Origin of the sequence: Bacillus sp. UNC125MFCrub1.1, from assembly GCF_000701305.1 — a bacterium.
Taxonomy (GTDB): domain Bacteria; phylum Bacillota; class Bacilli; order Bacillales; family Bacillaceae; genus Bacillus; species Bacillus altitudinis.
Genome location: NZ_JNIG01000010.1, coordinates 56,498 through 114,168, shown reverse-complemented (window position 1 = coordinate 114,168; position 57,671 = coordinate 56,498). Strand labels below are relative to the sequence as shown.

The window sequence follows — 57,671 nt, the reverse complement described above, 5'->3', positions numbered from 1 at the left end:
GCAGATCTGATGGGATGAATGAGCATGGTCTATCGGTCACATTTTCTGCATGCGGTCCGCCTATTGGCAACGAACCAGGCTTAAAGCCGCCGGCTGTTGCTGGCTTGCAAGTATATCATGTCATTCGTGCTGTGCTAGAGTCCTGTAAAATGGTGGAGGATGCCGTCCGTTTGGTACAGGAAATGCCCGTCGCGTCAAATGTTCACCTAATGCTTGCCGACCGGCAGGGAGAGGCGGCTGTGATTGAAATGATTGATGGGCAAAAAAAGGTGAGAAGGCCGGAGCGTGGATTTATTGCGGCTACGAACCATCCGCTTGCTGATCATACGGCAAAAGGGTTGACGAAACATCATTCTGTTGTCAGGTACGACATGTTAATTCAAGCTTTAGAAGAACAGCCGTCAAGCGAGTCTCTTACGGAACTATTTCAGGCAGAATACCCTGCTGGTCTGACTGTGCACAATTATGAAGAGCTGTTTGGGACGATGCGAACCGTCATGTTTCGGCCGGAGGAAGGGACGATGGAGTATTGCTTTGGCTCTCCCGTCTATCATCCTACCTATTCATTAAAGGTCGGGGGCACACTGCCATTTCATGAACGAACGATTCAATTTCATCAAAAGGATTATGGACCTTCCTTTTGGAAAAACGTGTGAGTCTTTCATTTTGTCACAGCCTGTGTGCCAAATTTAGATCAACTTCAGGTTGCATCAATCAGTGAAAGCGTTTTATATTAAAGTGTGACAATAGACCTATTTAAGCAGAAGGAGGCATTTCATGTACATAACGGCACGAGAACAGAAAGTGATCAAATATATGATTCAGCAAAATCGTTATGTCACCATTCGTGAGATCGCCGATTCTGTTCAAGTAAGTACAAGAACCATTCATAGAGAACTTAAATCCATTAAACCTATTTTAAAGAATTACAACCTATCACTTGATAAACAGCCGGGGAAGGGCTTGAAGGCGGTCGGTGAACAGGAAGACAAACAGCGGCTTCTGTCTCATATTTCAAATGAAGATCAAATTGAATATAGTTCTGATGAACGGAAGCTCTTAATCCTGTGTGCCCTGCTCGAAGCAAAGGAACCGGTGAAATTATATACACTTGCAGCCGACTTGCAGGTTACAAATGCGACCATCAGCTACGACTTAGATGAACTGACGGACTGGATCGCTCCTTACGGTTTACTGCTCATCCGCAAGCGCGGGTACGGCATTGAATTAAAAGGACCGGAGGAAGCCAAGCGGAAAATTGTCGGGAACCTGATCGTCGACCGTCTCGACATTCAATTATTTCTCGAAACGATTGAGATGAATATTAAACATCGAACGAAAGCGACTGAAAAGGTGTTTGGGGTAGTCAGTCGAGGACAGCTGCTCAAGGTAGAAAGGCTGCTCTTTCATTTGAAAAACAGACTCTCTCTCTCGTTGTCAGATAGTGCCTATATTGCACTTGTCGTTCACTTAACCTATGCCATTGAACGCATTCAAATCGGTGAAACCATTCGGATGGAAGAGGAAGAATTGCTTGAATTAAAGCGGACGAAGGAATTTGAATCTTCACTCAGAATCGCGCGAGCATTAGAACGCATGTTTAATGTAGAGATTCCTGAAGCGGAGGTCGGCTACATGACCATCCATTTGCGCAGTGCAAATCGAAGCTTTACGGCAGAATACCGCATTGATGAGATTGAGTTAGATATCGCGCTGAGAACGAAGAAACTCATTGACTTTATTTCTCATAAAACAGGTTACCATTTAAATGAAAACGATTCATTGTATGAGGGACTCGTGTCTCATCTTGAACCAGCTATGAACCGTTTAAAAGAAAAGATGCGGATTTACAATCCGCTCACACAACAAATAAAAAAAGACTACTTCTTGCTGTTCATGGCGATTGAAGAAGGTGTGGAGCGCTTCTTTCCTGAGATCGAATTTCCAGAGGATGAAATTGCCTTTATCGTACTTCATTTTGGTTCGGTGCTTGAAATTAAAAAAGAAGAAACAAAGATTCATGCATTGGTCGTTTGCTCAAGCGGTATCGGGTCGTCAAAAATGCTCGCATCACGATTAAAAAAAGAACTGCCTGAGATCGCCAAATTCGATCTATCTTCCTTAATGGAGTTAAAGGAAATCGACGCGGCGAGCTATGACATGATCGTATCAACCGTTCCGATCCCATATGAGCATATTGATTACATTATGGTCAGCCCGCTCTTAAACGAGGATGACGCAGTGCGGGTCAAGTCTCATATTAAACGAAAAATTCCTTATCTGATTGAGAAAAAAAGAGCGCAGGAATCTGCAAAAGAATCGGTGGAGGAAACGGTTGATATGATAGGAATGGCAGAGCAAATCACGAATTATATGTCAGTGATTCGCAGCATCTTGTCCCATTTTACAATAGAAAAAAAGAAGACAATGGAGCAGCATGAGACAACAATGAGAGAGCTGATGCGTCAGGTTGAAAGTCAAGGCTATTTAGAACGTGCAGACGAAGTGACAGCCGGTTTACTTGAGCGTGAGCAGCAAGGTGGTTTAGGCATTCCAGGAACCGAGTTTGCTCTTTTTCACTTAAAGCATGATCTCATTAAGAAACCGGTCTTTCATATCTATGATCTTGATGAGGCATACGAGATCAAAAGCATGGATGGCGGGCAACAGCTCATGTCCAGAATGCTCCTCATGCTGGCGCCGCTAGAGCTTGGCAAAGAAGGGTCTGAAATGTTTAGCCTGATCAGTTCATCCATCATTGAAAGCGAAGAAAGCATGGCGCTTTATGGACAAGGAACAAAGGAAGAGATTGAACAGAAATTACATCAACTTTTTTATCAATTTGTCAAAGAGGCAAAATGGTAAGAAAAAGCCGAGAGCTTATTCGCTTCTCGGCTTTTTTGCTGTGACACAGACAGCGAGGGTGGGACGAATCTCTTCATATTCAACAGAAAACTGATCAAATCCAGCAAATTCTAAATCATTGAGGATGCTTTCGCCCATTTCTTTTGTCCGATTGGCGTCTGCTCCTTTTTCTCTTGGCTGCATCACAATGACGAGTTTTCCGCCAGGTTTCAAGGTGTGATAAAGGTTGAGTGCGCCAGCCTTTGGGTCATCCCAAATCGTATAATTGTTAACAGAAAGTACTTTGTCATACTGATCCGCCGGCAGGCGTGTTTTTTCAATTTTCCCGACATACAGCCGGACCTGCTTCTCTTTGGATCGTTTCTTTATACGCGAATGCGCCTGTTCCTTCATAGTTGAAGAAGCATCTAGTCCATCAATGTGAAGATCGTCATAATGCTTGAGCATATGTTTGATGCTATAGCCGGGGCCGTAGCCTATTTCCAAAATGTTTTCACCATCTGATAAATCTAAATGCTGGATCGCCCATTGATTCAGTGCCTTATTTTCATTTGCCATAATAAAACCTGCGATGCTTCCGAGCCAGCCTTTTGGTCTGCTAAAGGTTTTAGAAATGGTTGATAGCATGTGAGAACGCTCCTTTTTCATGTTTATGTAACCGATTTTTCCCATCCTGAAACCTGTCAGTTTTCAAAACGCATTGATGACGCATAGGGATGTTTGAGTAAAAAAATGAAGTGGTAATGAAAGGATACATCAACAAATCAAGGAGGAGCTTACACATGGATTTACGTGAATACTTAACAAATGGCATTCCGCGCCAAACGCAGGATCAGCAGCCGGGCAGTGAAAGAGAAATGAATCCTGCGCCGATCTATGAGGATGAATCGTATAAAGGGTCTGGTAAGCTAAAAGGAAAAGTAGCGCTGATTACAGGTGGAGACAGCGGAATTGGACGTGCCGTTTCTGTCGCGTATGCCAAAGAAGGAGCTCATGTCGCGATCGTATACTTAAATGAACATGAGGATGCAGAAGATACGCAAAAACGTGTAGAACAGGAAGGCGTTAAATGTTTAACGATTGCAGGGGATGTCGGGGACGAAGCCTTTTGCGAGAAAGCGGTAGAAAAGACAGTTGAAGCCTTTGGGAAGCTGGACATATTAGTCAATAATGCGGCCGAACAGCATCCGAAAGAACGTATTCAAGATATTTCTAGTGAACAGCTTCACCAAACCTTTAGAACCAATTTCTATTCTTATTTTTATTTTACGAAGAAGGCACTCGATTACTTAAAACCGGGAAGTTCCATTATTAATACAACATCTATTAACCCGTATCGAGGCAACAAAGTGCTCATTGATTATACGGCGACAAAAGGGGCCATCAACGGCTTTACTCGTTCTATGGCACAGTCGCTTGTGAAAGATGGTATTCGGGTAAACGGTGTAGCGCCCGGCCCAATTTGGACGCCGCTCATTCCATCTACATTTGATGAAGACAGTGTCGAAAGCTTCGGGGCCGAGACGCCAATGGGAAGACCAGGACAGCCTGTGGAGCATGTAGGCTGCTATGTACTGCTTGCTTCGGACGAATCGTCTTATATGACGGGACAGACACTTCACGTCAACGGCGGTTCCTTTATGAATACATGATCAATAAACACGCCGCCCAGCTTTGATTGGGCGGTGTATTTAGTATTTCTTCCGATTCTTCTGTACAGATGAGACAGACCATATGATAATGCCCACAACAACCGCTGCAATAACAAGTGAACTCAAATGGAACATCGTTTCATGATGCATGTTCAACTTCCCCTTTCAATGTGTCCGTTTTTTATAGCATCAGCTAGAAGATGTCTTTTTATGAAAAACACATTTCTTTGTTTAATGAATGGGTTGTCGTGGAAACCTAAGAGTACGGATGACATTTTGAAGGAGTGAAGATACATGTCACAAGAAGAGTTAAAACAAAAGGTAATGAACTTATTAGATGAACAAAAAGTTGGAACATTGGCGACTGTTGAACAAGATAAGCCGCATACCCGCTATATGACTTTTTTTCATGAAGGGCTGACATTATATACACCAACAAGCAAAGAAACACATAAAGCGGATGAGATTGAAAAAAATCCGAATGTTCATATTCTCATTGGTTATTCAGGTGAAGGATTTGGGGACACATATGCAGAAATAGCAGGTAAAGCCACATTAACGGATGATCCAGAATTGATCGACCGCCTTTGGTCTGATGAGATGGAGAAATGGTTTAAAGGAAAAGATGATCCAAACCTAGTGATCCTTAAGATTGACCCAACCTCCATTCGTTATATGAACGAAGGAAACCGGACACCAGCAGAATTATCACTTTAACACTTGCGTAAGTTGGGGGAACGTGTTATATTTTTATATTAAGTGTTGAAATAGCAAATAAATAAAGAAAGTAAACTTTCTTTTTTCTATGACATAATGAGAAGCAATAGAGCTTCTACTTGATAAGAACGAGACGCTGTCAAAGCGAACAAACTTATTCTTTTCCTTCTGCAACCGCCCCCCTATAAAAGCGGAAGAATGGAAAAAAGACGTTTTGATTTACAATTCACACTGGCACGGCTTCGGAGCCGTAAGGACGAATGAGAGGTAGGGCTTTCGTTGTCTTGTTATCCAGAACTTCCATGGCGTTTACTTTCAAACGTAGGTTCACTCGGAACACATATGACACACTGATATGATCGAATCTTAATTCATACACTCCGTGATGGAGATTAAACATTGATTATTTATTTGCATGAAAAGAGTAAGAAACGGGCTGCCATCTATTTGGCAGCCTTTTTTAGGTTAAAAGCGGATACCATCCGCATGACATCCCCTTCAAAAAGATTCGCCGTCAACAATAGAACAACGAACACTCATCGACAGAAAGAGGAAATGCTTCATCATCACTCCCTTCGCCCTTTCTTCTGATACCTCCAAATCCCGCCAATAAAAAAGAACATCACCGTAAACAAAATAGAGAAGATCAACATGTCCAGCAGTGTCACGCCTCTATCTGGATGCACAACCCCAAACCAAACCCATTGAAGAACAAAAGAGATAGCAAAATAAAAGATGGATTCTTTCATGAAATTCTCCTTTTTACTTGTTTTTTTGACTGTTTAGCCACACCATCCAGATGAAAAAGGAACAAATGGCGCATGCGAGCAAAGTGACAGGCGGCAAGGTGTGCCAGCTAGTCAGCCCCTTTACAAAGCACATATAAAAAAAGAAAATGGTAATAGATACGAGCACCCCTTGCTTGAACCAACGGGGAACACGCAGCCAAGCCGCTAGAATGATCGATGATAGCTTATCCATTGAGATAACATCCTTTTTTTTGAATCTGATTGGATTTTATCGTAAACAATCAAATATGTAAAATATGGATTTAGAAAGTTGGAATGGTATTCTTCTAGCATGAAACATTCTCGCTGCACTGACGTATAAGAAAAAGGAACTCCATGAAAGGAAGCGATCAAGTGAAAAGAATACCAGTGATTTTCCTCAGGTATATTGTCTTCTTTATTCCAGCAATCATTCTTAGTGTCTTGGTGTGGAACCATTACCAAGATGATTTGTCAGCAGGGAAAGCGACGCAATATGACGTCAAACAAATATTTACATTCGATGAAGGAAAACGAGTAGTGAGTGCTGTATCAAAAAACCAGCAGCTCCATTTTGCAATGTATGATCCTCAATCAGGAAAAAGAATCAGTGAATGGACCACGGAAAGCGATACGTTTAATGAAATGCTGCCATCTATTCAAGGGAACCATCTCTTACTTGCTTTAAAAAATAAAGACGAGCAGCTGTTGATCGAAAAACTGTCTCCAAGCGGAGCAAAGAAAGAACTCGTCAAGCAAAACTTACAGATTCCCTCATTTTTAAAAACGAATACATATCAATGGAATGGACGTCTTGTGTTTACAGGAGAAATGGAAGGAGCTGCTGCGGTCCTCGGTGAGCTAAAGAATGGTCAGTTTCATGTCCACAATCTCAACGAGCTGAAGCTGCCAGCAAGACCTGTTTCCATCGATGTCGTCATGAATTCTTTTAGAGGGCAGACCCCATTCCCTATGTTTGAATTGACTTTGAAAAATGACCAAAAGGCGTATGTCAGCGGAATCTCAAATGAGAAGCATCAGCTTGGGGTCTATGTCTCCAAAAGTGCAGAACCGTTCAGCCTCATCGAAGATAAAGTCGTGCAGCAGCTGCAAAAAACGATCGGATCATCACAAAACGTGGCTGTCGCTGTCGAAGCCAACTATCCAAAAAGACCAAGGAAAGTGAATGCAGAGGGAAGGCTTGGGGAAGTCGTCCCAACACCAAAACCAATTTACCAAACTTTTATCTACCAGCTGAATGAAGAAGAAGTTCTTCTTTTAGGCTCGACAGCAAAGGACGAAGCAAAAGGCAAGCTGACTGGTTATATTTATAATCATCGCACGAATAAGGCGACGTCTGCCAGCAAGCTGTCTCAGTCGTTGTCATATGAATCTTTACAAAAAGAAGATCTCTCTTTTCATAAAAATGTGAAGAGCAATTGGCTCTATTATTCACTTGGCAACCAATTAACGGGGGCATTTGAGACGAAAAGCAAACAGCTAAAGGAATTTCCTTTGCAAAAGGTCATCTCAATCGAAAATGCCAGTCCAGCCCACCAAACGTCTGTTGACACCTTTATACAATATGTCATGAAGGGCGGACCACTCATTCTCAACTGGGCGATATGGCTCTTTATCCCACTGCTGTTATTTGTGCTAGCGATCTTCCTGCCACCGATTTTGAGGCTGGTGAGAAAGAACAAGATAAAAGACAGTGTCACATTAGAAGCCAATATTGTATCTGTCAAAGAAACGGGTACCTACATCAACGAACAGCCGCTGGTCAACATGCAGCTTCAATTTCAATATGATGGGAGAAATATCGAGAAGGCGGTTAAAACGGTTGTATCCTATACTCAGATACCGCAGCCGGGTCAGCGTATCGCTATTCTTTACAATCCGAAAAAGAAAAAGGCGATGCTCTTAAAAGAGGGTGACTTCTCGCAGCCAAGCGAGCCAAAGTTCATCAAAGGCGCTATTTTAAGAAACATAGAATCATATGGAACCGTAGGACGAGGCACCGTCTTATCACTTACATTTGAAGCAGATCAGAAAAGGTATACCATTCCGATGATTCAAGCCGCTGGTTTTGAGTTTAGAACAGGAGAAAAAGCCGATCTCGTTGACATCAGCGGTCAGTTGAAAATGGCAGCCTATGGGCATGAAGTGCGGAATCGATCAGGAGAAGATGTGACGTTAACAGGTACCATCCAGCGGGTGAAGCCATACCCAGTTACGATTCATGGACAGAAACCGATCATGCTAGATGTGACGGTTTCAAGCGGAGATCAGTCCATCACAAAAACGGTCAGCCAATTCATCCCTGATCATATGCAGGTTGCGCCAGGAACACAAATCACGATGCAGACAAAAAAAGAAGAGTTGAATAGAGAAATGGGACTCATGCAAGAGAAACAAGGAAGTGCAAAAGTGACCGAAGTGTCGTTTGTCGGGGTCATCGGCAACCTTCCGTTAGCGATCATTCAAGTCGAAAGAAATGGTGTGCAGTATGAGATCAAGCAGCCAATCGATCCAATTACTAGCGTATTGCCTGATGATGAATTATGGATAGCGTTTAACGATATGACACGTCAAGCAGCCATTGTGAAATATGCATCGATATAAAAAAGCGTTCCATTATCAGAACGCTTCAACATAAAGACAAAGGGCTAAAACGACATTCGTTTTAGCCCTTTTGATTAAGCTTTTGTATCATACTGGCGAAGCACCTTGTCATAGGCGAAGTTGCCGAAAGGAATGAATGCCGCAAAGAATCCGGCGATGGACCATTTCAAATGCCAGCGAACTTTAAATGTCACATATGCCAAAATGAGCATATAGATCACAAACAATGCGCCATGAAGAGAGCCCACAATGGTGACCGCCATCGGAATATCCGCAAAATATTTTAGAGGCATGGCAATTAAAAGAAGGGTTAAAAGAGACATACCCTCAATAAAACCCGCCTGTCTCAGACGGCTGATACTTGTATGCATATACAAATCCTCCTGTATAAAAGCTAGTTTCTCATCTTCTAATATAAACGAAAGATCGCCTGAACATGCGATAATCTACGAAAAATTCAAAATATGTTCAACGAATGCTTAAAAAATGGGAAATGACACGCGTTACTTTTCGGTTGTTTCAGAGAGTACTTGCTTTAAATGCGCCACATCATGTATGAGGTGGTCTGTCATCGCCTGAACGGCTTCAGCAGCCCGGCGTTCTTTTATTTGAGTGAAAATGGCCGTATGCTCTTTTTGAATCGTCTCAGCCCGAGGCCCGCCGCTAAAATGAAAGATGCGGCAATAATGAATGAGCGCATTCACGTGATTTAATTGTTTAGATAAACGGTGATTGTGACTGGCTTGTATGATTGTTTGATGAAACGCTTCGTGTAACTGAACGATATCCTGAGATGGCAGTTGCTGTTTGATCGCTTCGTCTGCCTTCGTGAGCACCTGTTCAATGTCATCTATTTCTCTATCTGTGGCTTCTTTGCAGGCAAGCTTAACGGCAAGCGTTTCTAAAGCCATTCGGACTTGATAGAGTTCCTCGACATCTCGCTCTGTTAACGTATAGACGGAATAGCCTGATCGATGATCCGCGATTAAAAGTTCGTCTTTTTCTAACAGCCTCATCGCCTCTCTGACCGGTGATCGGCTTACGCCAAATTGTTTGGCAAGCTGTGTTTCATTGATGCGCTCTCCTGGCTGAAACTGGCCATCAAAAATCATTTGCTTCAACTGTTCATAAAATTGCATGTGATAAGGTGCTGGTCTTTCCATCTCGAATGAATTCATCCCATCATTCCCTCTTTTGTACATCATCTTTTGTCTCATGTTATCCAAGTTCTTCCCTCTAGGCAAGCCTGCATCGAAAAGTCAATATCGTACAATCCAAGAGAAAAAGGGTGTGCTACACTAATGATCAGCTCAGTGAAAAGAGGGGATCGACATGAGAATACTAGAGGAACGAACAGTCCATTTTGACCAGGACTTGCAAATAGAGGCGTATCGCTTTCATGCCATCATCAAAAAGTTCCCAAAACATTTTCATCCATACTATGTGATTGGATTTATTGAAGGCGGTCAAAGACGAATGTTCTGCCAAAATCAAGAATACATCATTGAAAAAGGAGATATCCTTCTTTTCAATCCGTACGATAACCACGCATGTGAACAATTTGATCACATGCCGCTAGATTATCGCAGCTTAAATATTGAACCAGAGGTGCTGGAGAAGATCTTTCAGCACAAGCCGCATTTTAAAGCCCCTGTGGTTTCACAAAGTGAACTAGCAAAGCAATTATATGATCTTCATCAAATGATCACAGAAGAAGCTCCTGCTTTGAATAAACAGGAAGCCTTTTACTTTTTGATGAAGCAGTTGATCGAAACCTATTCTGATACACCAGAGGAAAAAGCATCAGCAGCCAATGCCAATGAACAAAAAGTCCAAGACGTACAGCAATATATTGAAACACATCTCACGGAAAATATATCGTTAGATGACTTAGGTGAGCTTGTGTCCATGAACAAATATTCATTGCTGCGTGCTTTTACAAAGTTCAGAGGAATTACGCCGTATCGTTATTTACAGACAATCAGGGTGAACTATGCGAAGGAACTTCTCGCCCAAGGAATGAAGCCAATAGATGTAGCTGCTGCCGCTGGATTTTCTGATCAAAGTCATTTGACTCATTTCTTTTCGGAATTTATTGGGCTTACGCCAGGGCAGTATCAGCAAATTTTTGCAAAGCAGGTAATAGCAAAATGAAAAATAAACAGCTTCTTGGTCATCTAGCAGCCATGCTCACCATTTTTTTATGGGGATCTACCTTTATATCAACCAAAATATTATTAACGGCTTTTTCTCCAACAGAGATTTTATTTTTTCGTTTTTTCCTTGGGTACCTTGCCCTGATGATCATTTATCCAGTCACCATGAAGGTGCAGCATAGAAAGCATGAAGGGATGTTTGCGCTCGCAGGGTTATGCGGTGTGGTCTTATACTATTTTTTAGAAAATGTTGCACTTACCTATACGTTCGCTTCGAATGCAGGTGTTATCAGCTCCGTTGTCCCATTCTTCTCTTTTCTATTGTCTTATTTTTTATTAAAAGATGAGCCGCTACATAGCCGGTTTTTTATCGGTTTTTTCATTGCGATGACGGGAATTGTGCTGATTAGCTTGAACGGGATGACGACATTCCAATTGAATCCACTCGGCGATGCTTTAGCATTTATGGCTACCATTGTCTGGGCATTTTATTCCATTTTATCGAAAATGATCAATCAATATGGCTACCATATTATTCAGGTGACAAGACGTGTCTTCTTTTACGGGCTTTTATGGATGATTCCACTGATCTGGCATTTTAAGATTCGTTTAGACTGGGAGCGGTTGACGAATCCATCGTTTGCCTTCCACTTGCTGTTTTTAGGCGTCTTTGCATCTGCTATTTGTTTTCTGACATGGAGCTTTTCCGTGAAGACGATCGGTGTGGTGAAATCGAGTATCTACATTTATGGCGTTCCAATCATCACGATGGTCATTTCAATGATCGTTCTCCATGAGAGATTGACCTTCATGTCTGGGCTTGGAACAGCACTGACCTTAGGAGGTTTGCTGCTTTCAGATAAAAAAAGTGCGGGAAGAAAGAAACAGAAGCCCCATGTGCTGATGCAGGATAAAAAGGCGCTTTGATCAAAAAAAGCGTCTTTTGTCCATTGTAAGAACACGCACTCTTTAGTAAACTCAAATGAAACGGTCGACGGTCGACCGATAACAAAGGGGGAAAAATCAATGAAGCATATTTCAATTGCAGCGATACCAGGTGACGGGGTTGGAAAGGAAGTTGTGCCTGAAGCTATTCGAGTTTTGAAAGCGGTATCAGATGTGCATGGCGGTCTGTCTTTCACCTTTCAGGACTTTCCGTGGAGCTGTGAGTATTATTTAGAGCATGGCGAAATGATGCCAAAGGATGGATTGGAACAACTAAAAGCCTTTGACAGCATTTTCTTAGGAGCAGTCGGAGATGCCAATTTAGTGCCGGATCATGTATCACTTTGGGGATTGCTCATTAAAATTAGACGTGAATTTGAGCAAGTGATAAACGTCAGACCTGCAAAACAGCTGAGCGGCATTCGCTCACCGCTTGCTCAGCCAAAGGATTTCGACCTTCTAGTTGTCAGAGAAAACGGTGAAGGTGAATATAGTGAAATTGGAGGCCGTATTTATCAAGGAGAAGATCAGCTTGCTGTTCAAAATGCAGTGTTCTCAAGAAAAGGGACAGAGCGTGCGATGCGTTTTGCCTTTCAATTAGCAGAAAAAAGGCGAAAGCATGTGACGAGTGCAACGAAATCGAATGGGATCGTTCATACCATGCCTTTTTGGGATGAAGTGTTTCAAGACGTAGCAAAGGATTATCCAGAGGTGACAGCAGACTCACAGCACATTGATGCACTCTCAGCCTTCTTTGTAACTAGACCTGAGAAATTTGATGTAGTTGTTGCCAGTAACTTGTTTGGTGATATTTTGACAGACCTTGGGGCAGCCATTATGGGAAGTATTGGCGTAGCGCCTGCCGCCAACATCAATGTAAATGGCAAATACCCATCCATGTTTGAACCAGTACACGGCTCAGCTCCAGACATTGCTGGAAAAGGAATTGCCAATCCGATCGGTCAAATCTGGACCGCTAAATTGATGCTGGATCATTTCGGAGAGGAAGAACTGGGCACCCATCTGCTCGAAACCATCGAATTAGTCACAGCAGATGGCTTTTTAACAGCAGACATCGGCGGCGCCTATCAAACGCAAGAAGTCACGAATGAAATCATCAAACGATTGAAGAAATAACGTATTAATTATAAATATAGGCAAGTAGTATCTATAATTCGCCTTTTGATTTTATTTTTTTGAAAGTGTGTTATATAGAGTGTTATATAGTAACCAAGCGTTTTTATCTCCTGCATAGAAAAAATATTTTTTGCTTTGTATATCTTCATTTTTATAACAAATACCTAAGTGAATACATTCACTTAAAATTTTCGAGGATTTTTTCTTAGCTAGATTTTTCTTCAAATCCAAAAAGAAATTTGTAACTAAAAGTGAAACGATGTAAGGTGTAAATAAAATTGTAGCGAGATTAATAAGATTAGCTTTTGAAAAATTCTTTATATATATATTTATCTCATCGAAGTATATTTTTTCTTTTTCTACTAATTTCAATGCAACTTGTTTTTGTTCTAATAATGAAGGCCCAGAGAAACTAATACTCACATGGAAAAAAATAGATATAGTTACTAATGAAATGACAATATTACTTAATTTAAGTACATTGCTTAATTGATCCAGTTGATATGGTGGGTGAAATATAATAATTATTAAAAGAAATATTACAGAATATATAGTTATTATAATAAAAACAAAAATATATTTCTCATTAAGAATATAAGAAACAATAATAAGGTTTTCATTTTTGAAAGTTGATATGAATTTCATAAGGTGATTATATGCATTATTGTTTGTGGAAAATGAAAAAAGAGTTATAACAAACGTTAAAACTGAAAGGATTAAAAAAATCAAACCGAAAAATCCGAAAAATGTAGTGCTAATAATCCCTAAAAATCTAATATAAAAATTATTGTGATATATTGATAAACCGATTAGAATTAAGCAAAAACTAAAAGAAAGCAAAGAAATTCCATGGATACTATTCCAAAAATGATAGAATATATTGAAATTCAAACCAATGGTTATTTCTACTAAAATAAAAATTATAGATATTAACATTATAATTTGACCTCGGATTTGACGGTCTACTTTAAAGTTCTCATCAGTAATATCTAGGTGCTTAAGTTTAACTGTTGATATATAGAGAGATATGGTTTTTAAAATCCAAAATAATGGGATGAGAAAAAATGATAGTTTAAATATCATAATATGTATGGAACTAAGTAAACTTATCAAAATATAATAGACTAAAGATAAATTCAAACCTTGTTTTATACTAACTTTAGTGATATAGGTCCAAACAGTTTGCATTCGTTCTCCTTAATTTTTTCTTTTTATACTAATAATAACATTTGTGAAGGTGTGTACCAATAACTATATAGGACAATCTAAAACGAAATCATCAAACGATTGAAGAAATAATCCGTCATTAGAACCACATCTCCACGTCTGCTATAATAAAAGGATGGATAGAAGAAAGAGATGTGAAATTTCGTGTCAAAAACAGTTGTATTAGCAGAGAAACCTTCGGTAGGACGTGACCTTGCACGTGTGCTGAAGTGTCATAAAAAAGGAAATGGTTTCTTAGAAGGAGATCAATACATTGTCACGTGGGCGCTTGGCCATTTGGTCACACTGGCTGATCCAGAAGGCTACGGGAAAGAATTTCAATCCTGGCGCCTAGAGGATTTACCAATTATTCCAGAACCACTCAAGCTTGTCGTGATGAAAAAGACAGGTAAACAGTTCCAAGCGGTCAAAGCGCAGCTTGCGAGAAAAGATGTAAAAGACATTGTCATCGCAACAGATGCTGGACGTGAAGGGGAGCTTGTGGCAAGGTGGATTCTTGAAAAAGCACATGTGAAAAAGCCTCTAAAACGTCTATGGATTTCGTCTGTTACAGACAAAGCTATTCAAGAAGGGTTCAAACGATTAAAAGACGGCAGAGAGTATGATAACTTGTATCGCTCGGCGGTTGCGCGTGCAGAGGCAGACTGGATTGTCGGCATCAACGCAACAAGAGCGCTGACAACGAAGTTCAATGCACAGCTTTCCTGCGGACGGGTGCAAACACCAACGGTCGCCATGATCGCCAAACGAGAAGAAGACATTCAGCAATTCCAGCCGAAGCCGTTCTTTGGTCTGACTGCACAAGTAGACGGACTGACGCTGACTTGGCAGGATGCAAAGACAAAACAAAACCGTACATTCCAAGAGGATGTAGTGAAGGAGCGCTTGGCAGCCTGTAAAGGAAAACCTGCAGTAATTGATGCACTGAAAAAAACAGCGAAAAAAGCCTTTGCTCCAGGATTGTATGACTTGACAGAGCTGCAGCGTGATGCCCATAAACGCTACGGTTTTTCAGCAAAAGAAACACTGTCTACACTTCAGCGTCTGTATGAGCAGCATAAGCTCGTCACATACCCGCGTACGGATTCACGTTTCATTTCGGCAGATATCGTGCCTACATTAAAAGATCGACTCAAAGGAATGAACGTTAGACCTTACGCGCAGCATGTGAATCGCATTTTACAATCAGGCATTAAAGCGCATAAAGGTTTTGTCAACGACGCCAAAGTGTCAGATCACCATGCGATCATTCCAACCGAGGAAGAGCTGTATCCAGGTGCATTAAGCGATAAAGAGCGTAAATTATATGACCTGATTGCCAAGCGATTCCTCGCTGTACTGATGACCCCCTTTGAATATGAGGAAACAACAGTGATCGCCAAGATCGGCAGTGAGACATTCACAGCGAAAGGGAAAATTGTGCAATCAGCCGGTTGGAAAGCCGTGTACGATGATTCCTATGAAGACGAGGAATCAGCCGAAGCAGATCAGCACTTGCCGGCATTAACAGAGGGGCAGTCACTTGACGTACGCCAATTAAAAGAGACAAAAGGCGAAACGAAACCTCCTGCTCGTTTTAACGAAGCGACCCTTTTATCTGCCATGGAGAACCCGTCTGCATTTATGGAGAACAAGGAAAAAGACTTAGTGAAAACCCTTGGCGAAACGGGTGGATTGGGGACAGTGGCCACAAGAGCTGATATCATTGAGAAACTGTTTAACAGCTTCTTAATTGAGAAAAAAGGCAAAGACATCTTCATCACATCGAAAGGGAAGCAGCTTCTTTCTTTAGTACCTGAAGATTTAAAGTCACCTGCGTTAACAGCGGAATGGGAACAAAAGCTGTCTAAAATTGCGAAAGGCCAATTGAAAGCTTCTCAATTCATGAGTGAAATGAAGTCATATGCAAAACAAGCCGTATCTGAAATCAAACAAACGAACCAAACCTTTAAGCATGACAACATGACAGGCACACATTGCCCTGACTGCGGAAAACTCATGTTAAAAGTGAACGGGAAAAACGGCACCATGCTTGTTTGTCAGGATAGAGAATGCGGACATCGAAAAAATGTGGCAAAGAAAACAAATGCACGCTGCCCGAACTGTCATAAAAAGCTTGAGCTGCGCGGGGAAGGCGATGGCAAAATATTTGCCTGTGTTTGTGGTCATAGAGAGAAACTGTCTGTTTTCGAAAAACGCAAATCACAATCCAATCAAAAACGAGCCAGTAAGCACGATGTGTCTAAATATATGAAGAAACAAAAGAAAGTGGAAGAACCAATCAATAACGCACTTGCAGAACAATTGAAGAAACTAAAATTAGATCAATAGTTGTGTAAAAACCCATGTGAATTCGCATGGGTTTTTTGTTTGTTCGAGTATTTTGACATGTTGTTTTTCTGTAAATGGGAATATGTAAGCGAAAAGACTCGTAATTTGGTATAAAATATTTATTTTCATTTAAACAGAAACGCTCTATAATAAATCGTTAGATGCTTAGAGAGAACAAGGATTGAAAGGGGACACGAATGGATACACCCATACATCGTACAGCTATCGCTATACTCATTGTCATTCTACTAGGCGGATGTACCTGGAAACAGCAGCAACATTCAGCTCAACCAGAACCTGCAAAGCCAGTATTGTCAGGAGAGTACTTTATGACTCACCACTTAATGACAGATCAAGGCATGATCCGGACCTCGCTTGCGGAGCAGCCTACCTACTTATCGGAATCGCTCGGACTTTGGATGGATTATCTTGTTAGAAAAAAAGATCAAACATCTTTTGATCAACAGGTAGACGTCCTGCGCACTCAATTCTTACTGGAACATGATCTTCTTAGCTGGCAAATCGAATCTCATCAAAAAAGCAAAGTCAATGCTTTAGTTGATGACTTACGTGTAGTAACAGCACTTCAAAAAGCAGATCAATTGTGGCAGAAGTCAGTGTATCAAACCACAGCCAAAAAAATCGCAAAAGCGTTAAAAGACAAAAACATGTTCAAGGGTATGTTGACCGACTATTATGATGCATCGACAAAGCAAACTTCACATACAATCACACTTTCATATATTGACCCAAAAGCAATCAAAGAACTAGTATCCCTCCACCTATTCACAGAACAAATGATGAACAGCCAATTGGCCATTCTAAAAAATGCACCGAGACAAAAAGGATTTTTTCCAAAATCCTATGACATAGCGAAGAAAGTCTACTCATTTGATCAGGAAATCAACTTGATCGACCAGCTTTATACGGCTCTTTATGCCGAACGTGCACAGGTTGATACATCAGTCATCATGAAATGGCTGAAAACCAACTTCCAAAAGGAAGGAAAACTGTATGGACGATATAAACTGAGCACATTACAGCCAGCAGTGACGTATGAATCGCCTTCAGTCTATGCACTGGTGATCTTATATGCACTCAAACAAGGAGAAGATGATTTTGCAAAAGACGTCTATCACCGAATGAAAGAGCTGCAAATCCAAGATCCTCTCAAGCCTTATTACGGAGGCTATATGAACGAAAAAGATACACACTCATTTGATAATTTATTGCCTCTAATTGCAGAAAGGGAGCTTCTAAATGAAAAGGTTATTCAGTAACACCTATCGCACGTATTATACGCTGCTCCTCACGTTTGCGGGACTCATTTTATTTATGGGCTACTTGAATGGACGTGATGCGGAGAGTGTCATGATCATCACACTCACATTTGTCGTGATAGGATGCGGCATTTTATTTGGTATTTTGCCAGCATTGGTTTTTACTTTGTTGATTTTGTTCTTTATAGGAAGCGGGATGTTCTTTACAGAGCTCGGTCACACAAATTCACTCTTTTCTCATCAAACGTTGCAAGATGTCGTGATATGGGGCGTGGCACTTCTCTTTTTTGCTATTTCTGCTGGAAACGTGCATGAGCGAATAAAAACGATGCGTTACACCATTGACCAACAAAAGAGGGCCATCAAACAATTTGTAGCGATTGACTCAACCACAGGATTTGACAATGCAGAGCGGATGAGGCTCGAGTTATCTGAGGAAATGAAACGAGCAGAACGATATAAACAGCCATTCGTCTTTATCCTTCTTCATATGCACTACTCAGCGGAATTCAAAACATTATATGGAGAAAAAGAAATGCAGCATCTTTTCCAGCAACTCAGTATGAAAATTCGCGAAAGTGTGAGAGAAACCGATAAGAAATTTCGATTATCCGAAGAACGAATCGGGCTGCTGCTCACTCACACACCTGCAGAAAACGTCTCGATCGTTCTTGAAAAGCTAAAGGATAAACTGCAAACGCATGTCCTGCTAAATGGTCGTGAAGTGACCTTAACTTTTCATGTCTGTCATTTAACAAGCAGCTCGGACTATCGGACACCAGAGCAATTTTTAGAAGAACTAGAAAACGAGATGATGATGAATGAACTTTAATGTTTTGACGAAATGTTGTTTGTTAATCGTTCTTTTCTCTATGCTTTCGATCAAAGACAGTACATCAGCCGGTGCACTTGAGAAAGAGTCAAGGACCCTCATCGTCTATTCCACACAATCAGGTGAGACAACGCCAACTGTTCATATGCTTGATGTACTTGTGGGGCATTTTTCCACACGAACGACCATTTTATCTGATGAACAAATCACTGAAAAGAACCTCAATGACTCTCAGCTAGTTATCTATATAGGTGAAGAAAAGAGAACGTTGAAAGCACAAACCATTCGTCTCATAAACGAATCAAAACGCTTAATCGCAATAGGATACAATGCGGAACAGCTTCGTCCATTCTCCAAGCTTACTCTTCACAAACAAGATCACATCAGTCAAATCAAAGATACTGATGATCAAGAATACCGTCAGCTAGAGAGAGGAATCACAGCTCAGACGGTTCAAGGTGCAGATCTGCAACGTAAATTCTTATTGAAGAAAAATCAAGCTGAACAGCCATTTGTGATTCAAACAAAAGAAGGTGCGGCATATATCGGAATGCTAAATATCCTTCAGCACGACAAGCTGCTTGCAGAGGTGCTGGAAAGTCTCCTGCCGGCTTCTAATCAAACGACGACAAAGTACTTACAGATTGGGAAGATTAACCCTGTCACGGATGAGAAGAAGTTACTTAAACTTGGACGATACGTAACAGCTCGCCATATCCCTTTTCTGCTGGCGGTGACCCCTATATGGATTGATCCAGCAACGGGAGATGAAGTGACGCTCAGTGACCGGCCTAAACTTGTCCACGTGTTAAAACAATTGCAAAGCAATGGAGCTAGTGTCGTTCTTCACGGGTTTAGCCGTACGTATCGAACGGAGGAGTCGGGTAAAGGCTTTGAATTCTGGGATGTAAAGTACGATCAGCCCGTTACGTCAAATGAACCAGAGAAAGCTGATCAGCAGCTGAACAAAAGCTTTTTTCCGAATGAAAAAGATTTTAATGCGTATATCACATCCAATCAACATCAAGAAGCCATCTATACAGAAGAAAAGCTGACAAAAGGCATTGAACTGCTCGCGCAGCAGGGGTTATATCCGCTTGCATTTGAAGTGCCAAATGACGCCATTTCCCTGCAAGGCTATGAAGTGATTTCCCGCCATATGTCCAGTCTATTTGGGCAGGTGCAGCTCTCAGACCGTACATGGAAAACAAGAAGTGCATCACCATTTTTGTCGACACCCGCCATGCTTCATGGCATGACTTTATATCCTGAACAGTCTATAGATACAGCGTCTGACCAAGAAGGTGCAAACATACTGACTGAGCAAACAATTCAATCCTTGCAGCATATCCAATCCGCCGCCATTGGGCTGTCCTATGATGTGGAAGCGGGGATAGATGGGCTGCAAGATGTAATCACACAAATGGATGCGATCCCTTCTAGTGAATGGCTAGATTTAAAGAAAACAAAACAGACTGTTCAAACTCAGAATGTCCAGATCAAAACAGCAGGAAATGGACAGATTCAAATAGAGCAATCCAATATAGCTGAACCAAAAACAAACAAACGAAGCGGGATGGAAAATATGCTTCGAATACTCACAATGGTGGTGCTGCTCTTTATTGTGGCATTTGCTTTTTACACATTGTATTTAAGGCTGACGATGAAAAAACGGATCTTTAAGGAGAGAAAATCAGGTGGCTGATATCTTATTTTACCTATCATTAATACTGATTTGGATCATGCTCCTATATCATATGTTTCTGATGCAGGGAGGCTTTCAGCACTATTTAACTTACGAAAAAGTGCTGCCTAAATGGACGAAACAAGGGAAAGATCTGCCGACCGTCAGCATTCTCATTCCAGCACATAATGAAGAAGTGGTCATTCGGCAGACGCTAAAAGCCATGGTCCAGTTATCCTATCCCAAACACCTTCTTGAAATCATTGTGATTAATGACAATTCCTCTGATCGTACAGGGGAGATTGTGCAATCATTTAGTGAGCAATACGATCATGTCCATATGATTGAAACAAAGCCGCCATTTGCAGGGAAGGGGAAATCTACTGCACTGAATGAAGGCTTGAAGGCTTCGACAGGAGACGTTATTTGTGTATACGATGCAGATAATATGCCTGAAAAGAAAGCCGTCTACCATTTGGTTCTTGGATTATTGAATGATCCTAAAGCAGGTGCTGTTGTCGGGAAATTCAGGGTCATCAATGCAGCCAAAAACCTCCTGACAAAATTCATTAACATAGAAACGATCTGCTTCCAGTGGATGGCGCAAGGCGGGAGATGGAAATGGTTTGGCATTGCGACGATACCAGGCACCAACTTTGCGATCCGCCGGCACATTTTAGAAGAGCTTGGCGGCTGGGATGTCCATGCACTAGCTGAAGACACTGAATTAACAATTCGTGTGTATAATCTGGGCTATGTGATTCGGTTCTTTCCTGCTGCGATTACATGGGAACAAGAGCCTGAAACATGGAAAGTCTGGTGGCGGCAGAGAACACGCTGGGCTAGAGGCAACCAATATGTTGTGCTCAAATTTTTAAGACAGTTTATGAAATTAAAACGAAAACGAATGATTTTCGATTTATTTTATTTTTTCTTTACGTATTTCTTATTTTTCTTTGGTGTACTGCTCTCCAACGGCATTTTTATCGTAAACTTATTCGTTGATCTTCACTTATCTGTGGGAGCTGTGGCACTCATCCTATGGGGATTAGCCTTCTTCCTCTTTTTAACAGAAGTAATGATTACGTTAAGCATAGAGAAAACAGAGCTGACCAAACAAAATATTCTCATTGTCGTTCTCATGTACTTTACCTATTCCCAAGTATGGATTGCGCTTGTTGTGTACTCCTTATGTGTAGAGGCGAAAAGTCGATTATTGAAACAAGAAGTGAAATGGTACAAAACCGAGCGTTACAATCAACAACAAAAGAAAAGCGGGTGACATATTGAAATCGTTAAAATGGTTGATTTATATATTAGGATTATCCTTAGCGATCCAGCCTTTTTTCATGGCAGGTCAAGCAATGGCGCAATCCAACCGAGTTCAAGTCAAAGATGATTGGGTTCAATCTTCAAAAGAAAGCAAAACAAAAACGCAGCATCTATCAGAAGACGTAGTGACCTTATATGGGCAAGAAGACCGCACTGAATTTACCTATCAAGTGGATCAGGAAAAAACAGAGTCAAGCACATTGACGTTCAATATAGAGGCTTCACCATTATTGATTTCACCTTCCTCATTCACTGTTATGATTGATGGAGAGATCGAAAAGACCATCCCTGTATCAGGGAAAAACCAGAAAAAGTCGATTCAAATCAAGTTGAACAAAGCACAATTGAAAAAAGGTACTCACCGCATTCAGGTCACATTTTATGGTGTTTTAAAAGAAGGCGTGTGTATCAACCAAGAGACACCTGCTAATTGGCTAAAAGTGTATCCTGAAAGTGAACTTACATTCAAAGGAATCCAGACAAAAGATTTCACATTAGATAGCTTTCCATCACCTTTTATTCAAACAGGTGATCAGAAAGAACAGACAGACATTGTAATTCCTAATTCACCGGATGCAGCTGAATTAGAAGCAGCCATCAAAGTATACCGTACGTTGAAAAACAAAGATCGCCAAAAAGAGATCAAACTTATCCAAGAAAAGGACATCAAGCAAGTGGCTCACCCAACGATTGCTGTGGGAGCTATAGGAAGCTGGGATGGACGGATGAAAACGATTGAACAAGCTGCAGGAATTAAAACGAAAAGCAGTCATCTTACGTTAGCGATGAGAACTTTGACAGCAAAGAAAACAAAACAGCCCATTCTATTTGTGACAGCGGAAAAGCCTGTGACAATCGCTGAAAAAATCAATGTTCTAACTCAGTCAGAATTAACGGATCAACTGACTGGAACAGACCTAGTGCTTCAAAAAGCTGCAGCTCAAACGTCTAAACCATCTCACAAGATTCGTTTGAAAGATTTTGGCGGAGATGATGTCACGGTTGGGACCAACAAGACGGCATCCGACCACTACTATTATCCGAAAGCGCTACTGGCTAACCAAAAATCAGGTGCAAAGCTCAATCTTTCATTCAAAAAATCTGATACAGCGGCAAGCAAAACAGAACGGTTAACTGTTATGATCAATGACGAACCGCACGACGTACCATTAGCAAAACTAGGCAGCAAAGATGCGAATGGATTCTATCATGTCTCGATTCCAGTAGATTCAAAGATACTTCAAAAAAATGAATATATTGATTTGCAATTTGTCACAAGTGGTTTTAAAAACATGGAATCCTGCAGACATACGGATGAAGAAGGCTGGATATTCATTGACAAAAATAGCTCTTTACAAATACCAGAAGGAACAACGAGTGAAAAGCCAGATTTAGCCGCATGGCCGCTCCCGTTCACTTCGAAAAATACATTGATCATCATACCAGATCAAATCAAACGTGAAACAATCAATCAAATGGCCATGGTGACGGAATCTTTTAGTCAGCCAGAAGTGGCTCAATATCATTTAATGAAAGCTTCTCAAGTGACAAATGAACAATTGAAAAATCACCCTCTCATTTTTATCGGAGGTATTCAGACTTTCTCTCTTCTGAAAGAAAAAGCAGCCGATCTCATTGTTCCGGTGAAAAAGGATCAATATGATGTATCTTCTTTCGGCATGATCAACGAAACAACGGCTCGAATTGTATGGACGCAGCCATCTGTTTGGAATAAAGAACAGAAAATGACAGTCTTTTCAGGAATGACTGCAGCTGAAGCTAACGTGTCAAATGAAGTCATGCAATTTCTTCAAACAAATACAGAAAAAGCAACAGTTGCAATAGAGAGTAAAAACAAAGGCGTGTTTACTAATCATCAATCCGTCAGTAGCACATCCAGCAGTCTGAAAACAAGTGAAAAACAAAGCAGCAGCGAGTCTTGGATTTACTTTGTGTGTATCGCTGCACTCATCCTTTTTGTGCTTGTGATGATTGTCTATTTCGTACGAAAAAACCGTAAAAAGACTGAGTTCTAAACGATCAAAAGACCTTGAAAAAATCTCTTTACTTTGGTGTCAAACGGGAGTATGATCTCTTTTATAAAAGACCAATCGCTGAATCATTTCGATGAGCGGGGGAACCAATTGTGGTGGTATAAAACACCACGTGGGGTGAATCCTTTTAAGGTAGGGCAAAATCTCATGCGCCCGAATCCGTCAGCTAACCTCGTAAGCGTTAAAGAGAGCAAAGACCAACCTGTGATCTAAACAATAGGCACAGGGGCATTCTATTGCCTCTGTGTCTTTTTGGCGATCCAAATTTTGTAACTCAAATCGTTTGACACTAAAGGAGCGGGCATCACATGTACAGTTTGATGAAGCGTATTTTAATTGGTAAACCATTAAAATCACAGGCAGCAGGAGAACAAAAACTATCAAAAATCAAAGCTTTGGCATTATTGTCATCAGACGCATTGTCGTCAGTCGCATACGGTACAGAACAAATCTTAATTGTTCTATCAGTTGTCAGTGCGGCAGCGTTTTGGTACTCACTCCCGATTGCAGGTTGTGTATTAATCCTTTTAATGGCGTTAATTCTATCTTACCGCCAGATTATTTATGCTTATCCAGAAGGCGGCGGGGCGTATGTCGTCTCCAGCAGAAACTTGGGTGAAAAACCAGGGCTGGTTGCTGGTGGATCATTACTCGTCGATTACATTTTAACCGTAGCAGTGAGCATTTCTGCTGGGACCGATGCGATCACATCGGCTTTTCCAGCTCTATATCCATATCATGTCATGATCTCAATTGTATTAGTCCTAGTGATTATGGTGTTAAACCTTCGTGGACTGACAGAGTCGGCATCTATTTTGGCTTATCCTGTGTACCTATTTGTCTTTTCATTGCTCATTTTAATTGGGGTGGGCGGGTTTAAACTATTAACTGGGCAAGTGCCGCCAGCACCTGAACATACAGCATTTGGCACACATGTATCAGGCATCACGTTATTTCTTTTATTAAAGGCATTTTCGTCTGGCTGTTCTGCTTTAACTGGTGTTGAAGCGATTTCTAATACAATTCCATCCTTTAAAAAACCAGCTGCACAAAATGCAGCGAGAACTTTATTGATGATGGGGGGATTACTGGCCGTTCTATTTGTAGGAGTGACATTGCTTGCGTTTGGTTTTGGCATCTCGCCAAAGCCAGAAGAGACGGTTGTGTCACAAATTGCATCAGACACTTTTGGACGGACATTTTTCTACTATGTCATTCAAGCTGTCACAGCTTTAATTTTAATATTAGCGGCAAACACAGGTTTTTCAGCTTTTCCATTATTGGCTGTCAACTTAGCAAAGGATAAATATATGCCGCGCATGTTTACAGTGAGAGGAGATCGGCTCGGTTATTCCAATGGTATTATCTTTTTAGGTGTAGCTTCTATGTTGCTTATTTGGTTATTTGATGGGAAAACGGAACACCTCATTCCACTTTATGCTGTCGGTGTGTTTATTCCATTTACCTTGTCTCAGACAGGTATGTGTGTAAAGTGGATTCGTGAAAAACCACAGGGATGGAAAGTGAAAATGCCTATCAATATCGTGGGAGCATTTATTTCATTTACGGTTTTCATGATTCTCATTTTGACCAAGTTCCATCTTGTATGGCCAGTATTTGTTTTCATGCCAATTGTTCTATTTATTTTTCATTCTATTAAGAAACATTATCTGTCTGTTGGAGAACAATTACGTTTATTGAATGAAACCGAGCCTGTCGAAATCAAAGGAAATGTGGTCATCGTCCCAATAGCAGGTGTCACACGTGTCGTCGAACAATCTGTGCAATATGCAAAATCCTTATCAGACCAGGTCATAGCGGTTCATGTATCGTTTGATAAAGAGAAAGACAAGAAAATTGAAGCTGATTGGGAAAAGCTGAATAGTGATGTGCGTCTGGTGATTTTACATTCGTCTTATCGAAGTCTCATTCACCCGCTTGATAAATTTCTTGAAACGATTGAAGCGAAAGCAAATGCACATCAATATAGAGTGATGGTGCTCGTCCCTCAATTTATTCCGAAAAAAAGATGGCACACCATTTTGCATAATCAATCTGCTTTCTTATTAAGATTCCGTTTATTATGGAAACGGGATATTGTTGTCGCCACTCTTCCATATCACTTTAAAAAGTAACAAGAGCAAGTTGAAACGTTTGATCAAAAGGGTGCGGTGGTATGGAGTAAGAAAAAAGGAGTTTTCTCACATGCCGCAAAGAACCGCAGGAAAAGAAGTAACAGCGCTACTGGAAGAGTGGGGCGTGAAACATATTTATGGAATGCCCGGCGACAGTATTAACGAATTAATCGAAGAACTAAGGCATGAATCAAGCAAAATTCAATTTATACAAACAAGACATGAAGAAGTGGCAGCACTTTCAGCTGCAGCTGATGCGAAACTAACAGGTAAACTCGGTGTTTGTTTATCAATTGCAGGGCCAGGTGCTGTCCACTTATTAAATGGACTATACGATGCAAAAGCGGATGGTGCACCTGTATTAGCGATTGCAGGGCAGGTTGCTTCAACTGAAGTAGGCAGAGATGCATTTCAAGAAATCAAATTAGAGCGGATGTTTGACGATGTTGCTGTCTTTAATCAGCAAGTACAAACAGCAGAAGCTCTGCCTGACTTATTGAATCAAGCCATCAAAGCTGCTTATACCCATAAAGGGGTGGCGGTTCTCACTGTCTCAGATGATTTATTTGCTCAGAAAATTAAGCGGAGTCCCGTTTATACATCTCCTCTTTACGTAGAGGGAGACGTGCGGCCGAAGAAAGATCAACTGCTAAAGGCTGCTCAACTCATTAACAATGCGAAGAAGCCAGTCATCTTAGCAGGAAAAGGATTAAGAAATGCTAAAGAAGAACTTCTTTCGTTTGCAGAAAAGGCAGCTGCACCGATCGTCATTACACTTCCTGCAAAAGGTGTTGTTCCAGACAGGCATCCATACTTTTTAGGGAACCTAGGTCAGATCGGGACGAAGCCGGCATATGAAGCGATGGAAGAGTGCGATTTATTAATCATGCTTGGAACCTCCTTCCCATATAGGGATTACTTACCGGAAGACACACCTGCCATTCAATTGGATATCAAACCGGATCAGATCGGTAAAAGATATCCAGTAGAAGTGGGGATTGTAAGTGACAGTAAGACTGGTCTTCATGAACTAACCTCTTATATTGAATATAAAGAGCAGCGCGGTTTCCTTGAAGCTTGTACAGAGCACATGATGAAGTGGCGAGAAGAAATGGATAAGGAAAAATCTATTGCCACATCACCGCTTAAACCGCAGCAAGTCATCGCTAGATTAGAAGAAGCGGTCGATGATGATGCCATTCTTTCAGTTGATGTCGGTAATGTGACGGTATGGATGGCACGTCATTTCGAAATGAAGCAGCAGGATTTCATTATTTCCAGCTGGCTTGCCACAATGGGCTGTGGGTTACCTGGCGCAATATCAGCTAAATTAAACGAACCAAACCGCCAAGCCATTGCTGTCTGTGGTGACGGAGGCTTCACAATGGTGATGCAAGATTTTGTGACGGCGGTAAAATATAAACTGCCAATTGTCGTTGTGATCTTAAACAACAACAACCTTGGTATGATTGAATATGAACAACAGGTAAAAGGCAACATCAACTATGGTATAGAGCTGGAAGATATTGATTTTGCAAAATTTGCAGAAGCATGCGGTGGTAAAGGAATCTCGGTGTCATCACATGAAGAACTAGCACCAGCCTTTGATCAAGCACTTCAAGCTGAGAAACCTGTGATCATTGATGTTGCGGTGACCAATGAACCACCGTTACCTGGTAAAATCACGTACACACAAGCAGCAGGCTTTAGTAAATATTTATTGAAAAAATTCTTTGAAAAAGGTGAGCTGGATATCCCTCCACTCAAGAAAAGCCTTAAACGCTTTTTCTAAACAGCAGGTAGTCGGTCTTCCAATTAGGGAGACTGACTTTTTTTGTTGAATAGGTAAAATCATTTCAATTGTCACTTGTTTTCTTCTGTATAAAAATATAAAGACTGGATTTTTTACAACTTAAAGCCTATTTTTCCAATTCAGTGAGAAAGGTAAAATAGACTTTATGATCAATAATGGAGGGAGTGGCGCAATCTGGGCAAGATACTTGATGCAAAAGCACTAACCAATGCCATGGATACAAGGGCAAAACACTATCAGGAACTCCGCGAACAAATGATAGATTTAAAAAAGGCACTTCAAGGTGTTGCCAATCTCGGTGACGACTTCACTGGAAAAGGTGCCGATAACATTAAAAGCTTCTACAAAGAACTCGCCGGAAATGTGGACATGTTTATTAGCTTCATTGATAAACAAAAAGCCTTTCATGAAGGTGTTTCTGGGACACTTGATGATACAAATTTTGGCGGCGACACCTTTGTAGAAGAACACTTTTTAGACAACGCTGTACATATGGGAATCAAGAATGCCAAAAGCATCGTGAAGGATCAAAAAAAGGCACTCAAAACGATTTTTCAAGATATTGATGACCTCATTTCTCTGGAGGTATTTGATAGTAAAACCTTTGACGAAAAGATTGCAGATGCGGAAGATGAACGGAAGAAAACGGTTAAAGATTTAATAGAACTTGATCAAAATCTAAAAGATGAATATGCTTTGTCAGAGACTGAGGAGAAGGCTACAATGGCATTGTACGCAGAAATGATCAATGCCACAAATGACGGAAAGTCCATTTCGCCTATGAATTTTGACAAGAAAGCGTATCAAAATAGCGAAATCTACAAGGCAAAAAGCGATATTGAGAAGCAAACTTCTGAATATCTAAAAATTAAAAAAGATCAAGAAGAAGCCCGCAAGATCGCAAAGGAACAAGAAGCGCTCGCCAACCGTCCTTGGTATGAAAAAGCCCTTGATTACGGTGGGAATATCGTTAATGAGCTGACAGGCGTGAACGATGCAAAACGTGCCGCAACAGGTGTCGATCCGATCACAGGTGAAGAACTCACCGCAGGCCAACGAGTCGCCGCAGGCGGCATGGCAGCCGCAGGATATATCCCAATCGTCGGATGGGCAGGACGTATTTTCAAAGGCGGAAAAGCCGTCTATAAAACGACTCAAGCCACGTCTGCCGCAGTCAGAGCAGTCGACATTTACAAGACATCACAGAAGTCTTTCGATGCGTTGAAAACATCACAAAAAGGCTTATATGGACTCACCGCGACCAACGGCTTCAGCGAAGCGATTACGGGTCGAGATATGTTTGGAAATAAAGTCTCGAAAGAACAGCAGGAAGCGAGTATGAATGCGGCTTTGGGGATGCTTTTGCCGTTTGGGGCGAAGGGAGTTAAAAGTAATTTAGATTCCATTAAAAAGCCCAAATATATCCCGAAAGATATAAATGGTAAAAATGCGAGTCTGCCAAAATACGAGAATGGGAAGTTAATCAATGGAACGGTTCATAAACCAGATTCACAGTTTCCTCATACGCAAATTGGTTATAGGAAAGGGCGTAAAGAGGGGTACATTCAAACCCTCGAATGGGGAAAAGATGGTACGCCGATACAAAGAACAGATTGGACGGATCATGGTAGAGGTGATCACACAAATCCCCACTCTCATCTTGCGGTCTTTAAGGATGGATCATGGAGTTTTAAAGAATAATTTGGAGGAGATTTGAATGGGTGTAAAGGAATCAGCGTTTCTATTAAAAATAAGAGGTAGGGAATATTTTAACGATGAATTATCTTGCTTAGGTGATCAACTTGCTGAGATTCTTTTGTGTATTAAGGAATTTAAACAGGATTATCAATGGTATGTATTTGATGTCTTTGGTTCGACTCATTCTTCTCTTTTTGAGCTATTCCCAAGCCAAGATTTGAGTGTAATGTCAACAGACCAATTAATAGATAGTGTAAGACAAGTTGTTCAATTTGAATCAGGTGTCTTTATAGGATTTCAAAAAGGTTTACAGATTGAATGGGATTTGAATTCAATGCCAGAAACAGAAGAAGATGAGGGCATCCAACACTCTTTAGCAGATATTGAAATTAGAGCATTCGATTTTTCTTACTTTGAAGTTTATGGTAATGATGTGGAAATTGAGAAACACCTGGTTCACAACCTGAATAAGTGAGAGAATTTCAATACGTTGTTGAGTATAAATGTATCTTAAAAACGAGGCTAATAAACCACCACAAAAAAAGGGGAATAAACCATGCTATGGATTTTCACACAAAACGAACAAAGTTTCGTTAATGTTCACGAAGTCACAGTAACCGGTAAAAAGATTGAAGGGTTTATCGCAGGCAGTGATTCTTGGGTCAAGACGCTCGGCAAGTATGACTCAAGCGATCGAGCGTCAGAGATCCTTCAAGACATTGTGAAAGTAATTGAAAAAAACCCAAATGGTACGATGACCTATCGGATGCCTCAGCAGTAAAAAAGAAACCACCTTTCCATTGCGAAAAGGTGGTTTTGTTTATGAAGGTGTTTTAGTAAAAGCTAAAAATAACGGGATGCCTGTGCCGACAAGTGTAGTGGCGAATAGGAACATACCGCAAATGAATAGAAAATGACTGGCTGAAAAGACGAGTGCCAGAATGAGAAACACGATGCTGAGTCCTGCCATGCTATATGATGGGACAAAGCGGCGTTTGTATGTGGCTTTCTTTGTTAGGAATGAGAAGAAAATGCCAAATAATAAAGGGACAATCCATAAGTAAAATAAAATAATAAGAGACATACATCATACCTCGATTTTTTCCTTCTATTTTATCAGATGCCAATCACAACGGATACTACAAAGCTTCACTTTGTAAAATAGTTCATGCAATCGACACAATTAAGTGGGCTGATTGATTGAATTCGTTTTTTGTTTCATATATTCAGGCTGTAAAAGTGCGTACACACAGTGATCGGCAAAGTGGTCGCCCAGCCATTCACATTGTCTTAATATGCCTTCAAGTGAAAAAGATAAACGCTCTGCGATGCGTCTGCTTTTTTGATTATCAACAGCGGCCCTTATTTCAATGCGATGCAGACCGCACTCTTCAAATAAATAGTGAATGACCGCTTTGCATGCTTTTGTCATGATGCCTTTTCCTTGATAGCCTTCCCCGAGCCAATAGCCAATGGAAACCGTCCGATTAATCCAATGAATTTGGTGGGTGCCAATGATACCAACGAGTTCTCCATGTGACCAGATTCCAGCCTGAAAACCATTGTTTTGCAAAGCTTGCTGCATGGCACCTTGAATAAACGCCATGCTATCTTCTTCTGTCTGCGTCGAATCGACCCATAGCATCCATTCACGTAAGTGCTCTCTTGAGCGTTGGATGAGCAGATACAGACTTCTCGCGTCTCTTGGTTCAAGCAGCCGCATGGATAGATCTTGATCCTGATAAAAAAACATGTGATCACATCCTCTCAAGGGAAATTCTACCACAACCCGATATAAAAGACAGCCTGATCACTGTCTTTTACATAAACGTATCCACAATTAAAAACAGATTAAGTGCGACAACAAGAGCTGCTATCACCCAAGATATTCCGGTCACCCAGCGAGCATTCGTCAAATCGCCCATAATTCGTTTTTTACTTGTAAACAAAATGAGCGGAATTAAAGCAAACGCAATTCCAAAGGATAAGACCACTTGACTCATCACAAGCGCAGATGTCGGATTGACCCCAGATGCAATGATCGCAATAGGGGGAATGATGGTAATCAGCCGGCGGACATACAGCGGAATGCGGTACTGAATAAAACCTTGCATGATAATATCGCCTGACAGTGTACCGACAGAAGAACTGGAAAGTCCGGCTACAAGCAGACCTACACCAAATAAGATCGCTGATACAGGACCTGCGAGAGTTCCAAAATGCTGAAATGCTACATCTAAATCCTCAACAAAAAGACCATTTTTAAAAAATAAAGCAGCTGCTACAATCAACATGCTGGCATTGATAGCGCCAGCAACTACCATCGCAATGAGGATGTCTAAAAACTCAAAACGAAAAATCAGCTTTTTCTCTTTTTCCGTTCTGCCGACGACTCTTCTTTGCGTTAAGGCTGAATGGAGATAGATCGCATGCGGCATCACCGTAGCGCCTAAAATACCAGCGGCAAGCAGTACGCTGTCTGTCCCTTCAAACCTTGGAATGAACAGTCCACCGGCGACACTTGCAAGATCAGGTTTAGCCACAAAGGTTTGTACAGCGAAAGCAATCACGACAACAAACAGCATACCGGTAATTCCTGCTTCTAATGCTCGATAACCTCGTCTTTGGAGCTCTAAAATGGCAAAAGAACCGATCGCTGCAATAATCGATGCTTCAAGCAGCGGGATACGAAAGAGTAAGTATAAACCAAGGGCAGCCCCGATAAATTCGGCTAAATCTGTGGCGATAATGACGAGTTCGCCCTGAATCCATAAACCGATCGAGACTGGTTTTGGAAACTCTTCTCGAGCAATTTCAGGTAAATTTTTCCCTGTTGCGATTCCAAGCTTTGCAGACAAAGACTGGATGAGTAAGGCCATGAGATTGGATATGAGAATGACCCATAACAGAAGGTAGCCATATTTCGAGCCAGCCGCAATGTTGGTCGCAAAGTTTCCTGGATCAATATAGGCAATGGCTGCGATAAAAGCAGGCCCGAGAAAAGGAAGGAGCCTTCTAAAACCCTTCACCTTTCCTTCAAGTGCACGCTCCGCTGCCACTGACATGTGGGCTTGTGCCTCGATGTATTTGTTTGTCATATGTCATCACCTAGATTCTACAAAGTTTTGCTTTGGCACAAAAAGTTTCCTCGATGCAATTTTTAATCATCATATGCCCATCTTCATGAAAAGTCAACTATCTGAACTAATAGGTTTGTTTATCATATGTAAGTGAAAAAAATAGATACCTTGTCAATCAAAACATAAAAAGCACCGCCTCTTATCTTAGGCGGTGCATCCTCTGCTTCCTCTTCTTTTGTATCGTTTTTTAAGAAACCCTTGATCCAACGCTGCGGAAGATCAAGCTTAAAATAATGACAAAAATGGCTGCTCCTAAGATCGCTGGAATGATCGCAAATCCTGCCAGACTAGGACCCCACGTTCCAAGTAATCCATGACCAATCCAAGCACCTGCAAGCCCGGCAATCATTGAACCGATCCAGCCTCCTGGTACACTGCCTCCAGCGAGTGCACTCCCAATGAGACCAATGACAATCGCCACAACTAATGAAATCAGAAATCCTAACATGTTGATCACTCCTCTTTTGTTTGTTTATTGTTTACTAAGCAATAACCGTTTTAAAAGAGATTAAAACCTTTCGGAACCACTTCAATGTTCGATACGTATGATGGACAAGGATTGTGTATAATAACAGACATATACTTGAACGGCATCTAAGGAGGCAAATCGCATGGAGGAAAGAGAGTGGTTAAAAGCACAATTAAAAGAGATTGAAAAGTGGGAGAAAGACCAGCAAAAGGTATGGTTTTGGGAGAAACTTAGCCGGCTTCCATTTCAAATGCTGGACAAGCTGACCCCTGCCTTTATTCAAAAAAAAATCGGTGTGTTATTAGATGAGATGGGGCACTATATTCAATCAGGCGGTGTCTATTTGACGTCAGAGAAAGGCATTATTCATCAATTTCAAAAGAAATGTGCCGATGAATCGATTTCGCGTATTGAAGATATTGAGGCGGCTCCGATCGAGGTCATGGATGCCATTAGTGATCAGATGGGGAAAAACCGAACAAACCTCGCCACTGTGCAAGGTGCGACGACAGGTGTCGGAGGTATGTTTACATTAGCGGCAGATATTCCGGCTGTCCTCGGTCTCTCTTTAAAAACATTACAGGATATCGCCGTCACCTATGGCTATGATCCGAAAAATAAAGAAGAACGAGTCTTTATCATTAAATGTTTACAGTTGAATTCTGCTGACGTTGTTGGGAAAAAATCAATATTAAAAGAGCTGAAGAGCTATCATGCATCAGAAGGGAAGCACGAAAACATGATCTCTCAAATTCAAGGATGGCGTGAGGTCGTATATAACTACCGTGATTCGTTTGGCTGGAAGAAGCTGTTTCAACTTGTCCCAATTGCGGGGATTTTGTTTGGTGCAGCGTCCAACCGCTCACAGTTAAAAGGAATTGCCGAAACAGGCATCATGCAATATCGAAAGCGCAGAATATTAACAAGATTAGAGGAGCTCGCTCAGCAAGAACAGCGTGACTCCGGCGCATAAAAAAATCCCTCTCTAAAGGGATTTTTTATTTGGTCTCAGCATCTTCTTCAAACGCTTGAATCGGAGAATATTCATAGCGTGCCCGGAGCTCGCGGATTTGTTTGATCAAGGTGGAACCGATGATCCTTTCTGCTTCATCATACAAAGGATCGAGCGCTTTCATCCATTTTTGCCGCTCTGCTGGTGTTAATTCGTGTATCGCAATTGGAGATTCGCGTTTAATTTCCTCCAGCTGATCCTTGTTCATTTGTTCGGCATGTTTTTCGTTCCATGCCGTTGTTTCTTCCATCGCTTCGAGTAAAATTCGTTTCGTCTCAGGTGTCTGACGATCAAAAAAGGATTGATCCGTTAAGACGACATACCCTAAATACCCGTGATTACTGATCGTCATATAGTCTTGTATATGATAGAATTTTTTTGAATAAATATTTGAAATTGTATTTTCTTCACCGTCTACTTTTTTTGTTTCTAGCAGCTGAAACGTTGAATTAAACGATTCCTGATAGGGTTTTGCGCCAAGAAGCTTGAATTGCTTTTCAATCATGTCACTTTGCATAATACGGAGAGATTGTTTTTTTAAATCACTAGGCTGCTTGATTGGGCCTTTATTCGAAGTGATTTGCTTAAAGCCATTTGTCCAGTAGGCCATTCCCTTTAGTCCGTCTTTTTGCAGTGTGCCGAACAGTCTCTGTCCAATCGCACCATGTAACCCTTCTTGGACAGCATCGTAGTTAGAAAAGGCAAAGGGCAGATCAAGTGCCAGCCATTCAGGGGACAGCATGCCGAGCTTTGACGTAGACGGAGCAATAAATTGAACTTGATTCTCTTTTAGTGCATTAATTTCTTCGATATCAGAATAAAGACTCCCGTTTGAAAAGATTTGTATGCTGATCCTGCCGTCGGATTTTTCATGAACAAGCTCAGCAAATTTCTTTGCAGCCAGCCCTTTTGGGGTATTATCTGCGACAACATGGCTGAATTTGAACACAAGCTGATCCTTCAGCCCAGTCTGTTCATCGTCGAAGGTCGTCGCTGATTTAGGCATCATATGATAAAAACCAAAGTATAAAGCGGTTACAAAACCGATGATGAGCAATAGCGTATAGGCGAGTAAATTCTTCATGCGTCAGATCCCCCTTATGTCAAGGATACTTGACAGAGGAAGAATTCGTAAAGATACAGGTGAAAAAATGATGAGAAATCGACTGAAATTACAACAATTATCTATTAGATGGAAGCTCACCATCCTCACATATTTCGTTGTCATTTTTGCCCTTTTAATCGGAGGAATTGTTCTGGTCGGGGGAATTCAGCAAACAGAGGAACGAGAACTTCGAAAAAGGCTCATGAACACGGCAAGAACAGTAGCTGAGATGAATGAGGTAAAGCAGGCATTGGATGATCAGACAAAGGAGCGTGCGCGGTTACAGCATGCCATTGAAGAGATTCGGATTATCCAAGATGCTGACTACATTGTTGTCATGGATATGGATCACGTGCGATTGACACATCCAGTAAAAACGAGGATTGGCCAGCGCTCTGAGGGGACAGATGAAGAACCTGCCTTTGCAGAGCATATCTATTTCTCAGAAGCACAGGGAGAGCTTGGCACAGCCATTAGAGCTTTTTATCCAGTAAAGGATGAAAAATTTAACCAAACAGGGGTTGTACTAGTCGGAAGAACATTGCCGAGTATGGCAGATATATTAGGAGAAATGAAGCAGGATATCCTCATGATCCTTCTGCTCACACTCAGCTTCGGGCTTGTCGGTTCATTTTTGCTCGCCCGTCATATTAAACAGCAAATGTTTAAGCTAGAGCCGCATGAGATTGTCAGAATGCTAGAGGAACGCACCGCTACCTTTCATTCCATTAATGAAGGGGTCATTGCCATTGATAACCAGCACATGATCACCATTTTTAATGAAAAAGCAAAGCAAATTTTCAGCGTGACAGGTGATGTAGTGGGCCGAAATATTTGGGATGTGCTGTCAGATACAAGGCTTCCAGAAATCATTGACCGCGCAGAACCCGTCTACAATGAAGAAATTCATATGAGCGGAAAGCGGATCATGAGCAGCCGAATTCCAATTGTGATGAAAAAGAAAATCATCGGAGCGGTTGCGATTTTTCAGGACCGGACAGAGGCGGCCAAATTGGCGGAGGAATTAACCGGGGTGAAGAACTTCGTTGATGGCCTGCGGGTGCAAAATCATGAACATATGAATAAGCTTCATACAATTGCGGGATTAATTCAGCTGGGGAAAGCCGATCAAGCGCTCGATTTAGCGTTTCAAACGACCGAAGAGCAGGAGCATGTGACGGACTTTCTCCACCGTGTGATACAGCATGATGCAGTTGCAGGTTTATTGATGAGCAAGATAAGAAGGGGCAAGGAGCTAGGCATAAAGGTTGAAGTAGATGAAAATAGCAGTCTGCGCGATTTCCCAGAGCGGCTGGATCAGCATGATATGACGAAGCTGCTTGGCAACCTGATCGAGAACGCCTTTGCTGCGTATGATACTGTAGAAAGAGACACAAAACTCATTTCTATTAGTATTGATCAAACAGAGGATGTCCTCGCGATCTTAATTGAAGATTATGGATCTGGAATAGAAGAGGACATGATTCCTCATATTTTCGACAAAGGCTTTACTCACGGTAAAGAAGGCGGAACAGGCTACGGGCTGTATATTGTAAAAACGATTATCGACAAAGGAATGGGAAATGTAGAAGTCACATCAAGCATCGGCATTGGTACCACCTTCTCAATCGAATTCCCAATGACAATAGAGGAGAGAGACAGATGACTCAGATTAAGGTGCTATTAATTGAAGATGATCCGATGGTGCAAGAAGTCAATAAAGAGTTCATTAAGAGTGTCCCTGGCTTTCAAGTTGCGGCTGTAGCAGGAAATGGCGAGCAGGGCATCCAGCTGATCAAAGACATTCGCCCAGATCTTGTGGTGCTCGATGTGTATATGCCTAAAAAAGATGGCGTCAAAACACTGCAAGACATCAGAAAGCAAAAGATGCAGGTGGATGTGATTGTGATTTCGGCAGCAAAGGACAAAGAGACGATCGGCACCATGCTTCAAAATGGTGCCCGAGATTATATCATTAAGCCATTTAAGTTTGAACGGATGAAAGAATCTCTTGAAAGCTATAAAGCGTTCAAATCAAAAATTCGTACCGCAGCAGAATTTTCTCAAGAGATGCTCGATGATATCATACGAAAGCCTGCTGTTAAGCTTGAAGAGACGTGGCTTCCTAAGGGGCTGAATGTGCATACGATGAATGAAATTAAAGCCTATATGCGTCTGCAAGAAGGAGCGCAGTCTGCAGAGGAAGTTGCCAATGCACTTGGGATTGCACGTGTAACGGCACGCCGTTATTTAGACTTCCTCGTGAAAGAAGGCGAGCTGAAATTAGATATGCAATATGGCGGGGTCGGACGCCCTGTGAACAAATATATCGTACATTCTGACTAAGAGACCAAAAAGACCAAAATGTACGATATGTCCATAAGCTTCACAGCCTTTGATGAAATCGCTATCATTTATCTACAGATAACAGTTAAGCGTTTACATCAAAGGGTGAGGGAGTTGATTTTTTATGAAGAGGCTATTGAAGAACCTGACATTTCAGGTCGTTGCAGCTGTCATTATCGGGATCATTGTTGGGATGGTTTGGCCAAACGTCGGGAAAGAAATGAAGCCGCTTGGTGACACATTTATTAATGCAGTGAAAATGGTCATTGCACCCATTATTTTCTTAACCATTGTTCTTGGAATTGCCAAGATGGGGGATATGAAAAAGGTTGGAAAAGTTGGGGGAAAAGCTTTTATCTATTTTGAAGTTGTGACGACGCTTGCGCTTGTCATCGGACTGTTTGTGGTCAATATCATGAAGCCAGGAGCGGGTCTTGACTATAGTAAGCTTGAAAAAGGGGATGTCTCGCAATATACCCAAAATGGGGGACAGGGTATCGACTGGATGGAGTTTGTCACACACATTGTGCCATCTAACATGGTAGATGCCTTTGCAAAGGGAGATATTTTACAGGTCTTATTCTTCTCTATTTTATTCGGTGTTGCGCTCGCTGCACTTGGCGAGAAGGGGAAAGGCATCATCGAATGGCTTGATAAGCTGTCGCTTGTCTTCTTTAAAATCATTGGTTACATCATGCGTGCCGCGCCATTAGGGGCATTTGGAGCAATGGCTTATACCATCGGACACTTCGGTTTAGCTTCCATTAAACCACTGGCAAGTCTGATGCTATCCGTTTATATGACGATGTTCTTGTTTATTTTCGTCGTACTGAACATCATTTGTAAAATGTATGGATTCAGCCTGTTAGGTTATCTCCGTTTTATCAAAGATGAAATTTTAATTGTTCTTGGCACAAGTTCGTCAGAATCGGTCCTGCCAAGAATGATGGATAAAATGGAACGCTACGGGTGCTCTAAGTCGGTTGTTGGACTTGTCATTCCGACAGGCTATTCCTTTAACTTAGATGGAACCTCCATTTACTTGTCCATGGCTGTGGTCTTCTTAGCGCAAGTGTTTGGGGTGGACCTATCCATCGGACAGCAAATCACGATTATCCTTGTTCTGATGCTCACATCAAAGGGAGCAGCTGGAGTCACAGGAAGCGGATTTATCGTGCTGGCTTCTACACTTGCTGCACTTCAGGTTATCCCGCTAGAAGGTCTTGCACTGCTATTAGGGGTCGACCGTTTCATGAGTGAAGGAAGAGCGATTACGAATCTGATTGGAAATGGAATTGCTACAATTGTTGTAGCGAAAAGTGAAGGGGAATTTGACGAAGCGAAGAGTAAAACAGCGCTACAGGAAATGCGAAATATCAAGCAGGCTGTTTAGTATAAAAACAACCAAAAACCGAAACCTTATGTTCTACATGGGGTTCGGTTTTTTCTTGTGTAAAAAAGAAAAAAACATAAAAGCTTGATAAATTTAGGACGAATCGTAAGACCTCATTGACCTTTTGTTATATAATTTACAGAAAGATCCGATATAATGAATATGAGATCCAACGAAAAATAGACTTTAGTCCTGGCAGGTGTGTAACGTATGGCGGCATTTTTTAAATTGTTCGAAAAACCTGGTGTCAAGAGGTTTTCAGTATTTGTAGTATTAGCCACAGCATTATATCTATTAAGAGGAATGATGAATTTAATTCTCCTGACCTTCATTTTCACCTTTTTAATGAACCGGTTAGAAGAGGTCATAAGAGGCTTTTTAAATCGCTTCCTGAAAATAGGACAGAAATCAGTTATCACCATTTTGTACATCCTTCTAGCTGGTGGATTGACGTTTGGCGGCTTTGTGTTTGTGCCCATCATTGCTAAACAGGTGGAACAGTTATTTCATTTAGGGAAAAAGATTGCAGATCATCCACAAGATTTACCCTTCTTTGACGTCGTCACCAATGTGTTCGGAGATTTCAAAATATCTTCTTTCTTCGAGAAAGGGTTTAATTTCCTCTATACATACTTAACAGATTTCAGCACGTTCAGTATCCAGGTCATTATGTCCTTAATATTAAGCATGTTCTTCCTGTTCGAAAAGGAACGCCTCATTCAATTCATGAATAAGTTCAAAACGAGTAAAATCTCCGTGTTCTATCATGAAATTGCCTTCTTTGGACGTAAGTTTTCCAGAACATTTGGTAAGGTACTTGAAGCACAGTTCATCATTGCAACAGTTAACTGTGTCTTAACGACAATTGCGCTTGGCATTATGGGCTTCCCGCAATTATTTGGATTAGCGGTCATGGTCTTCTTGTTAGGTTTAATTCCGGTAGCGGGTGTGGTCATCTCTCTCGTTCCACTCAGCATCATTGCGTATACACTTGGAGGCGGAATGTACGTCCTATATATTGTGCTGGTGATCGTGATCATCCATGCCATTGAAGCCTACTTCTTAAATCCGAAGCTCATGTCAGCTAAAACAGAGCTCCCTATTTTCTTCACGTTTATTGTCCTGATCTTTTCTGAACACTATATTGGCATTTGGGGCCTGATTATCGGCATCCCAATCTTTGTGTTTATCTTAGATATCTTGGAGGTCACGAATAAGGAAGAAAGTAATTAAAAAGTTCATATGAACCTGTTTACAATTTTCTAAAAATAAGGTATAAATAGTATGAAAATATCATATTACCACACGCTTAATCCTTCTAAAGGAATGGGGGACCCAAGTTTTTGGGGTGAATTTTTCTTATTTAAGAAAAAAGGACATCTCTTCGTCCTAACCCGTCAGCTAACCTCATCAGCGTGAAGAGAGTAGACAGTGGTACACGTATGGACACGCAGGCCCACGAGAAGACTCTCTCGTGGGCCTTTTTGACGAGGAAGGGGAGATTTTATTGAAGCTTGCGACGAAAATTATTATTGCTTTAATTGTAGGTGCAATCACAGGACTACTACTCAACATTTTTGCTCCAAACGTATTCAAAGTGTTAGACCCTTATCTATTTACACCTCTAGGTCAAATCTTCTTAAACCTGATTAAAATGTTAGTTGTACCGATTGTCTTCTTTTCGATCACACTTGGTGTAGCAGGCCTTGGCGATCCGAAAAAACTTGGCAGAATCGGCGTAAAAACCATTACTTACTTTCTACTCACTACGACTTTTGCCATCATTATTGGCATTTCATTGGCCTTACTTATTAAGCCAGGCACATTTGGCAATTTTGATACGAAAGCGGCAGAATATTCCGCTGAGGAAGCCCCATCAATGGCAGACACACTACTCAATATTATTCCAACCAATCCAGTCCAATCTCTAGTTGAAGGAAATATGCTTCAAATTATCGTCTTCTGTGTATTTTTAGGTCTTGGCATTGCCTTGCTCGGTAAAAAAACAGAAGGTTTGCTGAAGCTGTTTGAACAAGGAAATGAATTAATGATGTATCTTGTCGGTGTTGTGATGAAATTCGCACCGTACGGGACATTCGGTTTGATCGCAACGGCAATTGGCAGTCAGGGGCTCGATGCCATGAAAGCGATGGGACTTTACTTCTCAGTCGTCTTAATTGCGCTGATCTTGCATTTCTTCCTGACCTATGGGTCAACCGTTGCCCTATTAGCTAAACGAAATCCAATGGCATTCTTCAAAGGATTTTCTCCAGCGATGGTTGTGGCATTTAGTACATCAAGCAGTAACGCAGTACTGCCAGTATCAATGGAAACAGCTCAAAAGCGTTTGAAGGTGCCAGAACCTATTTCAAGCTTTGTGCAGCCGCTAGGTGCGACCATTAATATGGATGGTACAGCGATCATGCAAGGGGTTGCGACTATTTTTATCGCACAAGTGTATGGAGTTGAATTAACCCTTGTTCAAATGCTGACAGTTGTCTTAACAGCAGTACTAGCAAGTATTGGCACAGCAGGTGTCCCAGGGGTAGGGCTCATCATGCTAGCCATGGTTTTAAATTCCGTGAATCTTCCTGTTGAGGGCATTGCGCTGATCCTTGGCATAGACCGCTTATTAGACATGGCAAGAACCGTGGTCAATATTACAGGTGACGCAGCATGTGCGGTGATTGTTTCTGAAACCGAAAAGAAACATGAGAAGGAAGCACCAACACCTAATTTATCACTTTAACAACAAGAAGGGCTGACTGGATCAGCCCTTTTTTTCGTGGAACGGCTTGTCTAGCGTGATATACTTTTTACAGGATGAGCGGCCGTAACTGCCGCCATAGGTTTTACATTAGAAGGAGGAACCACTTTGCAGTCTGCTGTTTTACACATAGAGAACGTCGATAAACAAATTGGCCGGCATCAAATTTTGCAACATATTTCGATGGACATTAGGCAAGGGGAAATTGTCGGTTTACTTGGACCAAATGGGTCTGGAAAAACGACCTTGATTCGATTGATCGTTGGCTTGATGAAAAAAAACAACGGCCGGATCATCATAAATGGATATTCTCAAGATGATGATCATCAAAAGGCGATGTCATCTGTTGGGGCGATCATAGAAAATCCGGAATTTTATTCATATTTAACAGGTTTTGAAAACCTTGAGCTGTATGCGTCTATGCATGATGGAGTTTCAGAAGAGCGCATTCTTGAAGTGGTAAAAAGAGTTCGTCTGGAGCACGCCATTCACCAGAAGGTCAAAACGTATTCACTAGGGATGAAACAAAGGCTCGGGATTGCACAAGCCATTTTGCATAAGCCCAATCTGCTCATTTTAGATGAACCAACAAATGGGCTTGATCCCGCAGGAATGAAGGAGTTTCGAGAGCACTTGCAAATGCTTGTACAAGAAGAAGGTGTCTCTGTGTTATTTGCTACACATCTTTTGCATGAAGTAGAAGAGCTTTGTGACCGCATGATCATCATCCAAAAAGGACAAATCAAAGCCAATACAAACCTTCGAGACATGGAAGGAAAAGAGCAGGTGTTGATGAATATTCAGCCAGTAGAAAAGGCAGTTTCATGGCTAGATACGCAAGGATATACATATGAACAAAGGGATCAGCATGTGCTGGTTCAACTGAATAAAGACCGTGTGCCGGAGCTGAATAAACAGCTTGTCTTAGCAGAATTTGATGTACTTGAAATGACGCCTCAAAAACAATCAATTGAAGAGGCCTTTATGAAATGGACGGAAGGTGGGACGGCAGATGCTTCAACTCATCAAGAATGAACATAAAAAAATCACGAGACAAAAGATCACATTCATTGCACTTGGACTGATTGTTGTCTTTCAATTGACGATGGCCCTAGCATTGAAACGAGTCATTTCCGGGCTTGGCGGGCAAGATACAGTTGCGAACTATTTTGCTTATTCCACGAATGTTGTGTTTATTTTACAAGTGTTCGCTGTCGTGATTGGCGCCACATTGATCTCAACAGAGTTTCAAAAAAGAACCATCAAGTTCTTGTTGATCCGGCCGAAGACAAGGCTTCATATTTTTTTGTCAAAATACATCACTCTTGTGCTGATGGTCCTTTACCTGTTTGTTTTTTATTATGTGTTCGCTTTTCTTTTTGGCCTTATTTTCTTTGGTACTGATTTTGATGAAAGCACTGGGCGGTTATTTCTGCACACATTTGCTGTGATTGGATCACAGTGGGTGGAAGTGGTCATGATGGCAAGCTTTGCTTTTCTGTGCTCAAGTTTGTTTAGAAACAGTCTGATTGCACTTGTGACTTCATTTTTCGTCTTATACGCGGCGAAATCACTAGTGTCGATCATGTCTCTGTTAGAAAATCAGTGGGGGAAGATTCTACTTTTCGCTAATACGGACTTCACACAATACAGTTTTCAAGGTCCGCCGCTCTTTCAGGGCATGAGCCCTCTTTTTTCGCTATTCATTGTAGGGGCGCATTTCGTTTTCTTTGTTGGTGCTGCTTGGCTCCTTTTTTGGAAGCGTGATGTAAATGTGTAAAAATTGTGTCAAATAACAAGAAAAATTCGTGACATCTTTGTGAAAACGAGTCTGTATTTCACGATAACCGGCTGATTTTGTCTTATAATAAGACAGAGTCATGGAGGTGGCACTATCGTGAAAAATTTTATTACGGCTTTACCTATTTTGTTGCTGTTGTCGTTTTCGTTTGTGTCTTTTGCCTTCCAGTTTGATCATCTTGTTTATTTCAGACTAGCGCTAGGGATCTTTTCATTAGCGGGTCTTTTCTTTCTGTATACATTTAAAAGAAACATGAAATGGTTCATGGTCTATTTATATGCGAGCTGGATCGTTCTTGCTGCCGTTACGACATTTGAAGAACCCGTGTTTTCACAATTCTTCTTCGGTGGTTTAACGATGACAATGGGTTATCTGACATATATGCTCATCTATTTAGGAATGAAGCAAGACCGTGTAGCGAAATCACATTAAAACAAAAGCCGATAAAATCGAAGAATAGATTTTATCGGCTTTTTTCTTTTCTTTAGGCAAATAAAAAAGCAGCCATCTGTTTGACTGCTCTTCTTGTGTTTATGATTCACGTCCAGCAGCGGCAAGCTGCTTTTGGTGCTTTTTATCGATGGTTTCGTATATACTTTCCATCATTTTAGGGTCTTGCATGATCGCTTCCTTGTTTTCTTCAATCAATTGCTGATACGTTTTGATTTTCTTCTTAGACATGTAACTCAACGCTCCTTTGGTAGAATGGACTCTATAAGATTTCACATAGATGAAATTGATAATCATTTTCAATTAGCAACTCCATTATACAAAGCAGAATGTCATAAGTAAAGATTCAATTCAGAAAATTCACGTAACCGACATATTCCCATCCATATCGACGATGAATTCTTTCCCAGGAAATAATCCGCTGTCAAACCTTGTCATGAAATCAGATCAAACATTCCTGCCTATGTTGAAACGTTTTAGCCGTACATCTCGTCTTATGAAGAGATTTGATTTAAAAGGATATAAAAAAAGACACCAGCATGAGTTGGCTGATGTCTCCATTCAAATGAGTTATGAAACGTGTTCTTGAAGAAACTCCGTTACTTCTTCAGGTGATTTAGCGTTGGCACTGTGTAAATGACCTGTTTTTTCGCCATTTTTGAAAATTAACAGGCTAGGAATTCCCATGACCTGATACGTTTCCGCTAATTCAGGAAAGTCGTCTTTGTTTATTTCAAACCATTCATTCTGAGCATAAGCCTCTAAAATGTCTGGAATGAACATGTCCATTCTAGTGCAATCAGGGCACCATGTCGCAAAGAATTTAACGATGACCTCTTTGTCTGATTGAATGATTTCGTTGAATTGTTCAGTGCTTGTAATTTTTTTCAATTTGTCACAACTCCTTTTCAATGTCATTTTAATATAAAATAAAGGCGAATGACATACAAATGCTCGGGGGGGCGCTTACAACCTTTACAAATCATTTCAATTCCGTAACAACAAAAATTAATTAGAGCATTTTTGCTTGAAAGTGATAAGATAGTAAAGATGAATTTTAGTGGGGGGAGTATCCATTGAAAATAAGTTTAGGATTGGTTTACGGCGGAAAGTCAGCCGAACATAATGTATCACTGCAAACAGCCCTTGCAGTTACAAAAGCACTTAACACTGAGAAGTTCGATATACATCCAATTTATATTACAGAAGAGGGCGAATGGCTAAGAGGAGAAAAACTCACTGAACCAGTATCAAACGTCAAAATGCTTCAATTTGAACAAAATGCAAAGACGTTTTTACCAACTTCTTTAAATGAAAGCATGTTTCCACAGCCTGCAGCAGCTGATGAAAAGATTGATGTTGTCTTTCCATTGCTACATGGGCCAAATGGTGAAGATGGGACCATGCAAGGGTTACTTGAACTATTGAATATCCCGTATGTTGGTAACGGCGTTCTCGCGTCTGCTGCGGGTATGGATAAAGTCATGATGAAAGATGTGTTTGCTCAAGCTGGACTTGCGCAGGCAAAGCACCTTTCCTTCAATAAAAAGGATTATGAGAAAGCCATATCAGACAGTCTAGAACAGGTAGAAGCAGTTCTCGGGTATCCTTGTTTTGTGAAACCTGCCAACATGGGATCAAGTGTCGGAATTAGTAAATGCCGCAGCAAAGAAGAGCTGCAAACAGCATTTGATTTGGCTTTCCAATATGATCGTCGTGTTGTTGTGGAAGAAGGCGTTGTAGGACGAGAAATTGAAATTGGTGTATTAGGAAATGACGAGCCGAAATGCTCAGTTGTTGGTGAAATTGCACCTAAAACAGATTTTTATGACTACAAAGCAAAATATGAAGATGGCGATACAGATTTGATCATTCCTGCGAGTGTGTCAGAGGAAGAGTACAAGACGATTCATGATATGGCGATTAAGGCATTTAAAGCCATTGATGGATCTGGCCTCGTACGTGCAGATTTCTTCCTAACAGAAGAAGGCGAAGTGCTGATCAATGAAGTGAATACAATGCCAGGGTTCACACCTTTTAGTATGTTCCCGCTGCTTTGGAAACATACTGGTGTAGAGTATCCTGAGCTGATTGAGAAGCTGGTGTCACTTGCAATTGAGCGCCATCAAGAAAAACAAACCATTAAAACCACTTTTTAATGTAAGAAGCAAGCAGACACTATCCTACAGGTAGTGTCTCTTTTCCTTCAAACGTGAAATGAGAAAGAGAGGCGAAAAAACATGATCAAACGTACAGTGAAACAAGTCGCCCAAATGGCTGGTGGCACATTATCGAATGAAGCTTTTGGCGAAGAACAGATACACGGAGTGACAACAGATACACGAAAAGTATCAAAAGGCGCACTATTTATCCCGCTTATCGGGGAACATTTTAACGGTCACACTTTTGCTTCAAAAGCAGTGGAGCTTGGAGCGGCAGCGGTTCTTTGGAATGAAACAGAAGCGAACCCACCATCCGGTGTACCTGTCATTCTTGTAGAGGATACTCTGACAGCACTCCAACAGCTTGCGAAATCATACTTAAAAGAGGAAAACCCTCGAGTTGTCGGTATTACTGGAAGTAATGGCAAAACAACGACGAAAGACATGATCCATTCTGTCCTACAAACGACATACAGAGTCCATAAAACAGATGGCAACTTTAATAATCATATTGGACTTCCACTGACCATCCTTGCAATGCCAGAAAAAACAGAGATTGCTGTATTAGAGATGGGCATGAGTGCAAAAGGAGAAATCGAATTTTTATCTAATCTCGCTGAACCTGATGCAGCTGTCATCACCAATATTGGAGAATCTCATATGCAGGATCTAGGATCAAGAGAAGCCATTGCAGATGCAAAATGTGAGATCACAAAAGGGTTAAAAGAGGATGGGACTTTTTATTATTTAGGAGACGAGCCTTTACTCCGCCAAAGAGCAAATGCCCTTGCACGTAGCGTAAAAACATTTGGGGAATCAGAGGACTGTGATATCAAGGTGATTCACATCCACCAACTCGCTGAAGGCACTGAATTTCAAGTGGAGGGATATGCTCAAGGGTTTCTCATTCCTGTATTAGGGAAACACAATGTAAAGAATGCTCTTGCAGCTATTGCAATCGGCCAGCATTTCGGTCTGAATGAAAGGCAAATTGCCCAAGGGCTAATGCAAACGAAATTGACAGGCATGCGTTTAGAACTGTTTAAAACAGATAAGGGCATCACGGTTATCAACGATGCGTATAATGCGAGTCCTACGTCGATGAAGGCAGCGATTGATCTTGTAGGAGATATGGATGGCTTTGCTAACCGCATACTCGTTCTCGGAGATATGCTGGAGATGGGCAGTGAAGAAGAAACCTATCATTTTGAAGTAGGGGAGTACATCAAGCCTGAGTTTATTGATCATGTTTTAACGTTTGGCCGTCTTGGCGCATTCATTGCTGAAGGAGCAAAGAAAGCATTTGGAGACGACCGTGTATCTTCTTATATGGACAAAGAAGAACTGAAGAAAAAACTAGCGGATGTGGCAGGACCTGACGATGTCGTTCTGGTCAAAGCTTCCCGTGGCATGAGATTGGAAGACGTGATTACTGCACTATAAATCAGATCGGCAAAGAAGGTGACAGGGTGATTGGCTGTCTATGTATACACGGTTTTACTGGTGCCCCGTATGAAGTAGAGCCGCTTGCGGAATATTTAAAGCAGACGACAGATTGGACGGTACAATCTGTCACGCTTCCGGGGCATGGGGAGGAACTTCAGCTCAAAGGCATTCTCTATCAGGAGTGGATTGCCACCGCTGAATTAGAACTCTTATCCCTTTACCGAACATGTGACACCATTTATTTGGTCGGCTTTTCTATGGGCGGGATGATTGCCTCATATTTAGCAGCGAAGTATCCAGTGGCCCGTCTTGTTCTGTTAAGTGCTGCTGCTAAATATGTTAACCCAAAACAAATGATTCAAGACACAAGGCAGATGGTGAAGGAATCCTTGTCTGGTTTGATTGATACGAACCCATTGTATGATCGATATCGTCATAAGCTGAAGAGTACACCGCTATCAGCTGCTGTAGAATTTATGAAATTGGTGAAGCAAACGAAAGGTTCTCTTGAAAAGCTTCATCTACCTGTCTTGATCGTTCAAGGTGAAAGCGATGGGATCGTCCCCGCTTCTAGTGCAGAATTCATTTATCATAAAATCCCGTCCCGTCAGAAAGAAATGTTCTATTTACCGGATTGTAAACATCACGTTTGTCATGAGCCTTGTGCACAGCAATTGTTTGAGAAAGTCGAACAATTTCTAAAAAAACAATTTAATCTATAGAAAAGCTAAAATGTGGCTAAACTAATATAAATTGAATCCCACTTGTTAAAATTTGCATCATTTTTGTCGAATGAGTGACAGGCCTATGTTACAATAGGTAAGAAAAGGTGGTCGATTCGGTTGTTTCAATATGACGGAAAAACCTTTGTCCCGCAGTCTAATTCGAGCAATGGGGAAGTATCGGAAGGAACCATATTTCAATATCGTCAGGACGGGAATATTTTAACGGGCACATATCAAGGCGGCAGTATTCAATCTGGCGTACTTGTAGGAACTGTGAATAAAGACGGAGCACTTCATTTTAGATATCATCATGTAAGTAAGGATGGCAGCATGAGAAGCGGTTCATGTCATTCCACCCCTAAGCAGCTGGATAACGGGAAAATCCAACTGTTTGAAAAGTGGAAATGGATGGACGGAGATCAAAGTGAAGGTGAATCAGTCATTGTCGAGCAGTAGATATATCCATTTCTGTCTTGTTGAAAAACAAATAGTGTAATGGTAAGATATAATGTAGGGTAATTCGGGCTTTGTATATAATGGACCTGTCCTTTCATACAAAGGGCAGTTTTTAATGATCATTCACGAGATTACTGAAACAGCAATTAGAAGGAGTTTGAATAAATTGACTATAACGTTTCAAGATTTTCAATTAAGCGAAAGTCTCATGAAAGCTATTAACCGCATGGGATTTGAAGAAGCAACACCGATTCAAGCAGAAACGATTCCTCTCGGTCTTCAGAATAAAGATGTCATCGGACAAGCACAAACAGGAACAGGAAAAACTGCAGCATTTGGTATTCCTCTTGTAGAAAAAATCGATCCAGCGTCTCCTAACATCCAAGCGATCATCATTGCGCCAACAAGAGAATTAGCGATTCAAGTATCTGAAGAGCTATACAAAATCGGCCAAGACAAGCGTGCGCGCGTACTTCCAATTTACGGTGGACAAGATATCGGCCGTCAAATCCGTTCGCTCAAGAAAAATCCTCATATCATTGTAGGAACTCCAGGACGTTTACTTGATCACATTAATCGTCGCACAATGCGTCTTCAAAATGTTGAAACAGTCGTGCTTGATGAAGCAGACGAAATGCTCAACATGGGTTTCATCGAAGACATTGAAGCGATCCTTTCAAATGTACCAAGTGAACACCAAACACTTTTATTCTCTGCGACAATGCCTGCACCAATTAAGCGTATTGCAGAGCGTTTCATGACAAACCCAGAACATGTAAAAGTAAAAGCGAAAGAAATGACTGTATCTAACATCCAGCAGTTCTACTTGGATATTCACGAGCGTAAGAAGTTCGATACATTGACTCGTCTTCTTGACATTCAATCACCAGAGCTTTCAATTGTTTTCGGCCGTACAAAGCGCCGCGTTGACGAATTGACTGAAGCATTAAACCTTAGAGGTTATACAGCTGAAGGAATTCATGGTGACTTGACTCAGGCGAAACGTATGGTTGCGCTTCGTAAATTTAAAGAAGGTTCAATCGATGTGCTTGTCGCAACAGACGTTGCAGCACGTGGACTTGATATCTCAGGTGTTACACATGTGTATAACTTCGACGTACCACAAGATCCAGAAAGCTATGTACACCGTATTGGACGTACAGGCCGTGCTGGACGTACAGGTATGGCGATGACATTCATCACACCACGTGAAAAAGATATGCTTCGTGCGATTGAGCAAACGACTAAGCGTAAAATGGATCGTATGAAAGAACCAACTCTAGACGAGGCAATTGAAGGACAACAACAAGTCACAGTTGACCGTCTACGGACAATCATTAGTGAAAACAACTTGAACTTCTACATGACAGCAGCTGCTGAATTGTTAGAAGATCATGATTCTGTTACAGTGGTTGCGGCTGCCATCAAAATGATGACAAAAGAGCCGGATGCAACGCCTGTTCGTTTGACAGATGAAGCACCAATGATTTCAAAACGCAATCGTAACAACCGCAGCTCTTCTAAACGCAGAGACGGCGGCGGTGGTGGCGGCTATCGCGGAAAAAGCCGTTCATCTTACGGTGATAAAAAGCGTTCTTCAAATGACCGCAATCGTTCTTCTAACGATCGTCGTCAAAAGAAATCTTATAACAACTAATTCAAAAGCGAATCCTTTGCAGGGTTCGCTTTTTTTAACAGTCCTAATGAAACTTTTTAGGCTTTCTTTCGTAATATATTGATAGAAAAGTAAGAGAATGGGGGAAGAATGTGAGAAAACAGCCGCAACGTCAAATCAGCTTAAATGGATTAAAAGTATGGCGTCTTCAAAATGGAATTATCTCATTGATTTTCTTATTCATCATCATTGGGGTATTTGTAGCTAGTTATTATTTTCAATGGCCATATTGGATTGGAGCCATCCTCATCGGTTTGTGGATTTTACAGGTCATCTTCGGAATCTGGCTCATACCGAAAATCCGCCATCACATCTGGCGCTATGAAGTATTTGAGAACGAAATTGAAATACAGCACGGATTGATTCGTGTCACACGTGTCATTGTGCCAATGGTACGTGTTCAGCATGTGGATACATCTCAAGGGCCGCTTTTAAGGCGCTACCGGTTGGCATCTGTTCAAATTTCTACGGCTGCGACAGTGCATGATATTCCGGCACTGGAATTAGAAGAGGCAGATGAGCTTCGCGATTACATATCTCGATTAGCAAGGGTGACGGAAGATGATGTCTGAACCAAAACGTGTACATCCAATCTCGATGTTCATTGATTTTATATCAGATGCCGTATCCATGATCAAAAACTTCATTATCCCTTTTTTCGTGCTTATTTTTGTGAACTCGAATTCAAGTATTCGTTTTTATGCGTTCATTATTCTTGGGGTGCTTCTTTTATGGAAAGCTGTTTCAACCGTTTTAGCATGGAGACGATTCACCTACCGAATGGAAGACGATGAATTTCGAGTAGAATCAGGTGTCATCACCAAAAAGAAAAAGTATATCTCGTTAGAACGAATTCAAACGGTGAATACAAGTGAAGGCATCTTCCAGCGTATTTTCGGTTTGGTTCGGGTGCAAATCGAAACGGCAGGCGGGACGGATGGACCTGAAGTGAGCCTGACGGCCATTACAAAAGCAGAAGCTGAACAATTAAAGCAATCGATTTTCAACCGGAAGAAAAGCTTGCAACAAGAAGAAATGAATGACGAAAATTTAGATCTCCCTGATCCTCTGACAGCGCAACAGCCTGTAGAAAAAGAAATCAGTGTTTCCTACCGAATGGGTATACCTGAGTTGCTTTTGGCTGCGACCACTTCAAGCGGAATCGGCGTCATTATTTCTGGGTGTCTCGCCATTTACACACAAATAGATGAAATTCTGCCTTTGGACGGATTCCTCAAACGGTTTTCTTTTTTAAGTCATGCGAGTGTTGAGATTTATGCGATTCTCATATTTATTGCCGTATTGATTGCTTGGATTCTTAGTGTTGGGGTAACAGCCCTTCAATATGCGAATTTTACCGCAAAACGAAAAGGGAAAGACATCATCATCACAAGAGGACTCATCGAAAGGCATCAAATGACCATTCCGCTTGCGAGAATTCAAGCAGTGAAAATCAAAGAAAATATTCTGCGTGAACCATTTGGTTTTGCGACGGTCATGCTTGTCAGCGCAGGAGGTTCCATTACAGAAAAAGAGACCTCTTCTGTCTTATTTCCACTCATACGGAAGAAAAAAATCAATGAATTGTTAACGCAATTTACAGATCAATATCAGCTGGCACCAGAAAGTGATTTGAAAAAAGTGCCGAAGCGTTCACTGAAACGTTATCTGATATCTTACGGATTTGTTCCATTACTTGTAGGTATAATCCTTTCTGTACGTTTTCCACCATGGGGGTATTTGGCGCTGATTCCATTACCATTTGCCTTGTTCTTTGGGTATTTAGCCTATAAACAATCAGGATATGTGATCAAAGATCAACTAATTCAATTAACGACAAGAGGTATCGGCAAGACCACCGGAATTGTTTTAAGAAAACGAATGCAAAACTATACGATGACCCAATCCTATTTTCAAAAGAAAGGGCGGGTGGCAAGTATTCACACCTTTGTGAAGTCCTCTGCCTTGCTTGACTCTTTTGGTGTGCATCACCTTGAAGAGGAAGATGCTGCACGTGTATGCGATTGGTATTCCTATGAAATGAATCAATCATCTTAAACCAAAAAATGTCGATCAGCTCCCATTAAACGGAGTGATCGACATTTTTTATGAGCTTAATAGCGTCGTTTTTTTGAATGGAAGAATAGAGTGATCGGTGCTAGGATCATGCCGCCTATCAATCCAAATAAGTGGGCCATGATGTTGATGTTCGAGTTGACGAACGTCATAATAACAGAGACGCCGAGAATCGTTAAGATCACCTGAGAATTACCACGGTCCATCATATGCGGTTTAAATAGGACAAGATAAAGATAGACGCCAAATAAACCAAATATCGCACCAGAAGCCCCGACATGTACGTACTCTAAAGGCTCCACCCAATAGGTTCCGAGATTGCCAATGAATCCAGCACCCAGATAAATCACAAGAAATCGAACCTTTCCAAGCAAATACTCAAGTGCTGGAGCGAATAGGAAGAGCGACATGGAATTGAACAGAATATGTGTTAGACTTCCGTGAAGAAAAATAGGCGTTAAAAGCCGCCACCATTCTCCTGCTGCAACACCATAATTAAAACCAACGAGATGGTCCTGCCCAAGCTGGATCATTGGAATAGGGATCGCAAATAAAAGCCATAGGCCGATTTGCAAAGCAAGGATCGCTGTTACGATTGGATACGATCTAATAAATTGTTGAAAGCTCTCCGTTCGAATAAACATAACAAACCCCTTTTGACTAGATAATGGTAAGTTTATAGTAACACGTTTATGAAGCGAACATCCAAATTAGTACGAGTATCATAGGAGGTACCTCATGATTAAAGGAATCGGTATGGATATTGTAGAGATCGGCCGGCTGTCACGAGTTCTTAGCAGGCAGCCCCGTTTACCAGAACGAATTTTGACTTTACGTGAACAGGAAGTCTTTCACACACTAAGTGAAAAGAGACAGCTGGAGTTTCTGGCAGGGCGTTTTGCGGCGAAAGAAGCATTCGCAAAAGCATACGGTACGGGAATTGGTCAGTATATAAGCTTTCACGACATCGAGATACAAAAAGATGCGAACGGAAAACCCCTCATCAAAAGTGAGAAAACAAAAGAAGACTACGTTCATGTATCCATTACACACACAAAAGAATATGCTGCAGCTCAAGTTTTAATTGAAAGGTTGTCAAGCTAGTCTGCATATTGTTTGTCCCCCCTTCATATATTGGGTAGTGCGATAAGGAAGGGCGAGTTGCTAACAGGCTTTGATGGTTCGCGGTACGCAGTTAACTCTTGAGGCGTACTGTTAAAGTCAAACAAGCGGTTTCTTCCTTTTAACACAATTAACGAAGGGGTTGAAAAGGGTGAGAAAAAGCTTTGTTTTGCTTGTAACGGGGATCCTTTTTGTATTGATTCTCTCCGCATGCGGTCAAAAATCTCAACAAGATATCGTTGGAGATTTAAACAAAAAGGCAGAGGAAATGACATCATACAAAGCCAAAGCAAAAATGACCATTGAGACAGGAAATGATCCGCAGGAATACCATGTGGAAATTTGGTACAAGAAGCCGGAGCTTTACCGTGTCTATTTAGAAAATCCTAAGAAGGATCAGAGTCAAGTCATTTTAAGAAATGGCAATGGTGTATTTGTGCTGACACCTTCATTAAACAAAAGCTTCCGCTTCCATAGTGATTGGCCGAACAACAGCAGTCAGGTGTATTTATTTGAATCACTTGTGAAAGACATTAAAAATGACAGTGCAGCTCAGTTCAAAGCAAAAGAGTCGAAGTACGTTTTTGAAACAAAAACCAACTATCAGCACAACCAAATGCTGCCGACCCAAGAGATTACCTTTCATAAAAAAACAATGGCGCCTGCTAGTGTGAAAGTACTGGATAGCGATAAAAAGCCAATGGTGAAAGTAGAATTCTCTCACTTTGAATTCAACAAATCCTTTGACAAAGACGCCTTTGATGAGAAGAAAAATATGACACTTTCTCAAATGGATGTTGCCACAAGTGCAGATCCATCTGACAGCTTTGCTGTGAAAACGCCTGTGGATATGCCAGAGGGCGTGAAGAAAATGGAAGAGAAAGAAATGACAACAGATGCTGGGAAGCGGTATGTAATGACGTATGGCGGAAAGAAATCCTTCACGCTCATTCAGGAAAAAGCGCGGGTAGCAGAAGCGTCTACGCCTGTGACGATGAATGGCGAGCCAGTCGATCTTGGCATGACAGTGGGTGTTCTGACAGACAAATCTCTTTCTTGGACATCTGATGGAGTTGACTACTTAATTTCTTCAAGTGATTTATCGAAAGAAGAACTCTTAATGGTCGCCAAAAGTGTAGAAGGACAGTCAGCGAAATAGGCGAGATTCTTAACATAACAACAAATCAGCCCTGTACAGGGGCTGATTTTCTTTGAGTTGTTTCACATTATTCTGGATTTTTAGTATCATAATGAAGTATTGAATCATTCAATAGGGAAGTGTGATGAATGGACACAAATGCCTTTTATAGAGACACATGGGCAGAAATTGATTTAACAGCAATCAAGCATAATGTTTCACATATGAAAGACCATATTGGTCAAAGCGTCCAACTAATGGCTGTTGTGAAAGCCAATGCATATGGACATGGAGATATAGAAGTGGCAAAAGCTGCCCTCGAAGCAGGAGCAGACCTATTAGCCGTCGCTTTTTTAGATGAAGCCATTTCTTTAAGAAATAAAGGCATCAAAGCCCCGATTCTTGTGCTCGGCGCAGTACCGTCAGAGTATGTCAAAGTGGCAGTCAGGTACAATGTGATCATGACCGCTTACTCGATCGATTGGCTGAGAGAAGTCGTCAAAGTGATGAAAGGGCAGATGGGACAACCCATTCGTTTCCACTTGAAAATCGACAGCGGCATGAATCGGTTAGGTGTGAAAACAATCGAGCAGGTGAGCGAAGTAAAAGAGCTTGTCCACGCTCATTCTTTTTTACAGCTGGAAGGAGTATTTACTCACTTTGCCACAGCGGATGAAAAAGATGAAAACTACTTCGGTATGCAGGTTGATACGTTTAAAACATTGCTTCAACCGCTTCATACGGACAAACTGCTCATTCATTGCGCCAACAGTGCAGCAGGTCTAAGGTTTAAAGACACTTTATTTAATATGGTTCGTTTTGGCATCAGTATGTACGGGCTGTCGCCGTCGGAAGAAATCAAGGATGAATTGCCGTTTCAACTGGAAGAAGCATTATCTCTTCATACAAAACTTGCACATGTAAAGCCCATTCAAAAGGGTGAGAGCGTGAGCTATGGTGCAACTTATACAGCGAATCAAGATACATGGATTGGTACGATTCCAATCGGGTATGCAGACGGCTGGATCAGGAAGCTTGCCGGAACAGAAGTGCTCGTTGGCGGAAAACGCCGAAAGATTGCTGGAAGGGTGTGCATGGATCAATTCATGGTTGATTTGAAAAAGGACATTCCGGCAGGGGAGCCAGTCGTGCTCATCGGGACACAAGGCGAAGACAAGATATCCGTCGATGAAATAGCCAAGCGGCTTGAAACCATTAACTACGAAGTCACATGTTCTGTTGGCTACCGCGTCCCAAGAGTCTATATAGAGGACGGCGAAAGGGTTCATGTACGAAATCCGCTGCTTCAAGGCGGTCCAAGCTTTTTATAAACAGCATCCACGGGAACGATGTTCAAACTGACATCGTTCTCTTTTATTCTACAAAGGCATCATAAACATTCTCCCTTTTTTAGAGATTTTGGAAATACCGTATGATTTTCGGAAAAAAGCGTATAATGGGAAAGAGGAACTCCATTATCATCTTGATTTACGGGTGGCGAGCCGCTTCATGTTCTAATAAGAAATCATGAAAAAACAGCTTTGCTTGTGCATTGAATAATGGTATGATTAGTCTTGGAATGGATCGAAACGGTATCCGTAAGTTTTGTGGAGGTGTATGTTTTTTGTCTGAATCCAGCGCAACAAACGAAATGAAGATTCGACTGCCGGAGGCTTTGATGTCTGAAATCGAACGAGTAGCAGAGCAGGATAAGGTAACAAGAAATGAATTGATCTACCGAGCGACAAAAACGTATATTCGTGAACGTAATATTCGACAAAATCGTGAATCGATGAGACGCGGCTACATGGAGATGGCGAAAATTAATCTGAATATCTCTTCAGAGGCACAATACGCAGAATTTGAGGCTGAGAATACAGTTGAGCGATTAGTCAGCGGGGGTTAAACATTTGATTGTTAAACGCGGTGATGTTTACTTTGCTGATTTATCTCCTGTTGTTGGCTCCGAGCAGGGCGGGGTTCGCCCGGTATTGGTGATTCAAAATGACATTGGAAATCGCTTCAGCCCGACTGCTATCGTTGCAGCCATAACAGCCCAAATACAAAAAGCGAAATTACCGACTCACGTCGAAATTAATGCAAAGCGCTACGGCTTTGAACGAGATTCTGTCATTCTTTTGGAACAGATTCGTACGATCGATAAACAAAGATTGACAGATAAAATCACACATCTTGATGATGAGATGATGGAGAAGGTTGATGAAGCCTTACAAGTTAGTTTGGCTCTTATTGATTTTTAATATGGTGATACTTGGTTGCTCTACTGGGAGCAACTTTTTTTGTGTTCAATTTTTTTTAACGTTATAATGAAGAAAGACTAGAGAAGAGCTTTAAATGTAAGTAGGGGGTAAAACATGTCGAATCATATCGTGTTAGCTTTTGCAAGAAAGCACCAAAAGGAATTAGAAAAAGAGTGGACGGACATTTTAAAACGACTCGGAGAAAAAGAAACGGACATGATGCTGAACGACAAAATGTATGAAACCATCTGTTCGGAATATGTTCAACTCATCATTACATCTCTTTCAGAGGGGGATCATGAGGATTTTGAAGAAAAAGTGCAAAATTTTGCTTTAAAAATTGTTCAAATGGGTATATCACTTAAGTTACTGGCAAACGGTCTAACAGAAATCCGTACACATTTATATGAAAAAATGAACGATGACAAAGATACAACACAAGAAAGTCATGACCTCATCTGGCAAATCGATCGATTCATCACACCCATCCATAATGAGATCTTAAACCAGTATTCCATCTCATGGGAAAAAACCGTCAGCCTTCAAAAAATTGCGCTGCAGGAACTTTCTGCCCCGCTAATCCCTGTATTTGAGCACATCACCGTCATGCCACTTGTTGGAACAATTGATACAGATCGTGCGAAAAAAATTATGGAGAACCTGCTTAATGGTGTCGTCAAACATCGCTCACAGGTCGTCTTGATTGATATCACGGGTGTACCTGTCGTGGACACAATGGTGGCCCACCATATCATTCAAGCGTCAGAGGCTGTGAGATTAGTAGGAGCGAAGTGTTTACTTGTCGGTATTCGCCCAGAAATAGCCCAAACGATCGTTAACCTTGGAATTGATTTATCTCAGGTTACAACAAAGAATA

The 57,671-nt window shown here is 41.3% G+C and carries 55 protein-coding genes and 2 riboswitches (2 of these 57 running past the window's edge); of the genes, 41 read left to right on the top strand and 14 right to left on the bottom strand.

Translation table 11 applies throughout. From position 1 onward, the window contains the following. Nucleotides 1-656 carry the 3' portion of a C45 family autoproteolytic acyltransferase/hydrolase gene (locus N521_RS05950; protein WP_035390428.1) on the top strand. It extends 427 nt beyond the left edge of the window, so the window shows 656 of its 1,083 coding nt (coding positions 428-1,083); its start codon lies beyond the left edge, outside the window; it ends in the stop codon at nt 654-656. A 121-nt stretch (nt 657-777) separates the two neighbouring features. Then, nucleotides 778-2,865 carry a BglG family transcription antiterminator gene (locus tag N521_RS05945; RefSeq protein WP_035390426.1) on the top strand — a complete coding sequence of 696 codons (2,088 nt, stop codon included), beginning with the start codon at nt 778-780 and terminating at the stop codon, nt 2,863-2,865. Nucleotides 2,866-2,880: 15 nt separating this feature from the next. Here N521_RS05945 and N521_RS05940 read toward each other — a convergent pair whose 3' ends face one another. Continuing rightward, nucleotides 2,881-3,492, bottom strand: a complete 612-nt coding sequence (locus tag N521_RS05940; RefSeq protein WP_017358489.1) for a class I SAM-dependent methyltransferase — start codon at nt 3,490-3,492, stop codon at nt 2,881-2,883. 155 nt (nt 3,493-3,647) lie between these two features. Between N521_RS05940 and N521_RS05935 the strand changes: the two genes are divergently transcribed. Together N521_RS05935 and N521_RS05930 are read left to right on the top strand one after the other, a co-directional pair. Then, nucleotides 3,648-4,517 carry an SDR family oxidoreductase gene (locus tag N521_RS05935; RefSeq protein ID WP_035390424.1) on the top strand — a complete coding sequence of 290 codons (870 nt, stop codon included), beginning with the start codon at nt 3,648-3,650 and terminating at the stop codon, nt 4,515-4,517. 294 nt (nt 4,518-4,811) lie between these two features. Then, a complete protein-coding gene (locus N521_RS05930) occupies nt 4,812-5,234 on the top strand; it encodes a pyridoxamine 5'-phosphate oxidase family protein (RefSeq protein WP_008347166.1) in 423 nt (140 codons plus the stop codon). A gap of 566 nt (nt 5,235-5,800) precedes the next feature. On the opposite strand, the gene N521_RS05925 is transcribed toward N521_RS05930, so the two are convergent. Both N521_RS05925 and N521_RS05920 read right to left on the bottom strand, forming a co-directional pair. Further along, nucleotides 5,801-5,983, bottom strand: a complete 183-nt coding sequence (locus N521_RS05925; protein ID WP_035390422.1) for a hypothetical protein — start codon at nt 5,981-5,983, stop codon at nt 5,801-5,803. Nucleotides 5,984-5,996: 13 nt separating this feature from the next. Further along, the gene (locus N521_RS05920; RefSeq protein ID WP_035390420.1) at nt 5,997-6,215 is read right to left on the bottom strand and encodes a hypothetical protein; all 219 of its coding nucleotides are present in this window, start codon (nt 6,213-6,215) and stop codon (nt 5,997-5,999) included. 161 nt (nt 6,216-6,376) lie between these two features. On the opposite strand from N521_RS05920, the gene N521_RS05915 reads away from it, so the two are divergent. Then, nucleotides 6,377-8,626: a hypothetical protein gene (locus N521_RS05915; protein WP_231493298.1), complete on the top strand. Its 2,250-nt coding sequence runs from the start codon at nt 6,377-6,379 to the stop codon at nt 8,624-8,626. A gap of 74 nt (nt 8,627-8,700) precedes the next feature. On the opposite strand, the gene N521_RS05910 is transcribed toward N521_RS05915, so the two are convergent. Both N521_RS05910 and N521_RS05905 read right to left on the bottom strand, forming a co-directional pair. Then, nucleotides 8,701-8,997: a DUF3817 domain-containing protein gene (locus tag N521_RS05910; protein WP_008347156.1), complete on the bottom strand. Its 297-nt coding sequence runs from the start codon at nt 8,995-8,997 to the stop codon at nt 8,701-8,703. 132 nt (nt 8,998-9,129) lie between these two features. Further along, nucleotides 9,130-9,804 (bottom strand): GntR family transcriptional regulator, encoded by a 675-nt coding sequence (locus N521_RS05905; protein ID WP_035390688.1) that lies wholly within the window; start codon nt 9,802-9,804, stop codon nt 9,130-9,132. A 154-nt stretch (nt 9,805-9,958) separates the two neighbouring features. On the opposite strand from N521_RS05905, the gene N521_RS05900 reads away from it, so the two are divergent. The 3 genes from N521_RS05900 (at nt 9,959) to N521_RS05890 (ending at nt 12,864) form a co-directional block, all read left to right on the top strand. Beyond that, nucleotides 9,959-10,780 (top strand): AraC family ligand binding domain-containing protein, encoded by an 822-nt coding sequence (locus N521_RS05900; RefSeq protein ID WP_035390416.1) that lies wholly within the window; start codon nt 9,959-9,961, stop codon nt 10,778-10,780. Next, nucleotides 10,777-11,709, top strand: coding sequence for a DMT family transporter (locus tag N521_RS05895; RefSeq protein ID WP_035390414.1), 933 nt, complete (start codon nt 10,777-10,779; stop codon nt 11,707-11,709). The genes N521_RS05900 and N521_RS05895 overlap by 4 nt, the downstream gene beginning before the upstream one ends. Before the next feature lie 99 nt (nt 11,710-11,808). Continuing rightward, nucleotides 11,809-12,864: a tartrate dehydrogenase gene (locus N521_RS05890; protein WP_035390412.1), complete on the top strand. Its 1,056-nt coding sequence runs from the start codon at nt 11,809-11,811 to the stop codon at nt 12,862-12,864. A gap of 51 nt (nt 12,865-12,915) precedes the next feature. Here the strand turns inward: N521_RS05890 and N521_RS05885 are convergent, their stop codons facing one another. Beyond that, nucleotides 12,916-14,052: a hypothetical protein gene (locus tag N521_RS05885; RefSeq protein WP_035390410.1), complete on the bottom strand. Its 1,137-nt coding sequence runs from the start codon at nt 14,050-14,052 to the stop codon at nt 12,916-12,918. A 183-nt stretch (nt 14,053-14,235) separates the two neighbouring features. On the opposite strand from N521_RS05885, the gene topB reads away from it, so the two are divergent. The 11 genes from topB (at nt 14,236) to N521_RS05830 (ending at nt 30,031) form a co-directional block, all read left to right on the top strand. Next, complete coding sequence (topB, locus tag N521_RS05880) at nt 14,236-16,422, top strand: DNA topoisomerase III (RefSeq protein ID WP_035390408.1); 2,187 nt, start codon at nt 14,236-14,238, stop codon at nt 16,420-16,422. Between the two features lie 197 nt (nt 16,423-16,619). Next, complete coding sequence (locus N521_RS05875; RefSeq protein WP_035390406.1) at nt 16,620-17,702, top strand: glycosyl hydrolase family 8; 1,083 nt, start codon at nt 16,620-16,622, stop codon at nt 17,700-17,702. Then, nucleotides 17,683-18,534, top strand: a complete 852-nt coding sequence (locus N521_RS05870) for a GGDEF domain-containing protein (protein ID WP_035390404.1) — start codon at nt 17,683-17,685, stop codon at nt 18,532-18,534. Before N521_RS05875 ends, N521_RS05870 begins: the two co-directional genes overlap by 20 nt. Beyond that, nucleotides 18,524-20,239 (top strand): DUF2334 domain-containing protein, encoded by a 1,716-nt coding sequence (locus N521_RS05865; RefSeq protein WP_035390402.1) that lies wholly within the window; start codon nt 18,524-18,526, stop codon nt 20,237-20,239. The genes N521_RS05870 and N521_RS05865 overlap by 11 nt, the downstream gene beginning before the upstream one ends. Nucleotides 20,240-20,276: 37 nt before the next feature. Then, nucleotides 20,277-21,500, top strand: a complete 1,224-nt coding sequence (locus tag N521_RS05860) for a glycosyltransferase family 2 protein (RefSeq protein WP_220482513.1) — start codon at nt 20,277-20,279, stop codon at nt 21,498-21,500. A 4-nt stretch (nt 21,501-21,504) separates the two neighbouring features. Beyond that, the gene (locus tag N521_RS05855; RefSeq protein ID WP_035390398.1) at nt 21,505-23,586 is read left to right on the top strand and encodes a cellulose biosynthesis cyclic di-GMP-binding regulatory protein BcsB; all 2,082 of its coding nucleotides are present in this window, start codon (nt 21,505-21,507) and stop codon (nt 23,584-23,586) included. Nucleotides 23,587-23,652: 66 nt separating this feature from the next. Then, nucleotides 23,653-23,800: riboswitch (cyclic di-AMP (ydaO/yuaA leader) on the top strand. Between the two features lie 112 nt (nt 23,801-23,912). Continuing rightward, nucleotides 23,913-25,739 carry an APC family permease gene (locus tag N521_RS05850; protein ID WP_035390396.1) on the top strand — a complete coding sequence of 609 codons (1,827 nt, stop codon included), beginning with the start codon at nt 23,913-23,915 and terminating at the stop codon, nt 25,737-25,739. A gap of 70 nt (nt 25,740-25,809) precedes the next feature. Continuing rightward, on the top strand, nt 25,810-27,531 hold the full coding sequence (locus N521_RS05845; protein WP_035390394.1) for a pyruvate oxidase: 1,722 nt from the start codon (nt 25,810-25,812) through the stop codon (nt 27,529-27,531). 234 nt (nt 27,532-27,765) lie between these two features. Next, on the top strand, nt 27,766-29,253 hold the full coding sequence (locus N521_RS05840; RefSeq protein ID WP_231493297.1) for a ribonuclease YeeF family protein: 1,488 nt from the start codon (nt 27,766-27,768) through the stop codon (nt 29,251-29,253). A 16-nt stretch (nt 29,254-29,269) separates the two neighbouring features. Continuing rightward, nucleotides 29,270-29,725 (top strand): hypothetical protein, encoded by a 456-nt coding sequence (locus tag N521_RS05835; protein WP_035390392.1) that lies wholly within the window; start codon nt 29,270-29,272, stop codon nt 29,723-29,725. Between the two features lie 81 nt (nt 29,726-29,806). Then, entirely contained in the window at nt 29,807-30,031 is a 225-nt protein-coding gene (locus N521_RS05830) for a hypothetical protein (RefSeq protein ID WP_024720475.1), read from the top strand. Nucleotides 30,032-30,070: 39 nt separating this feature from the next. On the opposite strand, the gene N521_RS05825 is transcribed toward N521_RS05830, so the two are convergent. The 4 genes from N521_RS05825 to N521_RS05810 all read right to left on the bottom strand — a co-directional run bounded on the left by N521_RS05825 (nt 30,071) and on the right by N521_RS05810 (nt 32,838). Further along, nucleotides 30,071-30,334, bottom strand: a complete 264-nt coding sequence (locus N521_RS05825) for a hypothetical protein (protein WP_008346966.1) — start codon at nt 30,332-30,334, stop codon at nt 30,071-30,073. Nucleotides 30,335-30,433: 99 nt separating this feature from the next. Then, the gene (locus tag N521_RS05820) at nt 30,434-31,003 is read right to left on the bottom strand and encodes a GNAT family N-acetyltransferase (protein ID WP_008346964.1); all 570 of its coding nucleotides are present in this window, start codon (nt 31,001-31,003) and stop codon (nt 30,434-30,436) included. A gap of 67 nt (nt 31,004-31,070) precedes the next feature. After that, nucleotides 31,071-32,348, bottom strand: coding sequence for an Nramp family divalent metal transporter (locus N521_RS05815; RefSeq protein WP_008346963.1), 1,278 nt, complete (start codon nt 32,346-32,348; stop codon nt 31,071-31,073). Nucleotides 32,349-32,577: 229 nt separating this feature from the next. Continuing rightward, nucleotides 32,578-32,838 carry a GlsB/YeaQ/YmgE family stress response membrane protein gene (locus N521_RS05810; protein ID WP_003214275.1) on the bottom strand — a complete coding sequence of 87 codons (261 nt, stop codon included), beginning with the start codon at nt 32,836-32,838 and terminating at the stop codon, nt 32,578-32,580. A gap of 163 nt (nt 32,839-33,001) precedes the next feature. On the opposite strand from N521_RS05810, the gene N521_RS05805 reads away from it, so the two are divergent. After that, a complete protein-coding gene (locus tag N521_RS05805) occupies nt 33,002-33,832 on the top strand; it encodes an EcsC family protein (RefSeq protein WP_025206785.1) in 831 nt (276 codons plus the stop codon). 25 nt (nt 33,833-33,857) lie between these two features. On the opposite strand, the gene N521_RS05800 is transcribed toward N521_RS05805, so the two are convergent. Further along, nucleotides 33,858-34,955 carry a TRAP transporter substrate-binding protein gene (locus N521_RS05800; RefSeq protein WP_035390390.1) on the bottom strand — a complete coding sequence of 366 codons (1,098 nt, stop codon included), beginning with the start codon at nt 34,953-34,955 and terminating at the stop codon, nt 33,858-33,860. Between the two features lie 67 nt (nt 34,956-35,022). Between N521_RS05800 and N521_RS05795 the strand changes: the two genes are divergently transcribed. From N521_RS05795 to N521_RS05760, 8 genes are all read left to right on the top strand, one after another. Further along, entirely contained in the window at nt 35,023-36,642 is a 1,620-nt protein-coding gene (locus tag N521_RS05795; RefSeq protein ID WP_026050048.1) for an ATP-binding protein, read from the top strand. Continuing rightward, on the top strand, nt 36,639-37,322 hold the full coding sequence (locus N521_RS05790) for a response regulator (RefSeq protein ID WP_008346951.1): 684 nt from the start codon (nt 36,639-36,641) through the stop codon (nt 37,320-37,322). Before N521_RS05795 ends, N521_RS05790 begins: the two co-directional genes overlap by 4 nt. Before the next feature lie 124 nt (nt 37,323-37,446). Then, complete coding sequence (gene dctP, locus N521_RS05785) at nt 37,447-38,715, top strand: C4-dicarboxylate transporter DctP (RefSeq protein ID WP_035390388.1); 1,269 nt, start codon at nt 37,447-37,449, stop codon at nt 38,713-38,715. Nucleotides 38,716-38,925: 210 nt separating this feature from the next. Continuing rightward, nucleotides 38,926-39,948 carry an AI-2E family transporter gene (locus tag N521_RS05780; protein WP_007496515.1) on the top strand — a complete coding sequence of 341 codons (1,023 nt, stop codon included), beginning with the start codon at nt 38,926-38,928 and terminating at the stop codon, nt 39,946-39,948. Nucleotides 39,949-40,011: 63 nt separating this feature from the next. Next, nucleotides 40,012-40,145: riboswitch (cyclic di-AMP (ydaO/yuaA leader) on the top strand. A gap of 77 nt (nt 40,146-40,222) precedes the next feature. Next, on the top strand, nt 40,223-41,464 hold the full coding sequence (locus N521_RS05775) for a dicarboxylate/amino acid:cation symporter (protein WP_026050049.1): 1,242 nt from the start codon (nt 40,223-40,225) through the stop codon (nt 41,462-41,464). Between the two features lie 126 nt (nt 41,465-41,590). Continuing rightward, nucleotides 41,591-42,517 carry an ABC transporter ATP-binding protein gene (locus N521_RS05770; protein ID WP_035390386.1) on the top strand — a complete coding sequence of 309 codons (927 nt, stop codon included), beginning with the start codon at nt 41,591-41,593 and terminating at the stop codon, nt 42,515-42,517. Further along, the gene (locus N521_RS05765) at nt 42,495-43,262 is read left to right on the top strand and encodes an ABC transporter permease (protein WP_024720482.1); all 768 of its coding nucleotides are present in this window, start codon (nt 42,495-42,497) and stop codon (nt 43,260-43,262) included. The genes N521_RS05770 and N521_RS05765 overlap by 23 nt, the downstream gene beginning before the upstream one ends. A gap of 117 nt (nt 43,263-43,379) precedes the next feature. Next, nucleotides 43,380-43,715 (top strand): hypothetical protein, encoded by a 336-nt coding sequence (locus tag N521_RS05760; protein WP_008346939.1) that lies wholly within the window; start codon nt 43,380-43,382, stop codon nt 43,713-43,715. A 99-nt stretch (nt 43,716-43,814) separates the two neighbouring features. On the opposite strand, the gene fbpB is transcribed toward N521_RS05760, so the two are convergent. Continuing rightward, nucleotides 43,815-43,964 carry a Fur-regulated basic protein FbpB gene (gene fbpB / locus N521_RS05755; protein ID WP_065461547.1) on the bottom strand — a complete coding sequence of 50 codons (150 nt, stop codon included), beginning with the start codon at nt 43,962-43,964 and terminating at the stop codon, nt 43,815-43,817. A 339-nt stretch (nt 43,965-44,303) separates the two neighbouring features. After that, a complete protein-coding gene (locus tag N521_RS05750; protein WP_008346934.1) occupies nt 44,304-44,624 on the bottom strand; it encodes a thioredoxin family protein in 321 nt (106 codons plus the stop codon). Between the two features lie 185 nt (nt 44,625-44,809). Here N521_RS05750 and N521_RS05745 point away from each other — a divergent pair, with 185 nt between their 5' ends. The 7 genes from N521_RS05745 to N521_RS05715 all read left to right on the top strand — a co-directional run bounded on the left by N521_RS05745 (nt 44,810) and on the right by N521_RS05715 (nt 52,255). Next, on the top strand, nt 44,810-45,892 hold the full coding sequence (locus N521_RS05745) for a D-alanine--D-alanine ligase (protein WP_007496503.1): 1,083 nt from the start codon (nt 44,810-44,812) through the stop codon (nt 45,890-45,892). Nucleotides 45,893-45,973: 81 nt separating this feature from the next. Beyond that, nucleotides 45,974-47,338 (top strand): UDP-N-acetylmuramoyl-tripeptide--D-alanyl-D-alanine ligase, encoded by a 1,365-nt coding sequence (locus N521_RS05740; RefSeq protein ID WP_025206792.1) that lies wholly within the window; start codon nt 45,974-45,976, stop codon nt 47,336-47,338. Nucleotides 47,339-47,364: 26 nt separating this feature from the next. Further along, nucleotides 47,365-48,063 carry an alpha/beta hydrolase gene (locus N521_RS05735; protein ID WP_017366660.1) on the top strand — a complete coding sequence of 233 codons (699 nt, stop codon included), beginning with the start codon at nt 47,365-47,367 and terminating at the stop codon, nt 48,061-48,063. 120 nt (nt 48,064-48,183) lie between these two features. Then, nucleotides 48,184-48,522 (top strand): avidin-fold protein, encoded by a 339-nt coding sequence (locus N521_RS05730; protein ID WP_017366661.1) that lies wholly within the window; start codon nt 48,184-48,186, stop codon nt 48,520-48,522. A 166-nt stretch (nt 48,523-48,688) separates the two neighbouring features. Next, nucleotides 48,689-50,179: a degradosome RNA helicase CshA gene (gene cshA, locus N521_RS05725; protein ID WP_017358400.1), complete on the top strand. Its 1,491-nt coding sequence runs from the start codon at nt 48,689-48,691 to the stop codon at nt 50,177-50,179. Between the two features lie 110 nt (nt 50,180-50,289). After that, the gene (locus N521_RS05720; RefSeq protein WP_008346922.1) at nt 50,290-50,769 is read left to right on the top strand and encodes a PH domain-containing protein; all 480 of its coding nucleotides are present in this window, start codon (nt 50,290-50,292) and stop codon (nt 50,767-50,769) included. Then, complete coding sequence (locus N521_RS05715) at nt 50,759-52,255, top strand: PH domain-containing protein (protein ID WP_017358399.1); 1,497 nt, start codon at nt 50,759-50,761, stop codon at nt 52,253-52,255. The genes N521_RS05720 and N521_RS05715 overlap by 11 nt, the downstream gene beginning before the upstream one ends. A gap of 56 nt (nt 52,256-52,311) precedes the next feature. On the opposite strand, the gene N521_RS05710 is transcribed toward N521_RS05715, so the two are convergent. Continuing rightward, nucleotides 52,312-52,917 (bottom strand): rhomboid family intramembrane serine protease, encoded by a 606-nt coding sequence (locus tag N521_RS05710; RefSeq protein ID WP_007496491.1) that lies wholly within the window; start codon nt 52,915-52,917, stop codon nt 52,312-52,314. 94 nt (nt 52,918-53,011) lie between these two features. Between N521_RS05710 and acpS the strand changes: the two genes are divergently transcribed. From acpS to N521_RS05680, 6 genes are all read left to right on the top strand, one after another. After that, nucleotides 53,012-53,377 carry a holo-ACP synthase gene (gene acpS, locus N521_RS05705; protein ID WP_017358398.1) on the top strand — a complete coding sequence of 122 codons (366 nt, stop codon included), beginning with the start codon at nt 53,012-53,014 and terminating at the stop codon, nt 53,375-53,377. 160 nt (nt 53,378-53,537) lie between these two features. Beyond that, nucleotides 53,538-54,554 carry an outer membrane lipoprotein-sorting protein gene (locus N521_RS05700; protein WP_007496489.1) on the top strand — a complete coding sequence of 339 codons (1,017 nt, stop codon included), beginning with the start codon at nt 53,538-53,540 and terminating at the stop codon, nt 54,552-54,554. Between the two features lie 128 nt (nt 54,555-54,682). Then, nucleotides 54,683-55,864 (top strand): alanine racemase, encoded by a 1,182-nt coding sequence (gene alr / locus N521_RS05695; RefSeq protein WP_035390379.1) that lies wholly within the window; start codon nt 54,683-54,685, stop codon nt 55,862-55,864. 293 nt (nt 55,865-56,157) lie between these two features. Continuing rightward, nucleotides 56,158-56,439 (top strand): hypothetical protein, encoded by a 282-nt coding sequence (locus tag N521_RS05690; RefSeq protein ID WP_003214273.1) that lies wholly within the window; start codon nt 56,158-56,160, stop codon nt 56,437-56,439. Nucleotides 56,440-56,443: 4 nt separating this feature from the next. Beyond that, nucleotides 56,444-56,794: a type II toxin-antitoxin system endoribonuclease NdoA gene (ndoA, locus tag N521_RS05685; RefSeq protein ID WP_003214169.1), complete on the top strand. Its 351-nt coding sequence runs from the start codon at nt 56,444-56,446 to the stop codon at nt 56,792-56,794. A 114-nt stretch (nt 56,795-56,908) separates the two neighbouring features. Next, nucleotides 56,909-57,671, top strand: the 5' portion of a protein-coding gene (locus N521_RS05680; protein ID WP_007496484.1) for an RsbT co-antagonist protein RsbRA. Its footprint extends 68 nt past the window's final position; 763 of the gene's 831 nt are visible here — the first part of the coding sequence; the start codon lies at nt 56,909-56,911; its stop codon lies beyond the right edge, outside the window.

Bases quoted from the DNA above. Each gene is read 5' to 3' on its own strand.
- N521_RS05945 (WP_035390426.1), top strand. From the start codon at position 778: ATGTACATAACGGCACGAGAACAGAAAGTGATCAAATATATGATTCAG.
- N521_RS05940 (WP_017358489.1), bottom strand. From the start codon at position 3,492: ATGCTATCAACCATTTCTAAAACCTTTAGCAGACCAAAAGGCTGGCTC.
- N521_RS05935 (WP_035390424.1), top strand. From the start codon at position 3,648: ATGGATTTACGTGAATACTTAACAAATGGCATTCCGCGCCAAACGCAG.
- N521_RS05930 (WP_008347166.1), top strand. From the start codon at position 4,812: ATGTCACAAGAAGAGTTAAAACAAAAGGTAATGAACTTATTAGATGAA.
- N521_RS05925 (WP_035390422.1), bottom strand. From the start codon at position 5,983: ATGAAAGAATCCATCTTTTATTTTGCTATCTCTTTTGTTCTTCAATGG.
- N521_RS05920 (WP_035390420.1), bottom strand. From the start codon at position 6,215: ATGGATAAGCTATCATCGATCATTCTAGCGGCTTGGCTGCGTGTTCCC.
- N521_RS05910 (WP_008347156.1), bottom strand. From the start codon at position 8,997: ATGCATACAAGTATCAGCCGTCTGAGACAGGCGGGTTTTATTGAGGGT.
- N521_RS05905 (WP_035390688.1), bottom strand. From the start codon at position 9,804: ATGAATTCATTCGAGATGGAAAGACCAGCACCTTATCACATGCAATTT.
- N521_RS05900 (WP_035390416.1), top strand. From the start codon at position 9,959: ATGAGAATACTAGAGGAACGAACAGTCCATTTTGACCAGGACTTGCAA.
- N521_RS05895 (WP_035390414.1), top strand. From the start codon at position 10,777: ATGAAAAATAAACAGCTTCTTGGTCATCTAGCAGCCATGCTCACCATT.
- N521_RS05890 (WP_035390412.1), top strand. From the start codon at position 11,809: ATGAAGCATATTTCAATTGCAGCGATACCAGGTGACGGGGTTGGAAAG.
- N521_RS05885 (WP_035390410.1), bottom strand. From the start codon at position 14,052: ATGCAAACTGTTTGGACCTATATCACTAAAGTTAGTATAAAACAAGGT.
- N521_RS05875 (WP_035390406.1), top strand. From the start codon at position 16,620: ATGGATACACCCATACATCGTACAGCTATCGCTATACTCATTGTCATT.
- N521_RS05870 (WP_035390404.1), top strand. From the start codon at position 17,683: ATGAAAAGGTTATTCAGTAACACCTATCGCACGTATTATACGCTGCTC.
- N521_RS05865 (WP_035390402.1), top strand. From the start codon at position 18,524: ATGAACTTTAATGTTTTGACGAAATGTTGTTTGTTAATCGTTCTTTTC.
- N521_RS05860 (WP_220482513.1), top strand. From the start codon at position 20,277: ATGCTCCTATATCATATGTTTCTGATGCAGGGAGGCTTTCAGCACTAT.
- N521_RS05850 (WP_035390396.1), top strand. From the start codon at position 23,913: ATGTACAGTTTGATGAAGCGTATTTTAATTGGTAAACCATTAAAATCA.
- N521_RS05845 (WP_035390394.1), top strand. From the start codon at position 25,810: ATGCCGCAAAGAACCGCAGGAAAAGAAGTAACAGCGCTACTGGAAGAG.
- N521_RS05840 (WP_231493297.1), top strand. From the start codon at position 27,766: ATGGATACAAGGGCAAAACACTATCAGGAACTCCGCGAACAAATGATA.
- N521_RS05835 (WP_035390392.1), top strand. From the start codon at position 29,270: ATGGGTGTAAAGGAATCAGCGTTTCTATTAAAAATAAGAGGTAGGGAA.
- N521_RS05830 (WP_024720475.1), top strand. From the start codon at position 29,807: ATGCTATGGATTTTCACACAAAACGAACAAAGTTTCGTTAATGTTCAC.
- N521_RS05825 (WP_008346966.1), bottom strand. From the start codon at position 30,334: ATGTCTCTTATTATTTTATTTTACTTATGGATTGTCCCTTTATTATTT.
- N521_RS05820 (WP_008346964.1), bottom strand. From the start codon at position 31,003: ATGTTTTTTTATCAGGATCAAGATCTATCCATGCGGCTGCTTGAACCA.
- N521_RS05815 (WP_008346963.1), bottom strand. From the start codon at position 32,348: ATGACAAACAAATACATCGAGGCACAAGCCCACATGTCAGTGGCAGCG.
- N521_RS05810 (WP_003214275.1), bottom strand. From the start codon at position 32,838: ATGTTAGGATTTCTGATTTCATTAGTTGTGGCGATTGTCATTGGTCTC.
- N521_RS05805 (WP_025206785.1), top strand. From the start codon at position 33,002: ATGGAGGAAAGAGAGTGGTTAAAAGCACAATTAAAAGAGATTGAAAAG.
- N521_RS05800 (WP_035390390.1), bottom strand. From the start codon at position 34,955: ATGAAGAATTTACTCGCCTATACGCTATTGCTCATCATCGGTTTTGTA.
- N521_RS05795 (WP_026050048.1), top strand. From the start codon at position 35,023: ATGATGAGAAATCGACTGAAATTACAACAATTATCTATTAGATGGAAG.
- N521_RS05790 (WP_008346951.1), top strand. From the start codon at position 36,639: ATGACTCAGATTAAGGTGCTATTAATTGAAGATGATCCGATGGTGCAA.
- dctP (WP_035390388.1), top strand. From the start codon at position 37,447: ATGAAGAGGCTATTGAAGAACCTGACATTTCAGGTCGTTGCAGCTGTC.
- N521_RS05780 (WP_007496515.1), top strand. From the start codon at position 38,926: ATGGCGGCATTTTTTAAATTGTTCGAAAAACCTGGTGTCAAGAGGTTT.
- N521_RS05765 (WP_024720482.1), top strand. From the start codon at position 42,495: ATGCTTCAACTCATCAAGAATGAACATAAAAAAATCACGAGACAAAAG.
- fbpB (WP_065461547.1), bottom strand. From the start codon at position 43,964: ATGTCTAAGAAGAAAATCAAAACGTATCAGCAATTGATTGAAGAAAAC.
- N521_RS05740 (WP_025206792.1), top strand. From the start codon at position 45,974: ATGATCAAACGTACAGTGAAACAAGTCGCCCAAATGGCTGGTGGCACA.
- N521_RS05715 (WP_017358399.1), top strand. From the start codon at position 50,759: ATGATGTCTGAACCAAAACGTGTACATCCAATCTCGATGTTCATTGAT.
- N521_RS05710 (WP_007496491.1), bottom strand. From the start codon at position 52,917: ATGTTTATTCGAACGGAGAGCTTTCAACAATTTATTAGATCGTATCCA.
- acpS (WP_017358398.1), top strand. From the start codon at position 53,012: ATGATTAAAGGAATCGGTATGGATATTGTAGAGATCGGCCGGCTGTCA.
- alr (WP_035390379.1), top strand. From the start codon at position 54,683: ATGGACACAAATGCCTTTTATAGAGACACATGGGCAGAAATTGATTTA.